The sequence below is a fragment of the Mitsuokella sp. AF21-1AC genome (assembly GCF_003458855.1).
GTDB lineage: Bacteria > Bacillota > Negativicutes > Selenomonadales > Selenomonadaceae > Mitsuokella.
Map to the genome: position 1 here is coordinate 23,808 of NZ_QRVW01000011.1, position 54,839 is coordinate 78,646.

51 protein-coding genes and 1 tRNA gene are annotated in these 54,839 nt (G+C 57.7%); 31 read left to right on the forward strand and 21 right to left on the reverse strand.

Annotation, left to right across the window (positions count from 1 at the left end; genetic code table 11):
• A partial coding sequence (locus DWX75_RS05555; protein ID WP_118015393.1) for a cupin domain-containing protein occupies nt 1-323 on the reverse strand: 323 nt, incomplete at its 3' end.
• Nucleotides 324-467: 144 nt separating this feature from the next.
• On the opposite strand from DWX75_RS05555, the gene DWX75_RS05560 reads away from it, so the two are divergent.
• From DWX75_RS05560 to DWX75_RS05600, 9 genes are all read left to right on the forward strand, one after another.
• Entirely contained in the window at nt 468-1,226 is a 759-nt protein-coding gene (locus DWX75_RS05560; RefSeq protein WP_118015345.1) for a YdcF family protein, read from the forward strand.
• Entirely contained in the window at nt 1,223-2,575 is a 1,353-nt protein-coding gene (locus DWX75_RS05565; protein WP_118015346.1) for an MATE family efflux transporter, read from the forward strand. The genes DWX75_RS05560 and DWX75_RS05565 overlap by 4 nt, the downstream gene beginning before the upstream one ends.
• A 137-nt stretch (nt 2,576-2,712) precedes the next feature.
• Entirely contained in the window at nt 2,713-4,395 is a 1,683-nt protein-coding gene (locus tag DWX75_RS05570; RefSeq protein WP_118015347.1) for a phospho-sugar mutase, read from the forward strand.
• Between the two features lie 30 nt (nt 4,396-4,425).
• The gene (locus tag DWX75_RS05575) at nt 4,426-5,307 is read left to right on the forward strand and encodes a hypothetical protein (protein WP_118015348.1); all 882 of its coding nucleotides are present in this window, start codon (nt 4,426-4,428) and stop codon (nt 5,305-5,307) included.
• Nucleotides 5,308-5,412: 105 nt separating this feature from the next.
• Nucleotides 5,413-6,873: a glucose-6-phosphate isomerase gene (locus DWX75_RS05580; RefSeq protein WP_118015349.1), complete on the forward strand. Its 1,461-nt coding sequence runs from the start codon at nt 5,413-5,415 to the stop codon at nt 6,871-6,873.
• 102 nt (nt 6,874-6,975) lie between these two features.
• Nucleotides 6,976-7,578, forward strand: coding sequence for a hypothetical protein (locus DWX75_RS05585; protein WP_118015350.1), 603 nt, complete (start codon nt 6,976-6,978; stop codon nt 7,576-7,578).
• A gap of 31 nt (nt 7,579-7,609) precedes the next feature.
• Nucleotides 7,610-8,944, forward strand: a complete 1,335-nt coding sequence (locus DWX75_RS05590; protein ID WP_118015351.1) for a type II secretion system protein GspD — start codon at nt 7,610-7,612, stop codon at nt 8,942-8,944.
• 123 nt (nt 8,945-9,067) lie between these two features.
• On the forward strand, nt 9,068-9,982 hold the full coding sequence (locus tag DWX75_RS05595) for a hypothetical protein (protein ID WP_118015352.1): 915 nt from the start codon (nt 9,068-9,070) through the stop codon (nt 9,980-9,982).
• On the forward strand, nt 9,979-11,328 hold the full coding sequence (locus DWX75_RS05600; RefSeq protein WP_118015353.1) for a sensor histidine kinase: 1,350 nt from the start codon (nt 9,979-9,981) through the stop codon (nt 11,326-11,328). The genes DWX75_RS05595 and DWX75_RS05600 overlap by 4 nt, the downstream gene beginning before the upstream one ends.
• A gap of 46 nt (nt 11,329-11,374) precedes the next feature.
• Here DWX75_RS05600 and DWX75_RS05605 read toward each other — a convergent pair whose 3' ends face one another.
• Nucleotides 11,375-12,100: a LytTR family DNA-binding domain-containing protein gene (locus DWX75_RS05605; RefSeq protein ID WP_118015354.1), complete on the reverse strand. Its 726-nt coding sequence runs from the start codon at nt 12,098-12,100 to the stop codon at nt 11,375-11,377.
• A 301-nt stretch (nt 12,101-12,401) separates the two neighbouring features.
• Here DWX75_RS05605 and DWX75_RS05610 point away from each other — a divergent pair, with 301 nt between their 5' ends.
• The 6 genes from DWX75_RS05610 (at nt 12,402) to hemL (ending at nt 19,227) form a co-directional block, all read left to right on the forward strand.
• On the forward strand, nt 12,402-13,031 hold the full coding sequence (locus DWX75_RS05610) for a bifunctional precorrin-2 dehydrogenase/sirohydrochlorin ferrochelatase (protein WP_255424259.1): 630 nt from the start codon (nt 12,402-12,404) through the stop codon (nt 13,029-13,031).
• Complete coding sequence (hemA, locus tag DWX75_RS05615; protein ID WP_118015356.1) at nt 13,000-14,319, forward strand: glutamyl-tRNA reductase; 1,320 nt, start codon at nt 13,000-13,002, stop codon at nt 14,317-14,319. The genes DWX75_RS05610 and hemA overlap by 32 nt, the downstream gene beginning before the upstream one ends.
• Nucleotides 14,279-15,223 carry a hydroxymethylbilane synthase gene (gene hemC / locus DWX75_RS05620; protein WP_118015357.1) on the forward strand — a complete coding sequence of 315 codons (945 nt, stop codon included), beginning with the start codon at nt 14,279-14,281 and terminating at the stop codon, nt 15,221-15,223. Before hemA ends, hemC begins: the two co-directional genes overlap by 41 nt.
• A gap of 80 nt (nt 15,224-15,303) precedes the next feature.
• Complete coding sequence (cobA, locus tag DWX75_RS05625; RefSeq protein WP_118015358.1) at nt 15,304-16,827, forward strand: uroporphyrinogen-III C-methyltransferase; 1,524 nt, start codon at nt 15,304-15,306, stop codon at nt 16,825-16,827.
• A gap of 96 nt (nt 16,828-16,923) precedes the next feature.
• On the forward strand, nt 16,924-17,904 hold the full coding sequence (gene hemB, locus DWX75_RS05630; protein WP_118015359.1) for a porphobilinogen synthase: 981 nt from the start codon (nt 16,924-16,926) through the stop codon (nt 17,902-17,904).
• Between the two features lie 3 nt (nt 17,905-17,907).
• Nucleotides 17,908-19,227, forward strand: coding sequence for a glutamate-1-semialdehyde 2,1-aminomutase (gene hemL / locus DWX75_RS05635; RefSeq protein ID WP_118015360.1), 1,320 nt, complete (start codon nt 17,908-17,910; stop codon nt 19,225-19,227).
• Nucleotides 19,228-19,319: 92 nt separating this feature from the next.
• On the opposite strand, the gene nagB is transcribed toward hemL, so the two are convergent.
• From nagB to DWX75_RS05670, 7 genes are all read right to left on the reverse strand, one after another.
• Nucleotides 19,320-20,063, reverse strand: coding sequence for a glucosamine-6-phosphate deaminase (gene nagB / locus DWX75_RS05640; RefSeq protein WP_118015361.1), 744 nt, complete (start codon nt 20,061-20,063; stop codon nt 19,320-19,322).
• Nucleotides 20,064-20,083: 20 nt separating this feature from the next.
• Nucleotides 20,084-20,938 carry a MurR/RpiR family transcriptional regulator gene (locus tag DWX75_RS05645; protein ID WP_118015362.1) on the reverse strand — a complete coding sequence of 285 codons (855 nt, stop codon included), beginning with the start codon at nt 20,936-20,938 and terminating at the stop codon, nt 20,084-20,086.
• A gap of 17 nt (nt 20,939-20,955) precedes the next feature.
• Complete coding sequence (locus DWX75_RS05650) at nt 20,956-21,891, reverse strand: ROK family protein (RefSeq protein ID WP_233519487.1); 936 nt, start codon at nt 21,889-21,891, stop codon at nt 20,956-20,958.
• A gap of 25 nt (nt 21,892-21,916) precedes the next feature.
• Nucleotides 21,917-22,366 carry a YhcH/YjgK/YiaL family protein gene (locus DWX75_RS05655; protein WP_118015364.1) on the reverse strand — a complete coding sequence of 150 codons (450 nt, stop codon included), beginning with the start codon at nt 22,364-22,366 and terminating at the stop codon, nt 21,917-21,919.
• 47 nt (nt 22,367-22,413) lie between these two features.
• Nucleotides 22,414-23,898 (reverse strand): sodium:solute symporter, encoded by a 1,485-nt coding sequence (locus tag DWX75_RS05660; protein WP_118015365.1) that lies wholly within the window; start codon nt 23,896-23,898, stop codon nt 22,414-22,416.
• A 97-nt stretch (nt 23,899-23,995) separates the two neighbouring features.
• Nucleotides 23,996-24,877, reverse strand: coding sequence for an N-acetylneuraminate lyase (locus tag DWX75_RS05665; RefSeq protein ID WP_118015366.1), 882 nt, complete (start codon nt 24,875-24,877; stop codon nt 23,996-23,998).
• A 16-nt stretch (nt 24,878-24,893) separates the two neighbouring features.
• Entirely contained in the window at nt 24,894-25,559 is a 666-nt protein-coding gene (locus DWX75_RS05670) for an N-acetylmannosamine-6-phosphate 2-epimerase (RefSeq protein WP_118015367.1), read from the reverse strand.
• Between the two features lie 239 nt (nt 25,560-25,798).
• Here DWX75_RS05670 and nagA point away from each other — a divergent pair, with 239 nt between their 5' ends.
• Nucleotides 25,799-26,944 (forward strand): N-acetylglucosamine-6-phosphate deacetylase, encoded by a 1,146-nt coding sequence (nagA, locus tag DWX75_RS05675; protein WP_118015368.1) that lies wholly within the window; start codon nt 25,799-25,801, stop codon nt 26,942-26,944.
• Nucleotides 26,945-27,036: 92 nt separating this feature from the next.
• On the opposite strand, the gene DWX75_RS05680 is transcribed toward nagA, so the two are convergent.
• Complete coding sequence (locus DWX75_RS05680; protein ID WP_118015369.1) at nt 27,037-27,915, reverse strand: aldose 1-epimerase family protein; 879 nt, start codon at nt 27,913-27,915, stop codon at nt 27,037-27,039.
• 237 nt (nt 27,916-28,152) lie between these two features.
• On the opposite strand from DWX75_RS05680, the gene pdxS reads away from it, so the two are divergent.
• Together pdxS and pdxT are read left to right on the forward strand one after the other, a co-directional pair.
• Complete coding sequence (gene pdxS / locus DWX75_RS05685; protein ID WP_118015370.1) at nt 28,153-29,037, forward strand: pyridoxal 5'-phosphate synthase lyase subunit PdxS; 885 nt, start codon at nt 28,153-28,155, stop codon at nt 29,035-29,037.
• 1 nt (nt 29,038) lies between these two features.
• Nucleotides 29,039-29,605 (forward strand): pyridoxal 5'-phosphate synthase glutaminase subunit PdxT, encoded by a 567-nt coding sequence (pdxT, locus tag DWX75_RS05690; RefSeq protein ID WP_118015371.1) that lies wholly within the window; start codon nt 29,039-29,041, stop codon nt 29,603-29,605.
• A 55-nt stretch (nt 29,606-29,660) separates the two neighbouring features.
• Here the strand turns inward: pdxT and DWX75_RS05695 are convergent, their stop codons facing one another.
• From DWX75_RS05695 to ilvA, 7 genes are all read right to left on the reverse strand, one after another.
• A complete protein-coding gene (locus DWX75_RS05695) occupies nt 29,661-30,428 on the reverse strand; it encodes an NlpC/P60 family protein (protein ID WP_199497528.1) in 768 nt (255 codons plus the stop codon).
• A gap of 47 nt (nt 30,429-30,475) precedes the next feature.
• Entirely contained in the window at nt 30,476-30,838 is a 363-nt protein-coding gene (locus tag DWX75_RS05700) for a metalloregulator ArsR/SmtB family transcription factor (protein WP_118015372.1), read from the reverse strand.
• Between the two features lie 30 nt (nt 30,839-30,868).
• Nucleotides 30,869-31,969 (reverse strand): DUF871 domain-containing protein, encoded by a 1,101-nt coding sequence (locus DWX75_RS05705; protein ID WP_118015373.1) that lies wholly within the window; start codon nt 31,967-31,969, stop codon nt 30,869-30,871.
• A 12-nt stretch (nt 31,970-31,981) separates the two neighbouring features.
• A complete protein-coding gene (locus tag DWX75_RS05710) occupies nt 31,982-33,412 on the reverse strand; it encodes a PTS transporter subunit EIIC (protein WP_118015374.1) in 1,431 nt (476 codons plus the stop codon).
• 3 nt (nt 33,413-33,415) lie between these two features.
• Nucleotides 33,416-34,357 (reverse strand): N-acetylmuramic acid 6-phosphate etherase, encoded by a 942-nt coding sequence (gene murQ, locus DWX75_RS05715; protein ID WP_118015375.1) that lies wholly within the window; start codon nt 34,355-34,357, stop codon nt 33,416-33,418.
• 113 nt (nt 34,358-34,470) lie between these two features.
• Nucleotides 34,471-36,003: an L-lactate permease gene (locus DWX75_RS05720; protein ID WP_118015376.1), complete on the reverse strand. Its 1,533-nt coding sequence runs from the start codon at nt 36,001-36,003 to the stop codon at nt 34,471-34,473.
• 242 nt (nt 36,004-36,245) lie between these two features.
• On the reverse strand, nt 36,246-37,499 hold the full coding sequence (gene ilvA, locus DWX75_RS05725) for a threonine ammonia-lyase (protein WP_118015377.1): 1,254 nt from the start codon (nt 37,497-37,499) through the stop codon (nt 36,246-36,248).
• 219 nt (nt 37,500-37,718) lie between these two features.
• Between ilvA and DWX75_RS05730 the strand changes: the two genes are divergently transcribed.
• Together DWX75_RS05730 and DWX75_RS05735 are read left to right on the forward strand one after the other, a co-directional pair.
• Nucleotides 37,719-38,165, forward strand: coding sequence for a universal stress protein (locus DWX75_RS05730; protein ID WP_158558766.1), 447 nt, complete (start codon nt 37,719-37,721; stop codon nt 38,163-38,165).
• Nucleotides 38,166-38,194: 29 nt separating this feature from the next.
• Nucleotides 38,195-38,611: a universal stress protein gene (locus DWX75_RS05735; protein ID WP_118015379.1), complete on the forward strand. Its 417-nt coding sequence runs from the start codon at nt 38,195-38,197 to the stop codon at nt 38,609-38,611.
• Between the two features lie 91 nt (nt 38,612-38,702).
• Here DWX75_RS05735 and nrdG read toward each other — a convergent pair whose 3' ends face one another.
• The 3 genes from nrdG to DWX75_RS05750 all read right to left on the reverse strand — a co-directional run bounded on the left by nrdG (nt 38,703) and on the right by DWX75_RS05750 (nt 41,008).
• Nucleotides 38,703-39,209, reverse strand: coding sequence for an anaerobic ribonucleoside-triphosphate reductase activating protein (gene nrdG / locus DWX75_RS05740; protein ID WP_118015380.1), 507 nt, complete (start codon nt 39,207-39,209; stop codon nt 38,703-38,705).
• Between the two features lie 92 nt (nt 39,210-39,301).
• Nucleotides 39,302-39,586 (reverse strand): anaerobic ribonucleoside-triphosphate reductase, encoded by a 285-nt coding sequence (gene nrdD / locus DWX75_RS05745; protein WP_118015381.1) that lies wholly within the window; start codon nt 39,584-39,586, stop codon nt 39,302-39,304.
• 402 nt (nt 39,587-39,988) lie between these two features.
• A complete protein-coding gene (locus tag DWX75_RS05750; protein ID WP_118015395.1) occupies nt 39,989-41,008 on the reverse strand; it encodes a mechanosensitive ion channel family protein in 1,020 nt (339 codons plus the stop codon).
• A gap of 182 nt (nt 41,009-41,190) precedes the next feature.
• Here DWX75_RS05750 and DWX75_RS05755 point away from each other — a divergent pair, with 182 nt between their 5' ends.
• The gene (locus DWX75_RS05755; RefSeq protein ID WP_118015382.1) at nt 41,191-41,727 is read left to right on the forward strand and encodes a GNAT family N-acetyltransferase; all 537 of its coding nucleotides are present in this window, start codon (nt 41,191-41,193) and stop codon (nt 41,725-41,727) included.
• A gap of 143 nt (nt 41,728-41,870) precedes the next feature.
• Here DWX75_RS05755 and DWX75_RS05760 read toward each other — a convergent pair whose 3' ends face one another.
• Nucleotides 41,871-45,722 (reverse strand): EAL domain-containing protein, encoded by a 3,852-nt coding sequence (locus DWX75_RS05760; protein WP_118015383.1) that lies wholly within the window; start codon nt 45,720-45,722, stop codon nt 41,871-41,873.
• Between the two features lie 331 nt (nt 45,723-46,053).
• Here DWX75_RS05760 and deoC point away from each other — a divergent pair, with 331 nt between their 5' ends.
• From deoC to DWX75_RS05810, 10 genes are all read left to right on the forward strand, one after another.
• Nucleotides 46,054-46,707: a deoxyribose-phosphate aldolase gene (gene deoC / locus DWX75_RS05765; RefSeq protein WP_118015384.1), complete on the forward strand. Its 654-nt coding sequence runs from the start codon at nt 46,054-46,056 to the stop codon at nt 46,705-46,707.
• A gap of 40 nt (nt 46,708-46,747) precedes the next feature.
• On the forward strand, nt 46,748-47,926 hold the full coding sequence (locus DWX75_RS05770; RefSeq protein ID WP_118015385.1) for a phosphopentomutase: 1,179 nt from the start codon (nt 46,748-46,750) through the stop codon (nt 47,924-47,926).
• 132 nt (nt 47,927-48,058) lie between these two features.
• Complete coding sequence (locus DWX75_RS05775) at nt 48,059-49,381, forward strand: pyrimidine-nucleoside phosphorylase (RefSeq protein WP_118015386.1); 1,323 nt, start codon at nt 48,059-48,061, stop codon at nt 49,379-49,381.
• A gap of 17 nt (nt 49,382-49,398) precedes the next feature.
• Nucleotides 49,399-49,785 carry a cytidine deaminase gene (locus DWX75_RS05780; RefSeq protein ID WP_118015387.1) on the forward strand — a complete coding sequence of 129 codons (387 nt, stop codon included), beginning with the start codon at nt 49,399-49,401 and terminating at the stop codon, nt 49,783-49,785.
• A gap of 82 nt (nt 49,786-49,867) precedes the next feature.
• Nucleotides 49,868-51,067: a NupC/NupG family nucleoside CNT transporter gene (locus DWX75_RS05785; protein WP_118015388.1), complete on the forward strand. Its 1,200-nt coding sequence runs from the start codon at nt 49,868-49,870 to the stop codon at nt 51,065-51,067.
• A gap of 169 nt (nt 51,068-51,236) precedes the next feature.
• Nucleotides 51,237-51,328, forward strand: a tRNA-Ser gene (locus DWX75_RS05790).
• 210 nt (nt 51,329-51,538) lie between these two features.
• Entirely contained in the window at nt 51,539-53,452 is a 1,914-nt protein-coding gene (dnaX, locus tag DWX75_RS05795) for a DNA polymerase III subunit gamma/tau (RefSeq protein ID WP_118015389.1), read from the forward strand.
• A gap of 116 nt (nt 53,453-53,568) precedes the next feature.
• Nucleotides 53,569-53,904 (forward strand): YbaB/EbfC family nucleoid-associated protein, encoded by a 336-nt coding sequence (locus tag DWX75_RS05800; protein WP_118015390.1) that lies wholly within the window; start codon nt 53,569-53,571, stop codon nt 53,902-53,904.
• Nucleotide 53,905: 1 nt separating this feature from the next.
• Entirely contained in the window at nt 53,906-54,502 is a 597-nt protein-coding gene (gene recR / locus DWX75_RS05805) for a recombination mediator RecR (protein ID WP_118015391.1), read from the forward strand.
• Nucleotides 54,502-54,744, forward strand: coding sequence for a pro-sigmaK processing inhibitor BofA family protein (locus tag DWX75_RS05810; protein WP_118015392.1), 243 nt, complete (start codon nt 54,502-54,504; stop codon nt 54,742-54,744). The genes recR and DWX75_RS05810 overlap by 1 nt, the downstream gene beginning before the upstream one ends.
• Nucleotides 54,745-54,839: the final 95 nt, after the last annotated feature.

The window sequence follows — 54,839 nt, forward strand, 5'->3', positions numbered from 1 at the left end:
ATCAGAGCCATGAAGACGAGATCCTCGGTTTTGGAGATATTTTGGATGCCGTGCGTTTCGCCATCGGGGCAGAACGTCGTCGTGCCGGCTTCGATGACGGATTCCTGGCCGTTGTCGTTGTAGAGGGCTTTGCCCGAGAGGATGTGATACGTTTCGGTGTTGCCCTCGTGCTTGTGGACGGCGATGCCGCAAAGCGGCGGTACAATGACTTTTGCATACATGTCGCATTTGCCGTCGAGTTCAGCCGGCGTCAGCAGCTTGACGATCGTGATGGTGCCGAGGCCTTTCTGTGCCTGGCCTGGAACTGGTTCAATAAATGCCATGATAAACGCTCCTTTTGAGATAGATGCCTTGCCGCAGAAGGGCAAGTTTGCTACAATAAATATACAATCATTAGTTTCGAGAAAAATGCGGGGATTCCTCTAAAAAGATGGAATTTGCGCTTTATTTTTTTGGAGGATATGCATATGGTCTATCTCTTGAAGTTCGGCGCCAGCTGGATCCTGCCGCCGGGCATCTTCATCCTGGCGCTTTTTGCCTTGTCCTGGTGGCTATTTAAGAAGCGCGGCGAAAAGAAAGCGGCGGGCATCCTGCTGGGCCTGACGTTTGCGTTTTACCTGCTCTGCACGGGAATGGTGGCGGAGCGCACGATGGGGTGGCTGGAATCTGCCTATGAGCCGCCGGCTGATCCGCAGGGCGATGTCATCATCATGCTCGGTGGCGGCGCCTATGACGATACGCCGGATGTCGACGGTACGGGCACGCTCTGCGCGAGTCCCGCAAGCCGCCTGCTGACGGCCGTGCGCCTGCAGCGCCGCCTCGATGTGCCGATCCTGCTTTCCGGCGGGCAGGTCTATGAGGATACGGGGGCGGAGGCGAAGATTGCCAAGCGCGTGCTCATGAGCCTCGGCGTACCGGAGGATAAGATCCTCACGGAGACGAAGAGCATCAATACGAGCCAGAATGCCCGTTTCTCGGCGGAGATTCTGCGGGAGCAGGGGCTTTCGCATCCGATCCTTGTGACGAGTGCCTTCCATATGAAGCGCTCGGTGCTGAACTTTGCCAAGCAGGGCATCGAGGTAGAACCATTCCCGACGGATTACATGGTTTCGCACCATCCCGTTTTCCACTATACGAAACTGCGGCCGCAGACGGAGGCCCTGCTCGATAATGTGACGGTCCTGCAGGAAACCTTGCGGACCTTTGTGACGAGGTATATCGAATGACCAAGAATCTCACGCAGGGAGGCCCTGCGAAGCTGATTTTTTTCTTCACGATGCCGCTCATCGCCGGCAATATCTTCCAGCAGCTCTATGCCTTCATTGATACGCTGATCGTCGGCCGCTTCCTCGGCGTCAATGCGCTGGCCGCCGTCGGCTGCACGGGCTCGCTGATGTTTTTGATGCTGGGGTTTGTCATCGGCTTCACGACGGGCCTCAGCATCTATACGGGACAGCGCTTTGGCGCCCGGGATGAAGCGGGCGTGCGCCAGAGTGCGGCGGCCTGTGCCATCCTGGCCCTGCTGATGTCGGTTATCCTGACCATCGTGGGCTCGCTTCTCTGCTACCAGCTGCTCGTCTGGATGCAGACGCCGGCGGAGATCCTGGCGGGGGCGTATTCCTTCATCAGCATCATCTATGGCGGCATTCTGTTCTTTGTGCTGTTCCAGACGCAGACGAACCTCATCCGGGCACTCGGCGACAGCACGACGTCGACGATTCTTCTGGCCGCGGGCCTGACGCTCAACATCATCTTTGAGCCGCTGGCCATCCTCGTGCTGGGCTGGGGCATCCCCGGCGCGGCGCTGGCGACGCTGGCCTCGCAGGTCTGCGGCAATCTGCTCTGTCTGCTCTACATCTGGAAGAAGGTGCCGGCGCTCCACATCCGCCGTGAGGACTGGCATCTCTCGCGTGCGATTTTTTGGGAGCATCTGCGCATCGCCCTGCCCATGGGCTTCCAGTCTTCCATCATCGCTATCGGCGCGGTCATCCTGCAGGTGGCGCTCAACGGTCTCGGTCCTCTGGCCGTCGCCGCTTATGCGGCCGCGCAGAAGGTCGAGTCCATCGCGATGATGCCGATGATGTCGTTCGGTCTGGCCATGGCGGCCTATACGGCACAGAACTACGGCGCGCGGAAGTTCCACCGCATCGAGGAGGGTGTCTGGAAATGCTCGGCGATGTCCGTGACGTTCAGCATCATCGCCGGCATTGCCCTGATCTATTTCGGCACGGACATCATGCATCTCTTCGTGGGCAGCGGTCAGGAGGAGGTCGTCGCCTACGGCGAACAGTATCTCATCGTCAACGGCTCCTGCTACTGGATCCTCTCGTTCCTCTTCATCTTCCGCTATACGCTGCAGGGGCTCGGGCAGAGTATCGTGCCGACGATTGCGGGCATCATGGAGCTCCTGATGCGCACGGCTGCAGCACTCTTCCTCTGCGGCTGGCTCGGTTATCTCGGCGCCTGCCTGGCCAATCCCATGGCCTGGATTGGCTCATGTGTTCCCCTGGCCATCGCGTTTTTCTGGACGCGGCGCAGCCTTCGGGAAAAATATACGGCAGATTCCTTAGAATAACAAAGCCCCCGGCAGGATTCGGGGGCTTTGTTGTCGAAAACAGGATACAACGAACCAATCACTGGGAATCCATGCCGATGATGCCGGTGTATCGAGTGACATCAGGGCATGATATTTTATGAAGGGGTGGATCATCGATGTATCAAGACGAGTATAAACGCTGGGCTGCTGCGGACCTCCAGGATTTTGACCTGAACAGGGAGCTGCGCGACATCGCAGGGGACGACGAGGCCATCAAGGACCGCTTCGCTGTAGCACTTGAGTTCGGTACGGCCGGACTGCGCGGTGTGCTGGGCGCCGGCACGAACCGCATGAATATCTGGGTTGTCCGTCAGGCGACGCAGGGTGTTGCTGACTGGGTCAAGACGCAGGGCGGCACGCAGACGGTGGCCATCAGCTACGACAGCCGCCTCAAGGGCTGGAATTTTGCGCGTGAGGCCGCGGGCGTTCTCGCTGCCAATGGCATCCATGTGCGCCTGTACGAGGAGCTCATGCCGGTTCCGGCGCTGAGTTTTGCCACGCGCTACTATCACTGTAACGCGGGCATCATGATCACGGCATCACACAACCCCGCGCAGTACAATGGCTACAAGGCATACGGCCCGGACGGCTGCCAGATGACGGACGATGCAGCTGCCGTGGTCTACGCATCCATCCAGAAGACGGATGTACTGACGGGAGCCAAGCACATGAGCTTTGCGGAAGGCGTCGAGAAGGGCCTCATCCAGTTTGTCGGTGAGGACTGCAAGGATGCATTCTATGCGGCCATCGAGGCGTGTCAGGTCCGCCCGGGCCTGGCAAAATCGGCCGGCCTCAAGCTCGTGTATTCCCCGCTCAACGGCACGGGTCTCGTGCCGGTTACGCGCGTGCTCAAGGATATCGGCATCACGGACATCACGATTGTGCCGGAGCAGGAGTATCCGAACGGCTATTTCACGACTTGCAGCTATCCGAACCCGGAGATCTTCGATGCGCTGGCCAAGGGCCTCGAACTCGCGAAGAAAGAGGGCGCAGACCTCATGCTGGCGACGGACCCCGATGCTGACCGCGTGGGCATCGCGATGAAGTGCGCCGACGGTTCCTATGAGCTCGTTTCGGGCAATGAGATGGGCGTACTGCTGCTCGACTACATCTGCCAGGGCCGCATTGAGAAGGGCACGATGCCGAAGGATCCGGTGGCCGTCATGTCCATCGTCTCGACGCCGCTGGCCGATAAGGTGGCGGAGCATTACGGTGTGGAACTGCGCCACGTGCTGACGGGCTTCAAGTGGATTGGCGATCAGATCGCAGGTCTTGAGGCTGCCGGCCAGACGGAACGCTTCATCTTCGGCTTCGAGGAAAGCTACGGCTACCTCGCCGGCCCGTACGTCCGCGACAAGGATGCTGTCGTTTCCTCGATGCTGATCTGTGAGATGGCGGCATATTACCGTTCCATCGGCTCTTCCATCAAGCAGCGTCTCGAGGAGATCTATCAGCAGTACGGACGTTATTACAACAAGGTGGATTCCTTCTCGTTCCCGGGCCTTTCGGGCATGGACAAGATGAAGGGCATCATGGAGCACCTGCGTCAGCAGCCGCCGACGGAGTTCGCCGGCAAGAAGGTGACGGAGGTCATCGACTATGCCGAGCCGGAGAAGACGGGCCTGCCGAAAGCCAATGTCCTGACGTATCGTCTCGACGATGGCTCGACGGTTGTCGTGCGCCCGTCCGGCACGGAGCCGAAAATCAAGACGTATTTCACGACGCTCGGCAAGGGCCTCGCAGAGGCCAAGGCTGAGAAAGACAAGCTGGCGGAAGCCGTAAAGCCGCTGATGGCTTAATGAAACAAAAGCAAGACTGAGGTGTATGGGATGAATGTATCGGCAAAGGGATTTGGTGCTTGTGGCATCCGGGGGCTCTATCCGGATGTTGTCAATGAGGAGCTGGCCTATCGTGTCGGCCGCGCGTTTCCGGGGCTCGCGGGAGCCCGGAAGGTAGCGGTCGGTCACGATATCCGCCTCTCAGGCCCGTCCCTGCAGGCAGCACTCATCAGGGGACTGACTGAGGCAGGCTGCGATGTACTGGATATCGATCTTTGCGGTACGGAGATGATTGCATTTGCCGTCAGGGCGTATCAGCTGGACGGCGGCATCATGCTCACGGCCGGCAGCGATGCAAAGGCCTATAACGGCATGACGCTCATGCGCCGGGACGCGTGCCTGCTTACGGGAGATACGGGCCTCAGGGACCTCGAAGCGCTTGTCCTGGCCGCTGAACCTGCTCCGGCTGCCGCAAGGACGGGCCAGGTGGAGAAGGAGGATATCACCGAGGACTACATCGCCGGCATTCTCTCCCATATCGACCTCGACAGGCTCAAGCCGTTCCGGGTCGTCGCCAATACCGGCAACGGGGCGGCGGGTCCTGTCATCAATGCCATCGAGAAGAAGCTGCCCTTTGACATCGTCAAGGTCAACAACATTCCCGACGGCAATTTCCCGAATGGCGAGCCTAACCCGCTGCTGCCGGAAAACCGCGAGTCCACGGCCAAAGCCATCCTCGAAAGCGAGGCGGACCTAGGTGCCGCCTGGAATTGTGACTTCAGCCGCTGCATTCTGTTCGATGAACGCGGGAACTGCCTTGAAAGCGGCAGCGGCGAGGGCGGCAGCAGCGAGGGCGGCAGCAGCATGCTTGCCTGGCTGCGCGTGATGGAACGATGTTCGCAGTTCGGAGTTCACAGTGAGACAAATGCATGATATAATAGGGCCGTATGGTAATATACATGACTCATATGGCCGTTTGGAAGCACCCGGCTTCTTCATGCGGTTGTAACGGGAAAAAGAAAGAGGAGTGTTACAAAGATGAGTTTAAAACTGAAATCCGGCTTTACGTTTGACTATGACAACCTGTATGGCGAAGGCAAAGTCACGGAAGACGATCTGAAGTTTTATGAGAAAGATCTCAAGAAGGCTCACGAGGCCATGAAGGTCATGCGTGAGACGGGCTTTATCCGCGCCCACCTTTCCAAAGATGGCGAGCCGGAGAAGGTTCTGTTCTCGCAGCTGCCGTACGTTGAGGAAGGCCATCTGAACAGCCCGAGCTCCCTCAAGCATCTGCAGGAACTCACGGATCACGTCAAGGACAATGTCGATGTTGTCGTTTCGATGGGCATCGGTGGTTCCTACCTCGGCAACAAGGTCCTGTTCGACGTTCACTGCGGTTCGTTCTGGAACGAACTTTCGAAGGAAGAGCGCAACGGCTTCCCGCAGGTCTACTTCAGCGGCAACAACATTGACCCGCGCAGCACGGGCGACCTCATTCATCATCTCGAGAATGAGTCCAAGATCCTGCAGTATCATGAGAAACGCAATCTCAAGGTCCTGCTGCTCGTCATCTCGAAATCCGGCGGCACGCTCGATACGATGTCGAACTTCATGGTCGTCTATGATGCCCTGCAGAAGTTCCCGGGCATCGATGTCGAAGTCGTCGCTGTCACGGATCCGAACACCGAGAACCCGACGCTCCTCAAGAAGCTGGCCATCGAGAAGGGCTGGCCGCAGTACGCTGTACCGGACGGTGTCGGCGGACGCTTCACGATTTTCTGCGAAGTCGGTCTGACGCTGGCTGCCTGCATCGGCTTTGACATCCAGTCGTTCCTCGACGGTGCAAAAGACATGGATAAGGCCTGCCAGAACGATGATATCTGGCAGAACCCGGCTATGCTCAATGCTTTCCTGAAGTTTGCCGCTTCCGAGAAGCATGGCCGCGATATCGAAGTCATGATGCCGTATGGCGATTACCTCAAATCCGTTTCCGAGTGGTACATCCAGCTGCTCGCTGAATCTCTCGGCAAGCAGTTCAACAAAGAGGGCAAGGAAGTCTGCTACGGCCGCACGCCGCTCGTCGCGGTCGGCACGACGGACATGCACTCCCAGACCCAGCAGCATCAGGAAGGCAAGCTCAACAAGGTCGTCCAGTTCGTCAAGATTGACAAATGGGCAAATGACCTCACGATTCCGAATGTCTTCCCGGAAGCCAAGAAGCTTGCGGACATCTCCGGCGTCACGATGAGCCAGGCTCTTGAAGTCGCTCGTCAGTCGAATGCCGATGCCCTGGCTTCCAACAAGCGCTACAACGCTTGCTTCACGCTGCCGGAGCTCACTCCGTATCACCTCGGCGAACTCCTGTACATGCTGGCTATGAGCGTTGCCTATGAAGGCGAACTCGCAGATGTCGATGCCTTCAACCAGCCGGGCGTTGAGTCCTACAAGCGCATCATGGGACCGAAACTCGCGGCTCTCAAGGCAAAAAACAATAAATAATGGTTCAGCTCGTCTGATCCTTTGAAGGAAGAACCAAAAGCTCTGCCGGTCTTGTATCGGCAGGGCTTTTTTCTTTTTCTTACCTATTCAGGAGGTGGGCGCTTGACAATCTCGTTGACAAAACATCAAAAATGCGGGGCCGGGCTGCTGGCAGGCCTTGCCGTGCTGGTCCTCTGGTGCTGGCCGGAGGGGGAGGAGCAGCTGGAGATGCAGCCCGTGGCAGCCGAGGCCGGAAGTCAGGAAAGCGGGGCAAAGCCGAAGCTCGTGCAGCAGGAACCAGCGGCTCTGGCGGAAATCCCGCTGTCTGAGCTGCGCAATCCCTTCTCGCTGCACCATGAGAAACGTGCGGATAGCCAGTCTGTTCCCGGCAAACCATCTGTACGGCCAGATGCTTCACCGGAGAGAGCATTCGTGCCGCAAGGCGCAGGCGAACGTGCAGTCTCGAAGCCGGAGGGAGCAGATGCTGCTCCGCAGCAGAGAACGCCGGCAGAAGCGTCATCTGCCGTTCACCTGCGCGGGATACTCTACGGGGAATCCGGGCGGTTCGCAATCCTTGCGGCCGGCTCGAAAAGTGCGTCCCTTGCGGAGGGGGAGTCGTTTGCCAGCTGGCAGGTGCAGAAAATCGAGCGGCAGGGTGTGCTGCTGATTGGGCCTCAGGGAGAACAGTATCTCCGTTTGCTTCATTCCGATCGTCATTCCGATTAAGGTGAAAGAACTGGAAAGGAAGGTATAAGGCATGGGTATCAGAAGGCAGTCTTTTTTTCTGGGCAGTCTGGCGGCTGTCATCGCTTTGGGCAGTTTTCTCGTGAGTCCGTTCGCTTCGGCTTCGCCCGTCCAGGTGCAGGTCGAGGGCGGCGAAGTGCGGGATGTCATGATGTCGCTGGCGCGCATGAAGGGCATGAGCCTGATCTTTGATGAGGACATCAGCGGCCAGGTGACGATTTCCGCATCAGCGGAGCCGGAGCAGCTGCTGCGTCAAGTGGCGGCACTGAAGGGACTGGTGCTCGTGCAGGAGGAGAACGCGTATCTTGTGACGCTGCCGTCGAAAGCCGCCGCCCTGAAGCGCGTTCACGTCTATCCTGTGCGCCATGCCGACCCGTATGAACTGGCCCGGGCTGCCAGTCTCAGTCTCATGGCAGAGCATCCGGCACATGATGGGAAGGAAAAAGAGATGCCTGCGGCGGAGGAGGCGAAAGGACGCATCCTGGTCGACAGCGCGACGAACAGCCTCTTGCTTTACGGCGATGCGGCAGAAGCGCAGCGCACGATGTCCCTGCTGAGGGAACTCGATGTGGAGCCGCGGCAGGTGTCGCTTGAGGCGAAGGTCGTGGCGATTTCCAAGGATGCGGCGAAGCAGCTCGGCGTGGAATGGCAGTGGTCGAGTCTGCCGCGCTATCCGGAACACAGTGAGATATACCGTCACAAGGGCACGAACCGTGAGGAAAAGGAGTATGAGATTCACCGCTCGACGGGCGGCGAGGGTGTGCCCGGCATCATCCAGTTCGGACGCGGCCCTGAGGGCATCCCGTTTGAGTTCTACTATGGTGCCAAACTCAATGCACTCGTATCGGACGGCAAGGCCAGGATCCTCGCACGCCCAAATATCACGACGCTGCAGGGCAGGGAAGCCGTCATCAACATCGGCGGTGAGGTCCCCGTGCCGACGCAGACGGTCAATGAGACGTCGACGACGACGACCTTCTCTTACCGGCAGGCCGGCATCATCCTGCGCTGCCGCCCGCGCCTGCATGACGATGGCCGCATCACGGCCGAGGTCCATACCGAGGTCAGCTCACCTCTTTATGTCGCCGATATCAAGGCGTATCGCTTCCAGAACCGCCGGGCCGATACGACCGTGTCCCTGCAGGACGGAGAAACGATGGTCATCGGCGGCCTGATTGGCAGCGAGGAATCGCGCACCATGAGCAAGATTCCCTTCCTCGGCGACCTGCCCATCCTGGGAAATTTTTTCCGCAGTCTCAAGAAGAGCCATTCGGAATCCGAAGTCATGATCTTCCTGACGGCACATGCCCTGCCGGATGGCGGCGCAGAAGCGTCCACCCGCATGTAAGCGCATGGAATGGGCGCATGGTTTGACAAAAGCCGGAAAGTCAGCAATAATAATTTTCAGAGAGAGCATGCCTTCGCTGCGCGAGGCTGCTGCCTGGTCATGTCGAGAGGAGGGATTGATGCCTTGGGCTATATCTGCCTTACCGTGTTCCTGTTTTGTGTTTCACTGCTGCCGCCGGCCTATCTGCGCTACTATCCGTTCCGTTCCATCGCCGGTCTGCCGACGCGCCGTTTCCTGATTGGCGGCCATCTCATCATCTTCCTGCTGGAGTTTATCCTGCTGTCCCTGTTGTTTTACAGAGGAATGCTGACGTTTGATGACGGCGTTTTCCAGAAACTGTATTATTTCTGTTATATGCCGCATTTCCTGCTGCTGATTTTCACGATCCGGCCCTATTGGTTCCGCCATCTCTTTGTCCTCGGACTGCAGGCCATCTACATGATTTCAATTCATACGCTGGCACTCGAGGTGTTCAAGCTGCTTTTGCCGCAGGCCTGGATGTTCAACCGCTTCCACTTGTACTTTGTCATCTACCTCACGCTGTTCCTGCTCGGGATGCCGCTGATGATGCGCATCCTGCGACAGCTTTTCACGCCCCGTCAGCTCCTCGGGAAGCGTCCGTCGTTCTGGCTGTACCTGGGCCCGGTGCCGCTGCTCTTATGCTACTACCACGGCAACGCCGGGTACATGACACTGGATCCCTCGCTTCTCTTCCTGCCCTCCATCCAGCTTTACACCGTGGTCACGAGGTGTGTGCTGCTGCTCGTCGGCCTGTTCCTGGTGATGTCGATACGCGACGGTATCCTGCAGGTGCAGAAGATGTTTTGCCTGAAGGAGCGGAATCTGCAGCTGCAGGAGCAGTTGACGCAGCTCAACGATTATGCCGTTTCCCTGCGCCAGGAACAGAAGGAGCTGGCCATTCTGCGCCATGACAGCCGTCATCAGCTGCGGATGCTGGCGGAACTCGTGGAAAACGGCCATTATCGGGAGGCAGAGCAGCTGCTGTTGCGCCTCCAGGAAGAGATGGTGAAGAAATGAAGGCATTCTTCGTATCGCTTGGCATCACGACAATCTACACGCTGGTCCTGCAGATCTTTTATTCCCTGCAGATCCTGCCGTTCCGGAATTTCCTGGAACAGAAGCAGAAGCGGCAGCTGGCTGCCTGCTGGGCCGTCATGGTCCTGTTGGAAATCATCGGCTTCCAGTTCCTGCTCGGGCAGGATATCTTTCCTTCGCATGCTGCTGCCTACTGGGCGATGGGATATGTGGGCTGGCTGCCGCCCTTCCTGCTGAGCCTCTGGTTCACGAAACCCTTCTGGATCGGCCATTTGTTCATTCTGTCATTCCGCATCCTGCTCACCAGTTGTTTCTATACCTTCATGCGCCATTTCTTCCTGGCTGCCTTCCCCGATACGCCCTTTGAGGACCTTTATCTGGAGGAAATCCTCTTTTACGGAGGGCTATGCCTGATTTCCTTTCCCTTCCTGCTGCGCTTTTTCACCAATGTGTTCAGCCACTTCCAGGAAGCGTCCACACGGCGTTACTGGCGTTCCATCACGATCATCCCGATGCTGCTGGCCATCGATACGCTCTACATCAGCCTTTATGATTCGCAGGAGCAGTATTTCAGCCTGCTCGGCGCGCGCTTTTTCCTGCTCGCCGTGATCGTTCTGCTCATGGCCAGTGTGCGCAGCGGGCAGGTGGAGGTGTATGAGGAACTCGATACGTATGAGAAGAATCACACGCTGCATCAGCAGCTCGTATCAGCGGCGAATTATGTGGAGATGTCCCAGAACTCGAAGCGGCGCATGGCGGCCATTTACCAGGAGCGGCGGGAACATCTGACGAGGCTCCTGGCTCTCGTGCAGCGCAGGGACCAGGATGGTGTGCTGGCGTACATTGAGTCGCTCGGCACGGAGTTTGACCGCACGAAACTGCCGCGGTACTGTCAGAACGTCCTCATCAATGCAGCCCTGACGGTTTACCTTTCGCGGGCGAGGGAAGAGGGCATCCCCGTTACGGCGGCTGTCGATCTGCCGGAGGAGATACCGTTCAGCGGGGATCTGTCCATCGTGCTGTCCAACCTGCTCGAGAATGCCCTGCTGGCCAGCCGCAGACAGCCGCCGGACTGCCGGAATATCACGGTGGTGGCCCGGCGGCAGGGCGGCATGCTGAATATCCTCGTGAAGAATCTGTTTGCCGGCTTCGTGCCGCTCGATGGCGACGGTTTGCCCGTGACGCATGTCACGGGGCACGGCCTCGGCATGAAATCCCTGGTCCGTTTCCGTGATAAATACGAAGCTGGTGTCCTGTGCCAGCAGAAGGATGGCTGGTTCATCACGTACCTGCAGGTATCGATGGCGCCGGCTGAATCTCTGGATTAAACAAACAACGGGAGCTGCACGTGCAGCTCCCGTTTCCTGTTTGTCTTCAGGTGGCGAACATGAATTGGAAGTAGAGTTCCTGGAATTCCCGGTACTTGCGCTTGCCGAGCGGGATGTGATGGCCATGAATCTCCACGTATTCTGTCTTGATCAGATGAATGACATTGAGGTTCACGAGGTAGCCCTTGTTGGGCGAAGCGAACTGTCCCGGCGCAATCTTGTCGAGTTCTTCTTTCATTTCCTGGATGGATTTTCTCGTTTCCAGCATGGTGTCGTCGCTGAGGTGGACTTGGATGATGTGGCCATGGCTTTCCATGTACAGGATGCGGGCAATCTCCTCGACCCGGATGCCGCCGCCCACGAGCCGGAAGATCATCTTGGCGCTGTTCCGCTGGCGGATGTAGGAGAAGGCCCGGTCCATAGCCTTGTTGAACTGATTTTGCGTAAAGGGCTTCAGGAGATAGTCCGTCGCCTTTACGGCAAAGGCATCGACGGCAAATTCATCGCTCGTGGTCAGGAAGATGATTTCGGCCCTGCTGTGCCGGTTTCGGAGCTCCTGTGCCGCGTCCATGCCCGAAAGACCCGGCATGCAGACATCGAGCAGGACAATGTCGAACACAGCGCCATGCTCAATGGCATCGATGAAGGCAAAGGCGCTATCGAAGTCTTCATAAGAGACGAATTCTCGCTTGGTCTTAAAGTAGTTTTCCGCTGCTTTTCGGATGAGCTGGACTTGTTCCGCCTGGTCATCACAAATTGCAATCCGTAACATCGTATCTCCTCCCTCATGCCCGCAGGCCGTATTCTTATTTTATATTATACCAAGTTTAGCGGGACTCGGCAGGAAAGGGTCCTGAAGTGGCGATTTTTTGACATGAACGGATGGTTTTCAGGCCCGTCTGACGAAAATGATGCCGGATGGATTCTTATCATCCCTTCTTTTTTTTTTGATGCATTTAGGTTATAATAAGATAGGAAATTGATTTATGAATGAGATTCGTAATTGATGCGGATTCATAGCAGTTGGAAATGAGCCGGGGTGCGGAGGGATGACGATGCAGTATCCCCTGAATATGGAATTGGGTGGCCGGTCGTGTGTCGTGGTCGGAGGCGGTCGTGTGGCACAGCGGAAGACGGCCACCCTGCTTTTTGCCGGGGCAGATGTGACGGTTATCGCGCCGCAGCTGACGGAACGGCTCGCTGCTATGGCGGCGAAGGAGAAGCTGCGATGGCTGCCAAAGCCGTATGAGCGCGGCTGTCTCTCTGCGCTGCAGCCCTTCCTGGTTTTCTGCACGACGGATGATTCCGCCGTCAACCGGCAAGCGGCTGCGGAGGCAAAATCCCTCGGTGCGCTCGTCAATGCGGCTGAGCAGCCTGAGCTTTCTGATTTTACGGTACCGGCCAGCGTGCGGCGCGGGGATGTGCTCTTTACGGTTTCGACGAATGGCAGGAGTCCGGCGCTTTCCCGCCAGCTGCGGCAGCAGCTCGAAGCGGAGTTCCCGGCGTCGCTCGGGCCGTGGCTGGAGCATCTGAGTGCCCTGCGGAGCCGGATGAAACAGGAGCTCTCGACGAGTGAGGCGCGCCAGGCATTCTGGCGGCGGGCGCTCGATAAACGTGTATTATCTTTAGTGGAAGCTGGTCATCTTGACCAGGCGGAGGTTGAAATTCAACATGCAATTACTGAGTTTGGGTCTGAATCATAAGACGGCGCCTGTTGATGTGCGGGAGCGCTTTGCCATTTCCAAGCAAGCCGTGCGCGATGGCCTCGAAAACCTCAATGAATACGAGGGGATTTCCGAAGCCGTCATCCTCTCGACCTGCAATCGCAGCGAGATGTATGCCGTGGTCGATGATGCACAGGAGGACCTTGCCACGCTCAAGCAGTTCCTGTTTGACCTGACGGGCAATGAGGAGGATATCGATGCCTATCTCTACTCCTTTGTCGACGAGGAATGCATCCGTCATTTGTTCCGCGTCGCGTCGAGCCTGGATTCCCTGGTGCTCGGCGAAGGCCAGATCCTGTCGCAGGTCAAGGATGCCTACGCGATTGCCCGCGAGGCGGGCACGACGAGCACCGTGCTCAACACGCTGTTCCACCGCGCCATTGCGACGGGCAAGCGCGTGCGCACGGAGACCCGCATTGCGTACAATTCCGTTTCAGTCAGTTATGCGGCTGTCGAGCTGGCGCGCGAGAAGCTCGGCCCGCTCGAGCAGTCGAGTGCCCTGATTTTCGGCGCCGGCAAGATGGCGGAGCTCACGGCCGAGCACCTTGTGTCGCACGGCATCAAGAAGATCTACGTGGCCAACCGCCATTTCGAGAAGGCACAGGATCTGGCCGCCCGCTTCCACGGCGAGGCCGTGCCCTTTGAGGGCGCGCTGAAGCATGCGGCCGATATCGATGTGGTCGTCACGTCCACCGGTGCGCCGCATTATGTGGTCAAGCCCTGGGAGACGCGCCAGCTCATGACGAAGCGCAAGGGACGCCCGATTTTCTTCATCGACATCGCCGTGCCGCGCGATGTCGATCCGGAGGTCAGCAACATAAAGGGGGTCATCCTCTACAACATCGATGCGCTCGAGGCTGTCGTCGATGAGCATGTTCAGGAACGCCAGGCCGAGGCCAGGGGCGCTGAACGCATCGTCGAAGAAGAGGTGCAGTCCATCGAGGACAAGTTCCAGTATCTGTCATTCCGGCCGCTGATGGCCCTGCTCTCGGAGCGCTGCGAGCGCATCCGCCTGCGGGAAATCCACCGGGCTTCCTCGAAGCTGCCGGATCTGACGAAATCGGAGCGCCGGCAGATTGAGCACATGACACGCATGATCGTGCGCAAGATCCTGCGCATGCCGATGATGAAGCTCAATGCTTCCGCCGGCACGCCGAATGAACAGTTCTACATCGACGCCATGCGCGCCTTATTCAAACTTGATACAATAGGGGAGACGGGAACCAGTGAGAAACGACACAATCATTATCGGTACGCGGAGCAGTAAGCTGGCCCTCTGGCAGGCGGATTACGTGGCGGACTGCCTGAAAAAACGCTATCCGTCGCTGCGGGTCGAGAAGAAACTCATGACGACCAAGGGCGACAAGATCCTCGATGCGCCGCTCGCCAAGATCGGCGGCAAGGGGCTTTTCACGAAGGAGCTGGAGCAGGATATGCTGTCTGGCGGCATCGATATTGCCGTGCACAGCCTCAAGGATATGCCGACGGAGGTACCGGAGGGCCTCGTCATCTCGGCCATCACGAAGCGCTTTGATCCGGGTGATGCCGTGGTGAGCCCGCGCTACAAGACCCTGCGGAATCTGCCGCAGGGCGCCAAAGTCGGCACGTCGAGCCTGCGCCGCAAGGCGCAGCTCCTGCATGCACGCCCTGATCTTCATATTGAGGATCTGCGCGGCAACGTCAATACGCGCCTGCGCAAGCTCGAGGAAGATCATTTCGATGCGATCATCCTGGCCGTGGCGGGGCTCAAGCGTCTGGGCTTTGGCGACCACATCACGGAGGTCCTGCCGCAGGAACTCGTGCTGCCTGCCGTGGGGCAGGGGGCACTGGCCATCGAGACGCGCCGCGAGGATAAAGAAGTGCGTGAGCTCATCGCGTTCCTCAACGATGCGGAGACGGTGCGCTGTGCAGAGGCAGAGCGGGCCTTCCTCGCGCGGGTCGAGGGCGGCTGCCAGGTGCCGGTCGGCGTTTATGCGACGCCGCTCGATGAAGACCGGCTGCGCGTGCAGGCGGTGATTGCCTCCTTGGATGGCGGCCGCCTGTACCGTGATGAACTCAGCGGCAGTGCGGCAGGAGCTGCCGTTCTCGGCCGTGAGCTTGCCGACCGGCTGCTCGCGGCGGGCGGTCTTGCCATCCTGCATGAGCTCGGGCTCTTGCTCGACCGCTCGTGATTTTTTCAGCAGGGCTGCTGAAAAAAGAGGATGGCAGCCGCTGCTGGCAATAGAATGCTTGAAAAGGGAGAGATCAATACATGGCTGGTATGGTATATCTGGTGGGCGCAGGCCCGGGCGATTATCGCCTCGTCAGCATCAAGGCAGTGGACTGCCTCAAGAAGGCCGATGTGGTCGTTTACGACCGGCTGGCGGACGACCGCATCCTGAAGTGGGCGCCTGAGGAAGCCGAGTACATTTACGTCGGCAAGGCCTCGAGCCATCACACGATGAAGCAGGGCGACATCAATCAGCTGCTCGTGGATAAGGCAAAGGAAGGCAAGACGGTCGTGCGCCTCAAGGGCGGCGATCCCTTTGTCTTTGGCCGCGGCGGCGAGGAGGGCATCCTGCTCGAGGAGAACGGCATCCCGTTTGAGATCGTGCCGGGCATCACGTCGGCGATTTCCGTGCCGGCTTATGCGGGCATCCCCGTGACGCACCGTGCTGTCGCGACGTCATTTGCTGTCATCACGGGTCATGAGGACCCGACGAAGGGCCAGAGCAACATGCGCTGGGACAAGCTCGCGACGGGCGTCGATACGCTCGTGTTCCTGATGGGCGTGGCCAACCTGCCGCACATCACGCAGGAACTCATCAACAACGGCCGCCCGGCCGATACGCCGGCTGCCGTGATTCGCTGGGGCACGAAGCCGGAGCAGAAGGTCCTCATCACGACGGTGGGCAAGGCTGCCGAGGATGTGAAGCGCACGGGTCTGAAACCGCCGGCCATTTTCATTGTCGGCGAGGTCGTGAAGCTCCGGGACAAGCTGCAGTGGTTTGACAAGCTTTCTCAGCGACCGCTTTTTGGCAAGACGGTACTTGTAACGCGGGCGCGCAGCCAGGCCTCGAAGCTCACGGCTCTGCTGGAAAATCTCGGTGCCCGCGTCATCGAGAAACCGGCGATTTCCATCGCAGCTCCTGCTGATGATTACCGTGCCGTCGATGAGGCCATCGGGCATATCACCGATTACCAGTGGCTGATCTTCACGAGCACGAATGGCGTGGAACGCTTCTTCGCGCGCCTCGACAAGGCAGGCAGGGACGTGCGAGCCCTAGGCTATGCGAAGATTGCGGCCATCGGCCAGACAACGGCGAAAAAGCTTTTCTCTTACGGCATCCGCGCCGATGTCGTGCCGCAGGAGTTCCGTGCGGAAGGCGTCATCGAGGCGCTCAAGGGCAAGCTGCCGCCGCATGCCAAGATCCTGCTGCCGCGTGCGGCAGAGGCGCGTGAGATCCTGCCGGAGAAGCTGCGCGAGCAGGGAGCGACGGTCGATGTCGTGCCGGTTTACCAGACGGTGGCGGCCGAGGTTTCTGCGGAGGAGGCGGAAGCCCTTCGTGAGTCGCTCGCGAACGGGGAAATCGATTTCGTGACGTTTACGAGCTCTTCGACGGTATTGAATCTCATCAAGATTCTTGGCGGTATGGAAGCCTTGCAGCATGTCCGCACGGCCTGCATCGGCCCGGTGACGGCAGCGACCGCCCGCGCGCAGGGCATCGAGCCTTCCGTCGTGGCGAAGACGTACACGATTGAAGGCCTGGTCGAGGCCATGCGGGCATCATTGTGAGTGTCTGCTCGCAAGAGTTCTTTTTGAATCCTGTATTTTCATGGAATGCCGTGCCCGTAAGGGCGGCTTCCGTTTTGAACCTTAGGAGATGTTGTTATGTACAATCAGAAACTTCGTCCGCGCCGCATGCGCATCACGCCGGCCATGCGCGCCATGGTCCGCGAAACGAATCTTTCGGCCAAGGATTTTGTCTATCCGATCTTCGTCGTACCGGGTGAACATGTGAAGGAAGAGATCCCGAGCATGCCGAACTGCTACCATCTCTCGGTGGATAATGCGGTCGAGCTGGCCAAGGAAATCGCTGCACTCGGCATTCCGGCCGTTGAGGTATTCGGCCTGCCGGCGTACAAGGATGCGGATGGTTCCTCGGCTTGGGATCCGACGAGCCCGGTACAGCGCGCCATCAAGGCCATCAAGGCTGCCGTGCCGCAGCTCATGATCGTCGGCGATGTCTGCCTTTGCCAGTACACGACGCACGGTCACTGCGGCCATCTCGAAGGTCATTACGTCGATAACGACAAGACGCTCAAGCTCCTGCAGAAAGTCGCCGTCTCGCAGTCTGAGGCCGGCGCCGACATCATCGCACCGTCTGACATGATGGACGGCCGCGTGGCTGCCATCCGCGAAGCCCTCGATGCACATGGCTTCATCAATGTCTCCATCATGAGCTATGCGGTCAAATACGCATCGGGCTATTACGGTCCGTTCCGCGATGCGGCAGACAGCGCGCCGCAGTTCGGTGACCGCCGCCAGTATCAGATGGACCCGGCCAATGCGCGCGAGGCCCTCAAGGAAGTCGACCTCGACGTCATGGAAGGCGCGGACATCATCATGGTCAAGCCGGCGCTTGCCTATCTCGATATCGTGCGTCAGGTCCGCGACCACATCCATCATCCGATTGCCACGTACAACGTCAGCGGTGAGTACGCAATGGTCAAGGCTGCGGCGCAGAACGGCTGGATCGATGAGAAGCGCATCGTGCTCGAGACGCTGACGAGCATGAAGCGTGCCGGTGCCGACATCATCATCACATATCATGCCATGGATGCCGCAAGATGGCTGCAGGAAGAGGAGTAAGCGATGCTGAATCTGGAAAAATCGAAAGCGGCCTTTGAAGAGGCCAAGAATCTGATGCCGGGCGGCGTCAACAGCCCGGTGCGCTCGTATGCCAACGTCGACTGCAACCCGCCGTTCATCGCGAAGGCGAAGGGCGACCGCATCTTCGACATCGATGGCAATGAGTACATCGACTACGTCGGTTCCTGGGGCCCGATGGTCGTCGGTCATGCACATCCCAATGTCGTCAAGGCGTTGCAGGAGGCCACTGAGCGCGGCACGAGCTATGGCGCGCCGACGCTTCTGGAGTCGGAGCTTGCGAAACTCGTCATGAAGGTCTATCCATCCATCGAGATCATCCGCATGGTCAACTCGGGCACGGAGGCGACGATGAGCGCTCTGCGCCTGGCACGCGGCTATACGGGACGCGATAAGATCGTCAAGTTCATCGGCTGCTACCACGGCCACAGTGACAGCCTGCTCGTCAACGCCGGTTCCGGCATGGCGACATTCGGCGTGCCGAGTTCGCCGGGCGTCACGAAGGGTACGGCTGCCGATACGATTTCCGTGCCGTACAACGATGCCGCAGCCATCACGAAGGTCATGGATGAGATGGGCGATGAGATTGCCGCCGTCATCGTCGAGCCGGTGGCCGGCAACATGGGCTGTGTGCCGCCGAAACAGGGCTACCTGCGCACGCTGCGCCGCCTGACGGAAGAGCACGGCACGCTTCTAATCTTCGACGAGGTCATGTGCGGCTTCCGCGCCTCGCTCGGCGGTGCACAGGCAGCCTACGGCATTACGCCGGACCTCACGTGCCTCGGCAAGATCATCGGCGGCGGCCTGCCCGTTGCCGCCTATGGCGGACGCCGTGACATCATGATGAAGGTTTCGCCTGCTGGCCCCGTTTACCAGGCGGGCACGCTCTCGGGCAATCCGTTGGCGATGACGGCCGGCATTGAAACGCTCAAGCTCATCACGGCTGAGCCGGAACCCGGCGAGGCCGACTACAGCCGCATGCTGACGCTCAAGACGAAGAAGCTGCTGCTCGGCTGGCTCGAAAAGGCCAGAGAAGCCGGTGTCACAATCCAGGCCCATCAGGCCGGTTCCATGTTCGGCATCTTCTTCAACGAGCATGAAGTTTACGATTACGAGGATTCCTGCGCGTCGGATCAGGAGGCCTTCAAGGTCTGGTTCAAGAGCATGCTCGAGCAGGGCATCTATCTGGCACCGTCGCAGTTTGAGACGCTCTTCATGTCGGGCGCGCACAGCGACGAGGATATCGACCGCACGATCGAGGCCGCCGGCAAGGCCTTTGCCGACGTGGCCGCCAGCCGCCGCTGACCTCACACATCATTGCATCCGTTCGAAAAAAAGGGGAACCAAGTGAAAAATCACCTGGTTCCCTTTTTGACGTTCGTGCTGTTTACAGGACCTTACTGCTGCGCGTGCTTCTGCAGCAGGGCGCCGGCTTCCCTGTCGACGATGACCGTTACATCGCGGTGCAGCTGCAGGATGCTGGCCGGTGCGCTCGGGCTGATGCTGCCGTAAACCGCATTGTAGACGGCCTCGGCCTTGTTGCTGCCGCTGGCCAGCAGGACGACCTTCTTGGCCAGCATGATCGTCTTGATGCCCATGCTGATGGCGTAGCGGGGGACTTCCGATTCATTCTCGAAGAAGCGGGAATTGGCCTCGATGGTTTCATCGTCGAGTTTGACCTTGTGCGTCGTCGCCTCGAATTTGATGTCCGGCTCATTGAAGCCGATGTGGGCGTTCCGGCCGATGCCGAGGATCTGCAGGTCGATGCCGCCTTTTTCCTCGATGAGCGCATCGTAGCGCCTGCCTTCGGTGTCGATATCCTTAGCCATGCCGTCGGGGATGAAGATGTTTTCCGGCTTGATGTTGATGAAATCAAAGAAGTTGTGCTTCATGAAGTAGTGATAGCTCTGCGGATTGTCCGGGGACATGCCGATGTACTCGTCGAGGTTGAACGACGTGACCTGGGAGAAATCGAGGCCGACCATCTCGTGAACGGCGATGAGTTTCTTGTACATCTGCAGAGGCGTGCTGCCCGTGGCCAGTCCGAGGACGCTGTCGGGTTTCAGATAAATCTGGCCCGCGACAATCTTAGCTGCTTCTTTACTCATTTCATCATATGAATTCGTAATAATTACACGCATGGTATTCTCCTATCTGCAGCTCACTCGCTGAGGCGCAGGATGTTGATGGCGTCAGCGGTGTCTTGCTTGCTCCTTACAGACTGCTCAGGCCGTTCTTTGACAACCTGGGTGTAAATTAAATCAATGATAAAGATCTGGGTCAACTTCGTGACGATGGAGCCGGTTTCCAGCATGGTTTCCTTGGTCTTGTAGAAAATGCAGAGATCGGCGTATTGACGAAGGATGGTATGCGGATTCGAGGTAATCGCGGCAAGACGAGCCCCGTTTTTCTTGGCCAGCTTGGCTGCCTGCAGGATTTCCGCGGATTCGCCGGAATGGCTGATGGCGATGACGGTATCATCGGGATGGATTAGCGACATGTGCAGCATGATCAGATGGCTGTTGTCGAGTCCGATGGCATCGAGTCCGATGCGCTGGAATTTGTAGGCGGAATCGTCGGCGACGAAGCCGGAATTGCCGAGGCCGATGAAGTAGATGCGGTGGCCGTTGGTCAGGAGCTTCACGGTGCGGGCGATGATGTCCTCGTCAAGGTGACGCACGGTCTGGCGCAGCGCCTCGACACTGATGGACATCAGCTTTTTGGCCGTCGTCAGGATGGATTCATCCGTCGTGATATTGTGGTTGATGATGGTCTGCTGCTGGCTGCGGCCGGAGAGTTCTTCGGCCAGACTGACTTTGAAATGCTGGAGATTGGGAAATCCCATCTTCCGGACAAAGCGCGTGATTGTCGCTTCGCTGATGCCGCTGAGCTGAGCCAGCCGGGCAATGGGCGAGGTGCAGAAAACGTCCCCGTGCTGACGGATGTAGTCCATGAGGACGCTATCCGACTTGGACGGTTTGAAGTCAGGATGTTCCAATTGTTCCAGAATGTTCATAGACAGTCGCTCCTAATTCATTGCGTCTGGAGAAGATGGCAAAGCGCACCAATCATGCCGGCGTCGTTGCCGAGCGTGGCAAACGCGATGCGCGTGTGCTCGTACATGGCAGACGGCAGCTGACGGGATACGTTTTGTTCGATGAGGGGGCGGAAGACCGCTTCCTGCGCCATGATGCCGCCACCAAGGATGACGACTTCCGGCTGCATGACGGTGATGACGTTGCCGATGGCGTCAGCGATGTGGCCGGACAAGGTGGCAATCGCCTGGCGGGCGTCCATATCGCCTGCGGCTGCCAGTGCGAATACCTTGTAGCCGTTGAGTGTTTTCGGTTCGACGCCCTTGGCCGCAGCGACGTCGTGGACGAGCCGCGTCGCCGAGGCGAGCTCATGCAGGCGCCCGCCGGGCACGCGCATGTAGGCGATTTCGCCGGCACTGCAGCCAGAACCGTGGATGATGTGCCCGTCGTACACGGCGCAGCCGCCGATGCTCGTGCCGATCGTCATCATGAAGGCCGAGGAGCAGCCGCGTCCGGCACCGCGCCAGAGTTCACCGAGCGCGGCACAGTTGACATCGTTTTCGACTGCACACGGCAGATGAAATTCTGCTTCGAGCATCTTCTTCCATTCGGTTCCCGTGTAATCGGGGATTGAAGCGGGCAGTGCATAGAAAATCGAACCTTTTACGGGATCGACCATGCCGGCTGTCGAAAGGGCAATGCCGGCAATCTGGTCATTTTCCTGCTTCGTTTCTATGTATTGCCGGATCAGCCGGCGGACCGTGCGGACGATGCCGGGGCCGCCGCCCTCATGAGCATGCGTTGGCGTGCTGCCCTGCTGGAGCAGTGTGCCGCTAGCTGAAGCCAGGCCGTGCTTGATGGCGGTGCCGCCGATGTCAATGCAGATGTACATGGGCGCTCCTTGAACAGACGAAATGGTACTTTTTTTCATCATACGATTTCTCCTCAGCAATGTCAAATCAGATGCGTACCTTGAAAATGCCCTTCTTGAGCGGCGCAGGAGTCTCAGCAGCAATGCCGGGCTTGTGCCCGTCTTCCGGGAAGCAGATGAGAAAATCGCCCGGCTGCAACAGGACGCGCGCCTGGGATTTGCCCGTGACTTCCTGGTAATCGCTGTCTTTATGATAAGCCCCAAGTTTCATATTCTCGAGGAAGGCGATATCGATATATTCGCTGCCCTCTGAGAGGATGTGGATGTCGAGATAATCCTTATGGGCCTCCCAGCTGCATTCTGCCTCTGGTTTCGTGGTATAGGAAGCGATATTGACAAAGCACTCCTTGCCTTCGATGGGATGGCTGCCTGTCGCGAGCGCGGCAAATTCCGGCGTGCGGGCAAAGGTCAGGCAGCGCCTGATGGCTGCGGGCAGGAATTCGTATGTTTCCTGCTGATGGATGTTTCCGTAAATCATGATGTAATTACTCCTTTTGCAAATCGGGGAAGGGGAAAGGGGAGAAATCAGTCGACCGTTGCCCGTTCCGGTGCCGTATAGGCCCTGTCCGTCAGGCGGCTCACGACATTGCCGACGACGAGGGAAATGAGAATCGTGATGGCCGTGTAGGACCAGAATGAAACGGACGGTACGAAATACTTGAGGTACATGACGACAGCCGTGGAGCAGATGAAGCCAGCCAGTGCGCCTTTGGCCGTTGCGTGCTTGCAGAAGGCACCGAGCACGAACATGCCAGCCAGGGCGCCGAGTGCGAGGCCGATGAAGCTGTTGAACCATTCATAGGCCGAGTGGATATCGCTGACAGCCATGACCATGGCGACGAGGATTGAGAGGATGCCGATGCCGAGCGAAACGAGCTTGGCGATGCGCGTCTGCTTTTTGCTGTCCATATCGGGATGCAGCACCGACTGGATGTCGAGGACCCAGCTGGTCGCGACAGAATTGATGCCGGTGGAAAGCGTGGACTGCGAAGCCGCATAGATGGCAGCGAGCAGGATGCCGGTGACGCCGGCTGGCAGCTCATACGTGATGTAGGAGGCGAAGACGAGGTCCTGGCGGGTCGTCATGAGGAGATCCGGGTTCTGCTGGTAGAAGACGTAGAGGCTCGTGCCGACGAGGTAGAAGACCGTGGCGGCGAAAATGGAAAGCACGCCGTTGCCGAGCGTCATCTTCTTGAGCTGCTTGATATCGGTCGTCGTCGTGAAGCGCTGGACGATATCCTGGCTCGAGACGTAGGAAGCAAAGGTGGCGAGGCCGCCGCCGATGAAGACGATGAAGACGCTGGTCGAGAGGATGTCCGGGCTCAGCCAGACTTCGTTCTGCAGCATGAATTTGTGGCCGGTCGTCAGCGTGTCCATGATTGTGCCGAAGCCGCCGTGGATATCGCCAATCATGATCACGAGGGTCATGGCGATGCCGATGATGAGCACCGTGCCCTGGATGAAATCCGTGTAGAGCACGGCCTTGAGGCCGCCGGAGTACGAATAGATGATGGCGATGACGCCCATGACGATGATCAGGATATTCACGTCAATGCCGGTCAGTTCCGCCAGGGCAATCGACGGCAGGTACATGATGATGGACATGCGGCCGAGTTGGTAGATGATGAACATCGTGGCGCCGAGAATGCGGAGATTCTTGCTCTGGAAGCGCTTTTCCAGATAATGGTAGGCCGTATCGATTTCCAGGCGACTGTAGATGGGCAGGAAGTACTTGATGGTCAGGGGGATGGCAATCAGCATGCCGAGCTGAGCCCACCAGAGAATCCACGAACCGTGATAAGAATTGCCCGGCAGCGAAAGGAAGGAAATCGGGCTCAGGAGCGTGGCGAAAATCGAAACACAGGTAACCCACCAGGGAATGGTTCCATCACCTTTAAAAAATTCTTTGCCCTTCATTTCCTTTTTGGAAAAGTAAAGTCCGGCCAGCAGGACACCCAAGAGATAAAGGACCAGGACGGTCGTATCAAGCCAAGTGAAACCTTCATGCATAGTCGTATCCTCCATTACGAGCATTTTTTGCCAAGAGAAAGAGCGCCAGGACATCAGGGCGCTCTCTCATTTCAGGGAAGGGGAATCAGGGGATGCCTCAGAAATACTTTTTGTAGATTTCCTTGGCGCGTGCCTTCATTTCCGGCGTGTACTTCTTCATCGGCTCGCGGCAGAAGCCCGCATCGACACCGGCTTCCTGGAGCAGCAGCTTGATGGTGCCGTAGAGGCCGTTGTCGAGGATATCCGTGATCAGGTCATTCGTGACATGCTGGATTTCAAGTGCTTCCGTGATCTTCTCGGCCTTGGCCAGCTCGAAGATCTGGCGGGCGCGTTTTCCATTGATGTTGTACGTCGAGCCGATGGCACCGTCGACGCCGAGGACCGTGGCCGGCAGCAGCATCTCGTCAAAGCCGGCATAAATCAGCTTGTCCGGGAAAGTCTTGCGGATGCGCTCGAGAAGGTAGAAGTCTGCCTGCGTGAACTTGACGCCGACGATCTTCGGATTCTTGAAGAGTTCGCCGAACTGGCTCAGGCTCATGTCGACGCCCGTGAGGAACGGGATCGAATAAATGATCATGCGGTTGTCCACGCCGTTGATGATCGTATCGTAGTAATGCTTGATTTCATCAAACGTGAATTTATAGTAGAACGGCGTGACGGCGCTGATGGCATCGTAGCCGAGATCCGTGACGAAATGTGCGAGTTCGACGGATTCCTTCAGATTGACCGAGCCGACCTGTGCGATGAGCGTGAGGTCATCCTTGGCTTCATCCTTGGCAATCTCGAAGATGCGTTTCTTCTCGTCCGTGGCAAGCATGAAGTTCTCACCCGTGCTGCCGCCGACGTAAAGACCGTCCATGTGATTGACGTCGATATTGTAGCGGATGATCTGGCGCAGGCCTTTCTCGTTGACATTGCCGTCTTCGTCAAAGGAAACGAGCAGTGCAGAAAACAATCCCTTTAAATCTCTCTGTGACATGATGAAATCCTCCCAATTATTTTAAGATATCGACAAATTTTTTGGCAATTAACTGCGGGCGGGTGATCGCCGAGCCGACGATGGCACCGTAGGCACCGCACTGATAGGCAAGTTTCAGGTCTTCAGGCGTATTGATGCGTCCTTCCGCGAACACGGGGATGGAGAGCTCGCCGGCCATGCGGGCGATGAGGCCGAAGTCCGGACCCTCGAACTGCGGCGTGTACGGCGTGTAACCGGACATCGTCGTCGATACGCAGTCAAAGCCGATCGCTTCGGCATTGCGTCCCTCGTCATCGTTGGAGATATCCGCCAGGGCCAGGCGGCCGGCTGCATGGATCATATCCAAGAGATCCTTCAGCTTTTCATCGCCGGGACGCCGGCGCAGCGTGGCATCGAGTGCGATGATCTCGCATCCCGTCTCAATCAGGTCCTCGACTTCTTCATGAGTCGGCGTGATGTAGATTTCCGAGTCCTCGTAGGGATGCTTGATGAGTCCGATGATTGGAAGACCGGTCACCTTCTTGATCTCGACGATATCGCCGGTGCTCTGTGCGCGGATGCCGACGGCACCGGCCTGTTTGGCTGCCAGGGCCATGCGTCCCATGATGAATGAACTGTGCAGGGGTTCATCCGGCAGGGCCTGACAGGAAATGATCAGTTTGCCTTTGAATTGTTCCAGCATATTTGCCTCCTTGCGTGCTCATACAGCAGATACTGCCATCTGCCGGCCGGCTGAATCGCTGGCCTATCGGATTACATAGACAAGTATAGCACTGACTTCTCAGAAATGCAATAAAATTTCATAATAAAAATAAAAAATATCTTATTAATGAAATTTATTTTCTAAATTGAAGGCGTGTGGTATAATGATGACAAAGGATGATGCTGCTATACAGCAGCTGCAGCATACAGGAGGAACATATGAAAGCAATCATAAATGGCAGACTTGTCCTGCCGGATACGACCCTGGATCATCACGTTCTCTTATACGAAGGAGATACCATTGCGGACATCGTCCCGCAGGATGCGGTGAATCTGGATAACTGCGAAACGGTCATTGAGGCAGAGGGAGCCTTCGTGATGCCGGGCTTCATCAATGAACACATCCATGGCTGTGCCGGCGTGGATACGATGGATGAAGATGCGGAGGCCCTGCCGAAGATGCAGCAGGTGCTGCCGGCAACGGGCGTTACGTCATTTTTGCCGACGACGATGACGTACGACCGGCCGCGCATTGAAGCGGCACTCGGGAGAATTCGGCAGGCCAAGGGGAATCCGGGTGCACGCATCCTCGGCGCGCATATGGAAGGCCCGTTCATCAGCAAGACGTATAAGGGCGCACAGAAAGAATCAAATATCTCAGTAGCAGACTTTTCCTGGCTGGAGCCGTATGACGATGTCGTCAAGATCATTACGCTGGCGCCGGAAACATTACAGGGAAAGGCTTTCCTTGAAGCGTGTGCCAAGCACGATATCATCGTCTCGGTCGGTCACAGCGCAGCCACGTATGAGGAAGTGCGGTCAATCATGGCGGACTGCCCGTTTTACCACATCACGCATCTCTTCAATGCGATGACGCCGCTTCATCACCGGAAGCCGGGCATCGTGGGCGCGGCGCTCCTGGACCCGCATGCGCATTGCGAGCTTATTTGCGACAATCTCCATGTACATCCGGCCGCGCAGGAACTCGTTTACCATATGAAGGGGCAGGATGGCATCATCCTGATCACCGATTCGCTCCGGGCCTGCCTGCTCGCCGACGGCGAGTCGGAACTCGGCGGACAGAAGGTATTCGTCCGTAATGGAGAGGCGCGTCTGGCAGACGGCACGCTGGCGGGCAGCATTGCGCCGATGCATGAGGTCGTCCATCACTTCTTCGTGAACAGCAAGGCCCCGCTGCATGAAGTAGTGGCCATGGCTACGGTCAATCCGGCCCGGGACCTCGGCGTCTGCGACCGCCTCGGTTCGCTCGCAAAAGGCAAGCTGGCCGATATCGTGATCATCTCGCCCGATGATTTCCGCGTAAAAAAGACCCTGATCGGCGGCGAAATCGTCTATACGGCATAAAAAAAAATCCCGGAAGTCCAGCTTTGCTGGATTTCCGGGATTTTTTGTGCCGGCATCATCTGCCGGTCTTTTTGTTTGTTTTCTTTATCTGCTCAGCCGATCTCAATCGTATAGGTGAAGCTCTGTTCCCCACCGGCTGCGAGGCGCTCGCTGCCCTCACGCTCGGCGAAATCGCCGTTGAAATCCTCGTAGTCGGCATGGCCGTGCCACGGCTCGAGGCAGAGGAATGGTGCACCGCCCTGCGATGGCGTCCAGAAGCCCCAGAACGGGAAATCCTTCGCGATGACGGAGAGGGATTTTTCGCTCTTGGTCGAACGGATCGTGACTTTATCGGAGCGAAGGTTGTGGTAGGCGAGTACATCGTCCTTGAATTCCTCGAAATTGAGCGGCAACTTCGTGCCCTTGAGCGGCTTGTCGCCAGCTGTGCGCAGGAACTGGCCCTGGGCATTAAGCGGCATGTTCGGTGCATCTTCCTCCTGGTTGAATTCCAGATAGCAGTCGGCGAACGTTTCGCCATGGACAATCGGGCAGCGGTAGGCACCGTGTGCGCCGATGGAATAGATCATCTCGTGGTCATCGTGATTGCGGACGGTCCAGATGACCTTTACCTGTCTGCCGTGCAGTTCATAGGCCACGACGAGCTCGAATTTCCAGGGATATTTCTTGAGGGACTCATCGGTCCAGAGCAGCGAGAAGGCGATGCGGTCCTTCTTTTCCTCGACGAGCCGGAAATCCGAGATGCGTCCGAGGCCGTGGCTCGGCAGCTCGTATTCCTGTCCGTTCACGCGGTATTTGTTGTCCTTGAGCTTGCCGACAATCGGGAAGAGTACCGGCGAGCTGTATTTCCACCAGGAGGGGTCGCCGTTCCAGAGGTATTCCGTTTCATCGGCGCGTTCCTTGATGGAACGCAGTTCTGCGCCATGGTCGCGGACCTGTACGCAGAGTTCGTCATTTTGAATCGTGTAAAGCATGTTTTTTCCTCATTTCTATGCAGAGATTGTTTCTATGACATCATTCGTGATGAGGTCAGTTCATTCCTGCCTGTCAGGCCAGATTCCCCATGGTATCGGCTTGGCGGAGAGGAAGCTTTTTATTTTGACCTTATAAAAATAAATAAGATTGATGCTTTTGATAATATCAGTAAAGCGTATACTGAAAGACGTAATCATTTTTTACGATAAAGAGCAAACGCGTGAGGAGGATTTCCGATGAAAGAAGAACTGGAAAACCGCTATGAGCTTAACAAACAGTTGGCCCAGATGTTGAAAGGCGGTGTCATCATGGACGTGACGACGCCGGAGCAGGCGAAGGTCGCGGAGGAGGCCGGAGCCTGTGCGGTCATGGCGCTCGAGCGCATTCCCGCGGATATCCGTGCGGCGGGCGGCGTCTCGCGCATGAGCGACCCGAAAATGATCAAAGGCATTCAGCAGTCTGTATCGATTCCCGTCATGGCAAAGTGCCGCATCGGCCACTTTGTCGAGGCACAGGTACTTGAGGCCATCGATATTGACTACATCGACGAGAGCGAGGTCTTGTCGCCGGCTGACGATGCCTACCACATCGATAAACACAAATTCCGCGTGCCGTTTGTCTGCGGCGCGCGCGATCTTGGCGAGGCTTTGCGCCGCATTGCCGAGGGGGCCTCGATGATCCGCACGAAGGGCGAGCCGGGCACGGGCGATGTCGTGCAGGCTGTGCGTCACATGCGCAAGATCAATGCCCAGATTGCCGCGCTGACCGCAAAGCGCGAGGATGAACTCTTCGAGGCGGCCAAGGCGCTCGCTGTGCCGTATGCACTCGTCCAGTACGTCCACGATAACGGCCGGCTGCCGGTCGTCAACTTTGCCGCGGGCGGCATCGCGACGCCTGCTGACGCCGCACTCATGATGCAGCTCGGTGCTGAGGGTGTCTTTGTCGGTTCGGGAATTTTCAAGTCGGGCAATCCAGCCAAGCGCGCCCGGGCCATCGTGCAGGCCGTGACAAACTACGAGAACCTGGAAATCATTGCGGAACTTTCGGAAGACCTTGGCGAGGCGATGGTCGGCATCAACGAAGAGGAGATTGAGCTTTTGATGGCGGAGAGGGGGAAGTGACATGGCAAAGAGGATTGGTGTACTCGCCGTGCAGGGGGCCTTTGCCGAGCATGAGGCGATGCTCCGTGCACTCGGTGCCGTGTGCCATGAGCTGCGCAACATGGCAGACCTTGAAGAGAAGCCCGATGGCCTCGTGCTGCCGGGCGGCGAGAGTACGGTGCAGCGCAAGATCCTGATGGAGAGCGGCATGCTCGCGCCCATTAAGTCATGGATTGAGGAGGGCATGCCCGTGCTCGCGACATGTGCCGGGCTCATCTTGCTGGCCGAGCACCTGAGCAACGACGCGCGCACGTGCTTCAGGACGCTGCCCGTCACCGTGCGCCGCAACGCCTATGGCCGCCAGCTCGGCAGCTTTGTCACGGAGGCAGAAGTACGCCATATCGGCCGCATGCGCCAGAATTTCATCCGCGCTCCCTACATCGAGCAGGTCAGCCCCGGAGTTGAAGTCCTTTCTGAGACGGACGGCCACGTCACCGCCGTGCGCCATGACCATCAGCTCGCCCTGTCCTTCCATCCCGAAGTCGGACATGATACGCGGCTGCATGAGGCCTTCCTGCATATGATATGAGGAAGCAGGCACAAAAACAGGAGATACCAATTGGTATCTCCTGCTTTGATATTCATCATTTGACGATATGTTTGCCGCCGATGTAGCGGGGCTGCCAGTAGCTGTTGGAGAGGCTGTCGATGCGGACGCCGCGGCTTGAGGAGGCGTGGATGAACTGGTCGTCGCCGAGGTAGATGCCGCAGTGCGAAGGGCCTGGCTCGTAAGTCGTGAAGAAGACGAGGTCGCCGGGTTCGAGCTGGCTCTTGCTCGTCGTGCGCAGGCCGAGGCGGTACTGGTCGTCGGCGAGGCGCGGGATGCTGATGCCGTTCTTGCCGAAGACGTACTGCAGGTAGCCGGAGCAGTCAAAGGCCTTGGGCGTCGCGCCGCCGAAGCTGTAGGGCACGCCGATGTATGACTTGGCCGTCGAGATGATGCTGCTGACCTTGCTGCGCTCGAGGATTGGCTTGTTGTTGGGGACGGTCGGGCCGTAATACGGCGCCGTCTTCTTGAGACGCTCGAGCAGAGCTTCCTTGTCCTTGATGGAGCCGTGGTGGATGGACTTCGTGTCCTTGAGGGCGCGCCAGGTCGCATTGTTGACGATGCCCGTGGCCCGGAGGTTGTTGTCCTTCTGGAACTGGGTGACGACGCGCTGCGTTTCCTCGCCAAAAATGCCGTCGATGTCCTTGATCGTGTAGCCGACGTTCTGGAGCTTCTGCTGCAGCAGCATGACATCGCGGCCCGACGAATTAAGCTTGAGGACAGGGGCGGCCAGGGCGGTCGTATTCAGTAAGAATGGGAAGAGCACGGCGCAGACGCCGGCCCGCAAGAAACGCAGTTTGTGCATAATGAGTCCTTCCTTTGTGAGACGCACAAAACAAAACGGAACAAACCTCAGGATTCCCGAACGTGCTCGAGTCCCTGATTGATGAGCTTGACGACGTGGTCGTCGTCGAGCGAATACCAGGCTTCCTTTCCCTCCTTGCGGAACTTGACGAGGCGGGCCGCACGCAGGACGCGGAGCTGGTGAGAGATGGCAGACTGACCCATCTGCAGGGATTGGGCGATGTCGCAGACGCACATCTCCTCTTCGGCTGCGAGCAGCGACAGGAGCTTGATGCGCGTCCGGTCGCCGAGAATCTTAAAAAGCTCCGCGAGCCTCAGGCTCGTCTCATCGTCGAGGCGGTGCAGGAGCGCATCCTGGACTTTATCGGGATGGGGATGATGGATTTCGCAGAGATCTTCGTTCTGGTTCATGTCTTACCAAATTCCTTCCTTGTTTATTATTTATATTATATCAGTTTGTTCCAGGAACTGGAATGAAAATTTTCTTCCAGGCGTGATGTAGGGCATGAGCTGCAGGTCTTCGGGCAGAAGCTGCGCAGCCACGTTGGTGCGCGGATCGGCAGGCTGCGCGCGGCGGATGATCTGGAGCTCTCCCATATAGCGGCCGTATTTCTCGTTGTCGATGGTGACGGCACCGATCGGGCGCTTATCGGTATGGTCCGGATGGATGGCAGATCCCGCCTGTTTCAGCAGCGGACGGCTCTCCTGGGCGCGGATGGCATCGCGCGCTTCGTCGAGGCGTGCCGTGAAGGGATGTGTTAGCAACTGGCGCTCGGCCGCGTCGGAGGTGAGCAGACGGGCCTTGAGGATCACGCGGTCGTTCTTGAGGGCGGCGAGGGCAGCAATCTCGTCTTCCGTGGGCAGGGCATCGGCGAGGAAGACGGCGTCACAGCCAAGCGCAACGAGGTGACGGGACGCGAAGCTTGTCGAGACGTCGCGATGGTCCTCAAGTGTGGGCAGCCCGTCGCCGAGCGGCGAACGACGGCGGCCGTCACGGCTTGGGACAAAGGCGCTGACGCGCACGCCGAAGCGGTGCAGCCGGATATTGGCATGGACGAGTGCTTCTTCGCTGATGCCCGTGCCGCGGCGCGGGTAGAAGTTGTGCAGGGCCTCGATGCGCGAGAAATCGGCATTGGCATCGCGCAGATGCTGCAGCACGGAGCTCGTGGTGGTCGAGGCGTTGAGCTGGATGCGCAGCTCCGGATAGCGCCGCGTCAGGCCGGCGATTTCCTGCCAGGAAAAGCCGTCGTCGAGCCGCAGGGTCGTGATGCCGAGCATGCGCAGTGCCGAGGGATTGAATTCCTTGAGACCGAGCAGCGGCAGCATGGCGGGAGAAACATCGGAAATGATTTCCATATCATGGCGGTGTGCCGCCTGCAGGAGCAGGCCGAATTCGCGCTTGAGCGCCGTCGTGTCGGTTTCCGGGATATGAAGGGAGGTAAAGATCCGGTGAATCCCGTAGCCTGCTGCCATTTCAATCAGCTGGAGGTTTTCTTCCAGTGTATTGTCGAGTCCCGGGTAGATCGAGATACCATTTTCCATGACAATCCTCCTTTATTTATGTGAAGTATCTGGTGTACGTTCCTCCGGGGGATCGTCAAAGCCGAGCAGCCAGGTTGCGGCAAAGCCGCTGACGTAGGCGGTCAGGAGACCCAGGAGATAAATAGGGATCTGGTCGGTGGCGGCAGCAAGAGGCAGACCCGAGATGCCGAGCGTCGCCGCGCCGACCATGAACGAGGCCTGCACGGCTCCGCCGAAGGCACCGCCGATGCAGGCGCCGAGGAAGGGCTTGCCGAGCGGCAGCGTGACGCCGTAGATCAGAGGTTCCCCGACGCCCATGATGCCGACGGGCAGGGCGGAAGCGATGGTTTTCTTGAGAAAGCGGTTGTGCGTCCTGCAGTAGACGGCGATGCTGGCACCGACCTGCCCGCCGCCGGCCATGGCAAGTACGGGCAGCAGGATGGTGACGCCGTAGCGGGAGAGGAGTTCGGCGTGGATGGGGGTGAACGTCTGATGCACGCCGAGCATGACCATCGGCAGCCAGGCGCCGCCCAGCAGGAAGCCCGTGATGGCGCCGCCTGAGCCGATGGCGTTCGTGGCGGCGCTGCCGATGGTATCGGAGATCAGCCCGCCCAGGGGCTGCAGGACGCAGATGGCGGCTGTGCCGGCCAGGAGGAAGGTGAAGAGCGGCGTCAGGAACAGGCTGAACATATCAGGGATGACGCGCCGCAGGCCGCGCTCGATGAGGGACTGCAGAGCTGCGACGAGCAGCACGGCGATGACGCTGCCGCGTCCCGGCACGAGGGCTTCGCCGCCGAGCTCGACCGAGGCGAGCGACGGATGGCTGATGAGTGCGCCGAGAATGCCGCCGATGATCGGGGTACCGCCGAATTCTTTTGCGGCATTGTAGCCGACGAAAAGGTTCATGCCCCAGAATACGGTGTTGCCGGCAATGGCGAGCAGCTGGTAGAGCGTGGTCTGGGTGAAGGCCGGATCGGCCTTGCCCGCTACGTTAAGGATGCCGCTGATGAGTCCGCAGGCAATGAAGGCCGGGATCAGCGGTATGAAGATGCTCGCGATGCGCTTGAACAGCAGCTTGATGGGCGTGGCGTTGCGTGCCCGTATCCTGGCGTGCAGGGCCTTTCCGTCGCCGATGGCAGCAGTCTCGGGCGATGATGCGGCATCCTCCTCTTGCGGCTTGGCGGCCTGTGCCTGAGGGGCGTCAGCTGCCTTTTCTCCCGTGATGAGGGCTTCATAGGCAGTAGTTACCTTATCGACGCGGCCGGGTCCCAGGATGACCTGGAGCTCCTCTCCGGCATCGTGGACGCCGAGTACGCCCGGCAGTTTGCCGAGCGAGGCAACCATCGCGGCATCCTTTTGCCGGAGAACAAGGCGCAGGCGCGTCATGCAATGCGTGACGGAAATGATGTTTTCCGCCGGCCCCGTCAGCAGGAAGATCTGCCAGGCGAGTGCTTCGTGGTCCATGATTCAGCCCTCCTTCCGGCAGCCTGCACCTTTGGGGCAATCTGTTGTGAACGAGCGGATGGCCTCGCGCAGGTGACCGCGGCTTTCCTGCAGGGCCTTGCGGCCTTCTTCTGCCGTGGAGCCCGTCACGACGAGCAGGATGGCGAGTTTTGCCCGGCCGTTGGCTTTCCTCAGGGCGGCTTCGGCTTCTTCGCGCGAACAGCCGCTGCCCTGCATGACGATGCGGCGGGCGCGCTCCTCGAGCTTGTGGTTGCTGGCTTTGACATCGACCATGAGGTTGCCGTAGACCTTGCCGAGACGGATCATCGTGCCTGTCGAGAGCATGTTGAGCACGAGCTTCTGCGCCGTGCCGGCCTTCATGCGCGTGGAGCCCGTGACAATTTCGGGGCCGGTGACGGGCGTCAGAGCGATGTCGGCAAGCTTTGCAATCTCAGAGCCCTCGCTGCAGGAAAGCGCGATGGTCAGGGCGCCAAGCTTTTTTGCATAGCGGAGTCCGCCGATGACGTAGGGCGTGCGGCCTGAGGCGGCGATGCCGACGAGCACATCGTCCTTCGTGAAATGGCGCGCGGCAAGGTCTTTCTCTGCAAGCGTCAGGTCGTCTTCGGCACCTTCCTGCGCGCGGAACATGGCGGCTTCGCCGCCGGCGATGATGCCCTGTACGAGTTCCGGGTCCGTGCCGTAGGTCGGCGGGCATTCGGACGCGTCGAGGACGCCGAGCCGCCCCGAGGTACCGGCACCGATGTAGAACAGGCGGCCGCCATCTGCCAGGCGCGCGGCCGTGGCGTCAATCGCCCGGGCAATCTCCGGCAGGATTTTCCGGATGGCCGTGGAAACCTTGGCATCCTCCGCCTGCATGATGGTGACCATTTCTTCTGTTGGGCAGCAGTCAATCTGCGTTGTCGCAGGATTGCGCTGTTCGGTCGTCAGTTTTCCTAAATCAATCATATTTTGAACTCCTTGTTTTCCTGTTTATTTTAGTATAACACATAATAAAAACCGGCATAGAAAAAGCCTTCCTGCCGGCAGGGCAGAAAGGCGTGAGGAGAGCGCTGGGATGGTCAGCCGACGATGTGCTGGCCGAAATAGACGATGCAGCCCATGATGATGATGAAGGGCAGATAGAACTTGACGGCGAAATGCAGCAGCCTGCCCTCGCAGCCGACCGTGCCGATGGAGGCGACGGCGATGGCGATGCTTTGCGGCGAGATCATCTTGCCGGCGCAGGCACCCGTGGCATTCGCGGCGGCAATCCAGGCCTGAGCGGCCGGCGTCGCGCCGATGGCGATGGCGGAGTCCGTCTGGAGCTTGCCGAAGAGAACGCAGGACGATGTGGCAGAACCTGTGATGAACGTACCGATTGAGCCGATGAAGGCCGCAATCAGCGGATAGGCCGTACCCGTCGCCGCGACGGCAGTCTCGGCAATCTCATGCGTCATGCCGGCATAACCCATGACCTTGGCCGTGGCGATGACGGTGATGATCGTGATGATTGTGAAGCGCAGATTGTAGACCGTGCGCTTCAGGCAGCCCAGGATCTCGCCGAAGCTGGCTCCCTGGACGCTGCCGCCGATGAACGCGGCGAGCAGGATCAGGATGCCGGGGGTGGCGACCCAGGTGAAGGTGTAGGGCTCGCCGCCGGGGCCGTCGTAGATGAGAACGCTGCTCTTGATGAGGTTCAGCGGGTCGTGGATGACCGGGACGAGCTTCGAGGTCATCAGCAGGAACACGAAGATCAGGATGAATGAGAGCCAGGCTTTAAGGCCCGAAGCGGCCGTGACTGGATCCTCATGGCCGTGCGGCGGCATTGCGTAAGCCGGGTCGTTTACCGGGACGAGCTTCGCGCAGGCGACGATGGCCGCCATGGCGCCGATGCCACCGGCGACGACGGCGAGCTCCGGCCCCATGAACATGGAGACGGCAATCTCCGGCAGCACGAAGCAGACAGCGGCGGCCGTGCACATGAGCAGCATGCCCTTGAGGGCCTTGAGCGAGTGGCCGGCCACGATGACCATGAGGAACGGACAGAGCAGTGTCAGCGGTGCGAGCTGTAGGGACGTGTACGTCGCGAGCAGCACGGGATCGATATCCGTGACGTTGCCGAGCGTGACGAGCGGGATACCGATGGAACCGTAAGCCGTCGGCACGGAATTTGCGATGAGGCAGACCATGGCCGAGAGCACCGGATTGATGCCGATGCCCGCGAGCATGCCCGCAGGGATGGCGATGGCCGTGCCGAATCCGGCCATGCCCTCGAGGAACCCGCCGAATCCCCAGCCGATGAGCAGGATGAGCACGCGGCGGTCATTGCTGACAGAGGTCAGCATCTTCTTGATGACATCCATCGCCTTCGTCTGCAGCGAGAGATTGTAGGTGAAGATGGCAGCGACAATGACGAGCAGGATTGGCCAGCATGCGAGGGCCACGCCTTCAAGCGTAGCCTGGACGGCATGCGGGATGCTCATATCATTGACGAAGATGCCGGCGGCCAGGGCAATGAGGAGTGCCAGCGGGCAGGCCTTGTAAGCCGCCATCTTGAGCACGCTCAGTGCGAGGATGAGCCAGAGAATCGGGGAGAGGGCGATCAGAAACATGGGGTCAGTCCTTTCTCATCGTATAAAGTGATGAATTTCATCTGAAAAAGAGATGAATGAGATACCTCATTATATAGACAGGATTGCAGGAAAGTCAATGGATAAAATAAAGGTTCTATATTTTTTATTCGGAGAATATTCGTTCTTTTTGGAACGGCCACCAATATAAAAACGGCCCGCTCCGGCAGATGCCGGATGGGGCCGCTTTCCTGTGCCATGTGCGATTTTTGCCGATTCAGGTATCAGTAAACTTTCTTTACATCGTAGCCGTTCTTGTTGAGCGCGGCGATGATGTGCCGAATGTGCTCTTCGTTGTGTGTCTCGACGGTTACGGTCAGCACGACCTTTTTGAAGCTGTCGGTGACTTTCGTCTGGTCGTGGTCGAGCTTGATGACGTTGGCATTTTCCTCGGCGAGGATGCGCGAGACGTTGAGCAGCTGACCCGGCTTGTCCGGCAGCTGGACGGAGAAGCAGAAGACGCGGCCGCGGGCAATGAGGGCCTTGTCGATGAGAGCGGAGATCGTCGAGATATCGATGTTGCCGCCCGAGATGATCGCGGCGACCTTCTTGCCAGAGAACGGAAGTTTGCTGAGTGCGGCGAGCGAGAGGACGCCGGCACCTTCGGCGACGAGCTTGTGCTTCTCGATGAGGGAGAGCAGCGCGTTCATGATGTCGATTTCCGAAACCGTAATGATGTCGTCGAGGTATTTCTTGCAGAATTCAAAGGTCAGCGTGCCGGCTGTCTTGACGGCGCAGCCATCGGCCACCGTGTCAGCGGAGGAGAGCGTCACAATCTTGTCGGCAGCGAGCGCCGCCTTCATGCAGGCGGCATTTTCCGGCTCGACGCCGATGACTTTGACCTGCGGGTTGACGAGCTTCGTCGCGAGAGCCACGCCCGAGGCGAAGCCGCCGCCGCCAATCGGCACGAGAATGGCGTCGACATCCTTGAGGGCATCGATGATCTCAAGTGCCGTCGTGCCCTGGCCGAGCAGGACCTGCAGGTCGTTGAACGGGTGAATGTAAACGTAGCCGTGCTTCTTCTGAAGCTCGAGGCTGTGTGCGTAGGCATCGTCGAAGCCATCGCCGTAGAGTACGACCTCGGCACCGAGGGCCTTCGTGCCCTCAACCTTGAGGATCGGCGTGGTCGCCGGCATGCAGATGACGGCCTTGACGCCGAGCTTCTGGGCTGCATAGGCGACGCCCTGTGCGTGGTTGCCGGCCGAAGCCGTGATGACGCCTTTCTTGCGTTCCTCAGGCGTCAGCTGGCTGATCTTGTTGTATGCGCCGCGCAGCTTGAATGCGCCGGTATGCTGCAGGTTTTCGGGCTTGAGCCAGACGTCGTTGTGACAGAGCTCGGAAAAGAAATCACTGTGGATGAGACGCGTCTTCCGCGCCACGCCTTCGAGCTGCTTGGCTGCATGGTAGACATCGGCGATGGTCGTCTCGGCGACAATCTCGGCATTCGTCCTGGCCGGTTTCTTGTTTTCTTCAGACATGGGGGAGCCTCCTTTGGGATAGTTCGGTGAGCTGGGCAAGAAAATGTTTACAACGTAACACTTCGCTCATTTTATTTTATCCAGTCTATCATTTTCAGCGGAAAACTGTCAATCGAAAATTCTTTGAAATCCTCCACAAGTTTTTGGAGAATTTAGAGGAATTTGCCCATGATTGAGCGAATTATAACCATACATAGAAATACTACGGGAGGGATGCGTATGGTAAGGCTGGCTCGGATCCTGGTGCCGGTGGACGGCTCCGGGGCCTCCGATGAAGCGGTGCGGTTCGCTGCAGCACTGGCCGATTGTACGGGGGCTTCCATCGATATCCTGCATGTATCGTACTTCGATAGCAATACGGATGCCGAGGAAGTGTCCTGGCTGCCGGACAGTGTGGCAAGACCCATCGGACCGGAAGCCCATGCCATCCTCGAGCGGGCCGGAAAGCTCCTGCCGGAGATCGCGGTCCACGAGGTCTATCACCGGACAGGCAGCCCGGCGGAAACCATACTGGCCTTTGCCAAGGAGCGGCACAGCGACATGATTGTCGTGGGCAGCCGCCGCATGGATGCGCTTCATGCGGCATTGCTCGGCAGCGTCAGTTCCGCCGTGCTTGAAGAGGCTGAATGCCCGGTGACCGTAGTGAAAGAAAATCCTCATCGTTGATTTGGATTACCAATTAAGGGGGTAATACTATGATGAAAAATATCCTGGTACCAGTAGATGGTTCGGAAGGTTCGGATCGCGCCATAACGGAGGCTATTTCCCTGGCAGAGGCATGTGATGCCAAGCTCAATTTCCTCTATGTCGCCAACATCAATCAGCTCGCCATCAACGCCTGCCTGTCGGATGCCATCCTCGAAGCTGTGACGAAAGCCGGCAATGTCATCCTCGACCGCGCGATGGAGATGGTTCCGTCCGGCATCGAGAAGGAAGCATTCTCGGAGACGGGATCGCCAGCCGTCGTCATTCTCGACTTTGCGACGAGCAACGACATGGACCTCATCGTCATGGGCAGCCGCGGACTCGGCGTCGTTAAGGGCGTCCTGCTCGGCAGCGTCAGCCAGTACATCGTCGAACAGTCGAAATGCCCGGTCCTCGTCGTGAAATGAGCGTTTGACAAAAAAGAGACAAAGAAAACAGCCAGCGGCGCGTGTCAATCACGTGCTGCTGGCTGCTTTTTGTCATGCTTTTAACGGCGGCTCAGTCCTCATAGAGCAGGACGGTCGCGCCGGTCTTGCGCGTGGCGTTCATGTCGATGACGCGCTGGTTGCGCGAGCCGCGGAAGTGGAGCGTGAGGTCGCGTTCCGCTTCGATGTATTCGCCGTCGACGAGCACATCGATGGCTGCGAGCAGGTCGTCTGTGGCCTTGTCATGGCGATCCCGGAGCTCTTCGAGCGTATAGCCGCTGTAGCACCAGACATCGAGGCCCGCGTCATGGACCCGATGTGCGAGCGCAGCCAGCGGAGCCGGCTGCAGGAAGGGTTCGCCGCCGCTGAAGGTCGCGCCGGTCAGCAGCGGGTTTTCTTTCATTTCCGCCATGAGGTGTTCAATCGTTTCCTCACGTCCGCCCTCAAGCGGCTGCGTTTCGGGGTTCTGGCAGTTGTGGCAGCGGCGCGGGCAGCCCTGTACGAAGATGGTATACCGTATGCCGTCGCCATCGACGACGGAATCGTCGACGACCCCGGCGATGCGCAAGGTGTTCTGCATGATGATCGTCCTTTCCTGTGAACATGCAAATGAATCAGAGACACGAAGAAAGCCGCTGCCGGGGGGATGGCAGCGGCTTTTGATTTCTGCAATCAATGCAGGCTGTGCTTGACGCGGTCGTGCTCTTCGGCGCGCTTCGCGTTGTTCCAACGATCGATCGTGCCCACGAGGTAGCCCGTGATGCGGCGGATGCGTTCAAATTTCTGCGGCTGGAGCTCGTACTGGATATCAACCTGTCCATCCTGTGCTGCGGAGAGCTGCAGGCTGCTGACTTTTTCGTTTGTCTGCTGTTCGACATAATCGATATAGTTGACGATTTCCTGCTCGGAAACATCGGAAAGTCCGTTTACTTTGACATCAATGCCGTTGACTACCATAAAGGGTCACCTATCCTTATCTCGTGTTATCTCGTGTGAAACCTGTTGCAATCTGTATGTTTAAGCATCGCGGAAAAAGGGGCTTTTCCGTTGCGCTTGACCAAATTATACTATATCTATTGTTCGAGCGTCAATACCCATACTACATGTAGTTTTCTGACACTTCTGCTTATCCACAAGAATATTTGCATATATATACATGATAGATAGAGAATATTCATATTGACAAATGGAGCAGCAGGGATGCACGGCCTGCTGGCAAGGCCGTGCCAGTCTTTTTCAATTTTGAAAATGAATAAAGATTCTCCAAAAGAAAATTATCCACAGCAGGGAGTGGATGAAATCCTGCATACTGTGGATAAGTGGACACAAGATATAGGGGACGAGTTATCCACAGGCCCGTTATTTTGTGAGGTCAGGCTGCAGCACGGTGCGTACCGGATATGGAATCTCGATGCCTTCCTGGCGGTAGCGGCGCGTCAGTGCCTTGATGAATTCGTGCTTGAGCAGGAATTGATGCTCGAAGTAACTGGAATGCAGCACGACGTTGAAGTCGATGCTCGATTCGCCGAAGGTGTGGAAGCGCACGGCCGGTTCGATGTGGACATCCTTGTCGACTCGGTTCATGACATCGCGGGCCACTTCGAGCGTCACGCGTTCGACCTCATCGAGGTCGCTGTCGTAGGAGACGCCGACGGGGATGCTGATGACGATGTCCTTGCGCGGCATGCTGTAGTTCGTGATGTTCGACGAGGCAATCTTCTGATTCGGGATGACGATCATGTTGCCGCCGCCGGCCGGCACGATCGTCGTGAAGCGCCAGGTGATATCCGTGACGCGACCCTCCTCGCCGGTGCTGAGCTTGATGTAGTCGTCGAGACGCAGCTGTTTGGAGATGATGAGGTGCAGGCCCGAGAAGATATTCGCGAGTGTTTCCTGCAGGGCGAGGGCAACGGCCATACCACCGACACCCATGGCGGTGAGGATCGGCGCAATCGAGATGCCGTAGTACTGCAGCACGACGAGCACGCCCATCGCATAGATGATGACGTTGAGGATGGTGTTGAGCAGCGTCGTCTTCGGCAGTTTTTCCTGCGTGCGCTCGATGCGCAGCGTGACGAAGCCGTTGATCGTGCGGGCGGCGACACGCGTGATCGAGAGGATGATGACCGTGAAGAGGATGTAGGAGAACAGGCGCGTCAGCGGCTCGATGATGTTGATGGTGTTGACAATCCAGTAGAGCCCGACGACAAGGCACAGCGACACCGGTACGCCGCGCAGCGCATTAATGAAGATGTAGAACCAGGAATCTTCTTCGATGTTCAAATGATTCGTGATGCGCCGGTTGATGAGCTTGTTGAGCATGATACCGATTGTGAGTGAGGCGATAAGGATACAGACCGGGATGAACAGCATTTCCATCAGATGCTTCCAGTCGATCCAGGAAAGCAAATCGTAGTTCAAGAGCAGATTCTCCTTTCGAAAACAGAAAACAATTGTGAAAACGGCTTGAAGTACAAAGTATATCCATTATACTATAGAAGAGTGAGCATAGAAAAGCGAAAGAAAAAAGATGAGAAAGAATTCATAAAGGAGTGTTCATTATGGCAGAAATCCTGCATGTGGGCAAGCGTCTACAGCTTCGCAAGGCAACGAAAGAGGATCTCGACTTCATCATGAAGCTCGAATACGATCCCGAGAATCTCAAGTTCATCGTGCCGTTTGACCGCGATTTCCATACGAAGGTCATTGAAGAAGGACAGGCGACGATGGATGTCATCGTCGAGGAAATCGAGACGAAGGAGCCGGTCGGCTATCTGATGATCAACGGTCTGACGACGCCGGCCAAGGAGCTCGAGTGGACGCATGTCATCATCGAGAAGAAGGGCATGGGCTACGGCCACGAGGCGATGAAGCTCTTAAAGGCCTGGGGCTTTGACGACCTCAAGTTCCACCGCGCCTGGCTCGACTGCAAGGACTACAATGCGCGCGCACTGCACCTCTACGAATCGGAGGGGATGCAGCGCGAGGGCCTGATCCGCGAGACCATCCTGACGAACGGCGTCTACGAGAACCTCGTGATCCTCGGCATCCTCGACCGCGAGTACCGCGCGCGCAAGGAGCAGGGCCTGGAACTCTGATTCTCCGCCTCATGCGCGATACTGCAGGATACCCTGCGCCTCTTTGAGGTGGCTGTCTTAACAAAATAAGGAAGCTGCCGCTTGGTAGAAAAAAAAGTCCGCTGACTCGCTGAGCCGGCGGACTTTTTTGCAACAAATGTGTTTCAGCTGTCGGTTTTTCGTTCCTGATGCTGGCGCTTCTTTTCGGTGTACATGCGCAGGTCAGCTTCATGGATGATGGCGTCGATATTGTCAAACGGAGCCTGGCAGAGCACGTAGCCGAGTGCTGCGCTGACCTTATGCGCCCGGAACTTTTCTTCAATGCGCTGCAGCAGAGCCCGTGCGCCCGCTTCGTCCTGACAGGGGCGGATCATGAGAAATTCATCGCCGCCGATGCGGAAGACATGCTCGCGGCTGCCGATGCTGATGAGCACGGAGGCAACGGCCTGTATGAGATGATCGCCTGCTTTGTGGCCGAGCGTGTCGTTGGCCTTCTTGAGCCCGTTTATGTCGCTGAAGACGATGACGTAATGTTCTCCGGGATGCAGTTTTGTATGCAGATAGCTTTCGAGTGCATGGCGATTGCCGGCACTTGTCAGCTGATCGATGGTGCTGAGTTCATGCAAGCGCTTCATATTGTCGCGGTTGCGAAGCAGGATGGAACAGAAGTGCGTCAAGGTGTTCAGGAGTATGGCGGCTGTTTCAAAGAATTCAGGGTCGGGATTGAGCACCAGGAGACAACCGAGCGAGCGGTCGCCCATGATGAGCTGACCGGCCACGAAGGCGCGGATTGGCGGCTGAATCTGAAGTGTGTGGAGCAGCGAGGACGGATGGCGGCGCTGGTAGGCGGCAATGTCCTTGACGCGCATGACCGGATCCGTGCGGAAGGTATCGTAGAGCGGCCTGACATCGATGAGCGGGATGTGGTGAAGGCGGGGACGGAGGCTCTCCCTGTTGTCCGGGTGCCATTCATAAGTGGCACTCAGATAGAAACCGTTGGGTTCCTCTTCCATGACGATGAGATGGTCCGCCTTGATCATCGTGCCGATTTTGGCCAGCATCTTCCGGATGCCGAGGTCGGGATTCTCCTCGCGGATGGCGAGGTTCAGGGCATCATTCATGGAGACGGCGTGCCGCAGCTGATTGTATTGCTGGCGATGACGCTGGTAGATATCCCGCAGATTGATGCCGATGCTGAAATGGTAGTTGCGTCCGTTCCACGGCACGAGGATATCGCCGCGATGGAAATCCATGCCGGTCAGTGGATTGTGGTAGGAGCCGCTGTGGAAGCGGTCGCGCCGCAGCTTGGACTGCGGGCAGTCCGTACACGGCTTATGGCTGCCGGTGACGATTTCATAGCATTTATGGCCGATGTAATAGAAATCATCCGGCAGATTCAGGGACTTGAGCAGAGCATGGTTCATGTAGACGAGCTCGTAGGTCAGGGGATCGGTCAGATAAACCATCTCCTCGGCGTGATCGAATGCTTCGCGGTCAAAGAGAATGGAATCACCGAAGGCGCCGCTAAGGCCGTAAGACGCCATACTGGCGAGGCAGCGGGCGGACAGGATGTGGAGAAATTCATCGGATGTCCGCGCTTCGGACCCTCTGGCCAGTGCATAGCGAAGGGAAAGCGTGCAGGGGAAGCCGTCGATGTTCGTGATGGCGGCAATCGTTTCCTTCACGGCTTCGGTGCGCTGGCGAAGTGTGCCCGTGTCAAGCCCTTTCTGGAAACAGACGAAGACGCCGCTGCCGGTATGCGCAACCACGATATTTTTGGGCATGGCGTCAATCACGATGTTGCGGATGCGGGTCAGCAGGACTTTGCTGACCTTGGGCCCGTAGAGCTGGGCAAAGCGGTCGTACTCGGGGATGGACATCATGATGCCCGTGTAATCTTCGCCTTTCAGGCGGTAATTGTCGGCATATTCGACACTGACGAGGATCAACCCGCGATAATTGTACAGGCCGGTCGTATCATCCGTGACATAGAGTTTCTGGTAAAGCTTCTGCGTTGCTTCCTGTTCTTCGCTGTCACGGAATTCACCGAGCAGCCCCACGATCTGCAGGCCGTCATAAACCGGGTATTTCGAGAAGGAAATTGCATGCTGGCGGCCACGCGTGATACAGTAACCGGGGAGATCGTGCACGGACTGACCGCTCTGCATGACGAGTTCCTCGTAGTCGTGCATCCGGCCGCCCTCGATATGCCAGCCGATATCCTCATCCGTCTTGCCGAGCAGGTCGGTGACATTCTTGATGCCGTAGAATTTCAGGAAGGCACGGCTGGCGCCGCGGAACCGTCCTTCCCGGTCCTTCCAGAACAATTTGCGGCTCGAACTGTTCAAAAGTGCCTGCCAGAGATGCGAATCGCTCAGGGCTGTTGTTTCCTGCGTGGACGGGCTCATGAGGCCGTAAGACGCCATGATGGTGTTCAGCAGTTCCTTCATATGCTCCTGTTTCTCGAAGACGAAGTCGTGCAGGCAGATGAGCAGGCAGGGACGGTGTTCCTGTTCAAAAGAGATGACATCAAAGATCTTCCAGCGATAGCTGCCGTTTTTTTGCTGGACGCGAAAAATCCCCGCGAGATAGCCGTCGTCATCGTGCCCTGCCGTATCCGGGCACAGACGACGTGCAAAGGCCAGGAAACGCGCGCGGTCTTCCTCGTGGATGTACGCATCGGCATAGTCGATGAAGGTGTGCATGATGCCGTGGCGATGCGAGCCGGGCTGCAGGGATGGCAGGTCAGACTCAATGATCTCAACGCGGTTTCGCATCTGGTCAACGCAGTACACCTCGTCATAAATGCGCAGGATGTTGCGCACGATTTCGTCGTATCGCCTGGTGGCGGCGTGTTCTTCGCGGTCGGGCTGCAGATTCTTGAGCTCGGCCTTGTGGACGTAAAAGCCGCTGACACCGGCCAGCGTCAGCAGGCTGAAGTGAAAGTACTGGCCGTCGCCGACGCAGATGATGCGCTCGGTCTGGTGCGACCGGATCGCGCGGTCAGCCAGGCGGCGCAGCTTTTTCTGTATCACCGGTGGCAGGGTGTGCAGATAACGGTTGACTTCGGTGGTGGTGGAAAGTCCTGCGGTATGGAGCTCCGACCGGTATGCGGGGTTGGCCGCGAGCAGTTTCACATCATGGCCGTTATCCGACAACAGGGCTACCGGCGTATCCGTGATGAAATTCGTCAGTCCCGCCTTGCTGAAAATCTGTTCTTCAAGCGGACTTTCGCTGTCGAGCACCGGATACGTCAGGACATTTTCATTCGGATCGTTCTTGGTGAGACGGCAGCAGTAATCGCCCTGGATTTTCTCGCAGCCGATGCTGCACAAGAAATCCACATGCTGTTTATTCTGGACGCCTTCGGCAATCGTATGGATGCCGAGGGATTTGCCCATGAGCACGATGGTCTGGATGATTTTCCTGCTCTCTTCCGTAAAATCCTCGAAAAAGATGCGGTCGATGCTGATTTCGTCGACCGCGTAGCGCTGCAGCGCAATCAGCGAGGAAAAACCGCTGCCGAAATTATCGAGCACGACCTTGTAGCCATGGGCGCGAAAGCGGCGAATGGCAGCTGCGACGGCGGCTTCATCCTGAGCGAGGGCCGTTTCTGTGATCTCGATGTGGAAATAATCATGCGGAATCTGGTATTTTTCCGTCAGTTCCTCCAGGATGTAGCACGGGTCCATCAGTGCGAAATCGCAGCGCGAGAGGTTGATGGAAATCGGCACGCGCGGCAATTGGCGGAGTTTGCGCTCCTGCTGATTGCGGACGGCTTCCTTCAATACAAAGTGATCGAGCAGATGGATTTTTCCGATATCTTCGAGGATCGGGACGAAATCGTGCGGAGCGATTTCCCCGTAAAGAGGGTCGTGCCAGCGCGAAAGCGCTTCGACGCCGCAAATCTTTTCAGTAGCCGTGCGAAGAATCGGGCGGTAGTGGATATCGATATGTCCATCGTGCAAGGCCCGCTCAAAATTCAAGCGAATATAATTGCGCTTGGTTAAATCCAAGATACTCCCTCCTTTTTATAATAGATATTTTAATTTTATCACAATCTGGACAAAATATGAGGATTGCAGATGAAAAGACAGTTATAAATTTTATGGAACGCTACTTTTCACAGGTAAAAACAGAATGGTACTATAACACGGCTTTCCTACAAAAAAATGAGAAAAACGGCTGATCATAATTTTCATCGGCTGATAAGACAGATGTCCTTTTATTTTTGTTTGTTATTGTTTAGAATAGAATCAAGAAGAAAGTTGAGAGCAATTAAAATCGTCTGACGATTGGAAACATAAGAATTGTTCGATTCCGGTCATGTATGGAGGAGGAAATATCATGAAGGCAGCAGAGATCCTGGCACATGTAGATCACACGTTATTGAAGCAGACGGCAATCTGGGATGATATCCAGCGTATCTGCGACGAGGCAGTGGCGTATCATACGGCTACGGTCATGGTTCCGTCGTCGTTCATCCCGCGCATCGTGGCAAAATACGGCGATGCCCTGAAGGTCGCAACGGTCGTCGGCTTCCCGAATGGCAACTGCAGCCTGGCTGCCAAGGTCGCCGAGACGGCACAGGCCCTGGCTGACGGTGCTGAGGAAATCGACATGGTCATCAACATCGGCATGCTCAAGGCCGGTGAGACCGATTACGTCACGAACGAGATCCGCACGCTCAAGAATCTCTGTGGTGACCGCATCCTGAAGGTCATCGTCGAGACGTGCTTCCTGACGGAAGAAGAGAAGATCGCTGCCTGCCACTGCGTGACGGATGGTGGCGCCGACATCATCAAGACGTCGACGGGCTTCGGCACGGCCGGTGCCAAACTCGAGGACATCGAGCTCTTCAAGAAGCACATCGGCCCGAACGTGGAGATGAAGGCCGCGGGCGGCATCCACACGCGTGAGGAAATGGAGGCCTTCCTGAATGCCGGCTGCACGCGCCTCGGCGCCAGCGCTGCCGTCAAGGTCCTCAAGGATGAGCTCTGATCCGGTTTCCACCTTACGGATATAGAAAGGAAGATATAAAATGAAGTCTTTCAAACGTGCGTTTATCATTGTGCTCGACAGCTTCGGCATCGGCCGCGAGCCGGATGCTCCGGATTTTGGCGATGATGTCTGCAATACGCTGAAGACGATTGCCGCTTCGCCGAAATACGATACGCCGAACATGAAGAAGATCGGCCTTTTCAACATCGATGGCGTCGGCTGCGGGACCCCCGTGGAGAATCCGGTTGGTTCCTTTGCCCGCCTGCGCGAACTCTCGCGCGGCAAGGATACGACGACGGGCCATTGGGAAATCGCCGGCATTGTCTCGGAGCGCCCGATGCCGACGTATCCGAACGGCTTCCCGCCGGAAGTCATTGCAAAGCTCGAGCAGGCATTCGGCCGCAAGATTATCTGCAACAAGCCGTATTCCGGCACGAAGGTCATTCACGATTACGGCCGTGAGCAGAAGGAAACGGGTGCCCTCATCGTCTACACGTCGGCAGACAGCGTGCTGCAGATTGCCGCACACGAGGATGATGTGCCGGTTGACAAGCTCTACGAATACTGCCGCATCGCGCGCAAAATCATGCAGGGTGAGCATGGCGTCGGCCGCATCATCGCGCGTCCGTACGTCGGCGAATATCCGAATTACACGCGCACGCCGCGCCGTCATGATTTCTCCCTCGACCCGACGGGCGATACGATGATGGATGCCCTGCGCCGCAAAGGCCTCGATACAATCGGCGTCGGCAAGATTTCCGACATCTTTGCAGGCCGCAGCATCAGCCGCACGCTCGGCATCAACAAGGACAACACGGATGGCATGGAAAAGACGCTGAAGCTCATGGATGAGGATTTCACGGGCCTCTGCTTCGTCAACCTCGTGGATTTTGACATGCAGTACGGCCATCGCCGCGATATCGACGGCTATGCACAGGCTGCGACGGATTTCGACCGCCAGCTCGGTGAATTCATGGCGAAGATGAAGGAAGACGATGTGCTCATGATTACGGCTGACCATGGCTGCGATCCGGGAGCTCCGGGGACGGACCATACGCGCGAATACGTGCCTCTGCTCGTTTACGGCGCACACGTCAAGCAGGGCGTCAACCTCGGCACGTATCCGACGTTCGCCATGATCGGTGCGACGATTTCCGATATGTTTGATGCAGATCTGGCGACGAAGGGCGAGAGCATCCTGCCGCGCATCATCAAGTGACAATGAATATCTGAATTGAATCAGCATTTTTTCGCGGGGCGGAGAAGCCTGTCCCGCGAGAAGAATGCAAAATGAAAAGATTGAAATTTGGGAAGTTTTTCAAATATCCGTTTATGGGGAGGATTTTGCATTATGCGTATGTATGACCTGATTACGAAGAAGAAACATGGCCAGGTGCTCACGGATGAGGAGATCCAGTTCATGATTGATGGCTACGTCAAGGGCGACATTCCCGATTACCAGATGTCGGCCATGCTCATGGCCATCTGGTTCCAGGGCATGACGGATCATGAGATCACGGAGCTCACGAAGGTCATGGCAAAATCTGGCGACATGATCGATCTTTCGGCCATTGCCGGCAAGAAGGTCGACAAGCATTCGACGGGCGGTGTCGGCGACAAGACGACGCTGATCTGTGCCCCGATTGTCGCAGCCTGCGGCGGCAAGGTCGCCAAAATGAGCGGCCGCGGCCTCGGCCATACGGGCGGCACGGTCGACAAGCTCGAGTCCATTCCGGGCTATCAGACGGCTCTTTCGCGCGAGCAGTTCTTCAAGACGGTTAACGACTGCGGCGTCAGCGTCATCGGCCAGTCGGGCAACCTGGCACCGGCTGACAAGAAGCTCTACGCACTGCGTGATGTCACGGCCACGGTCGACAGCATTCCCCTTATCGCTTCCTCCATCATGAGCAAGAAGCTCGCAGCCGGCTCCGACTGCATCCTGCTCGATGTCAAGACGGGCAGCGGCGCCTTCATGAAGACGCTCGACGATTCCATCAAGCTCGCGCAGACGATGGTCGCCATCGGCGAGCTGGCCGGCCGCCGCACGGTCGCGCTGATCACGGATATGGATACGCCGCTCGGCTACGGCATCGGTAACAGCATCGAAGTCATGGAGTCCATGGATGTGCTCAAGGGCCACGGTCCGGCCGACCTCACGGAAGTCTCGCTGCAGCTCGCAGCCAACATGCTTTACCTCGTCGGCAAGGGCACGCCGGAAGAGTGCCGTCAGATGGCAGAAAAGGCCATTGCCGATGGCAGTGCCTTTGAGACGTTCTGCAAGATGGTCCGTGCACAGGGCGGCGACGACAGCGTGCTGCGCGATTACACGAAGTTCCAGCAGGCTCCGTACCGCGCAGAGGTCAAGGCCGAGCGTTCGGGCTACATCACGAAGATGAACGCCGAAGAGATCGGCGAGACGTCTGTTGTCCTCGGCGCAGGCCGTGAGACGAAGGAGAGCGCTATCGACTTCTCGGCCGGCCTGATCCTGCACAAGAAGTACGGCGACGAAGTCAAAGCTGGCGATACGCTCGTGACGCTCTACACGTCGAAGGAAGGCGCACTGGCTGATGCAGAGAAGATGTACCGTGAGGCCATTGCCATCGGCGATGAGCAGCCGGAGAAAGAGCCGCTCGTCTATGCGCGCATCGAGAAAGACAAAGTCGAGAAGTACTGAGGAACGGGGGCAAAAAAATGACAGATGCAGAACTCATTGAAGTTGCCAAGAAGTACCGGGAACGTGCCTATGCGCCGTATTCGAAGTTCCAGGTCGGTGCGGCCGTCCTGACGAAGAGCGGCCATGTCTACGGCGGCTGCAACATCGAGAATGCCAGCTACCCGGTGACGAACTGTGCCGAGCGCACGGCCATTTTCAAGGCCGTCTCAGAAGGCGAGCGCGAGTTTGAGGCCATCGCCATCGTGGCGGATACGTCGGGCCCCTGCGCACCGTGCGGCATGTGCCGTCAGGCCATCTGCGAATTTCGTATCGGCCGCATCATCATGGCGAATCTCAAGGGTGACAGCAAGGCCGTAAGCCTCGAAGAAATCCTGCCGTTTGCCTTTACGGAAAATGATCTCTGATATATAATGATGAAGTCGGCCAGATGTCCTCTTTTTCATCTGGCTGACAGAGAACTCATTTCAAAAAGATAGGAGCAAGTCTATGTATTTCGTCATCAACCTGCTCGGCGTGCTGGTCTTCCTGGGCGTCGGCATCCTCTTTTCGAAAAAGCGCAAGGATATTCACTGGCGCGGCGTTGGTTCCCTCCTGGCCATCAACGTATTCATCGCCTGGTTTCTGACGTCATTCCCGATTGGCCGTGACATCGTGCAGGCCGCAGCTGCCGGCTTCACCTGGCTCGTCAGCGTTGCCTACGAAGGCATCGCCTTTGCTTTCCCGGACTGGGTTCATGTGCCGCAGATGAACTTCTTCACGTCGGCTCTGCTGCCAATCCTGCTCGTCGTGCCGCTCTTCGATATCCTGACGTACATCGGTCTCCTGCCGTTCATCATCAAGTGGATCGGCAAGGCCCTGGCTTTTATCACGCATGAACCGAAATTCGAGTCCTTCTTTGCCATCGAGATGATGTTCCTTGGCAACACGGAGGCCCTGGCCGTCTCGAGCCTTCAGCTCAAGCGCATGAAGGCAGACCGCTGCCTGACGCTTGCCATGATGTCCATGAGCTGCGTCACGGCTGCTCTGATCGGTGTTTACACGAAGATGATGCCGGCAGAATTCATCCTGACGGCTGTACCGCTTAACGTCATCAATGCCCTGATCGTCACGAACATCCTGCATCCGGTCAAGATTACCGAGGAAGAGGATACGGTTGCGCGCATCGGTGACGGCGGCAAGGAACGCGAGCCGTTCTTCTCCTTCCTCGGCAACTCCATCCTCGGCGCCGGCCGCCTGGTGCTCATCATCTGCGCCAACGTCATCGCCTTCGTTGCCCTGGCCAAGCTTATCGATATGCTGCTCGTCCTCATCCATCCGGCCATCACGCTCGAGAACATTCTCGGCTGCATCATGTTCCCGTTTGCCTGGCTGCTCGGCCTCGATTCGACGGAGGCCTTCGCCATGGCACAGTACATGGGCACGAAGCTCGTCACGAATGAGTTCGTCGTCATGCTCAGCGTGCAGGACCTCCTGGCCGGCTACAGCCGCCACATGCAGGGCGTCCTGACGGTGTTCATCACGTCGTTCGCGAACTTCTCGACGCTCGGCATGATCATCGGCTGCTTCAAAGGCCTTGTCGATGACAGCAAGAACGATCTGATCTCCCGCAATGTCGGCTACATGCTGCTGTCGGGTATTCTCGTTTCGCTGCTGTCCGCAGGTCTTGCCGGCCTCTTCATCTGGTAAGTTTGCCTTTCCCAATCTCCGCAGATTCTTCTGCGGAGATTTTTTTGCATAAAGTAAAAAAAGGTGTTGACAGCGGCGAAAGAGGATGGTAAGATATATATCGTTGCAGGCGGCAATCACAGAAAAGCCCGGGCAACACAATTGAATAGCTTCTTTGGTAGAGCATTGTGGAGAGTTGTCCGAGTGGTTGAAGGAGCACGCCTGGAAAGCGTGTATACGGGGAAACCTGTATCGAGAGTTCGAATCTCTCACTCTCCGCCATTTTTATATCCTTTTTCAGGTCGGGCCGCAGTGCCTTGGTCTTGCGCAATGGGGCCTCGTGAACCACGTCAGGTCCGGAAGGAAGCAGCGTTAAGCGAATCGTCTCATGTGCCGCAAGGGTGCCTGGGGACTGCGGTTCGACGTGGAAAAGGATGAGGGCAGCCGGCAAGGCTGCCTTTTTGCTATACGTATTGGGGAGGGGGAGACGCGATGGCGTATATCGCGCTTTATCGTAAATGGAGGCCGCAGACCTTCAAGGATCTGGTCGGTCAGGAACACATCAGCCGCACGCTGGCCAATGCCATCACGAGTGGTCACATCGGCCATGCCTACCTGTTTTCCGGTCCGCGCGGCACCGGTAAGACGAGTACGGCCAAGATTCTGGCGAAGGCACTGAACTGCGAACAGGGGCCGACGCCGGAGCCCTGCGGCGTCTGTGAGCAGTGCCGTAAGATTACCGATGGTTCGTCGATGGATGTCTTTGAGATCGATGCGGCTTCCAACCGCGGCATCGACGAGATTCGCAATCTGCGTGAGACGGTGAAGTTTGCGCCAGTCGATGGCCGCTACAAGGTCTACATCATCGATGAGGTCCACATGCTGACGACCGAGGCCTTCAATGCTCTGCTGAAGACATTGGAAGAGCCGCCAGAGCATGTCGTCTTCATCCTGGCGACGACGGAGGCGCATAAGGTGCCGGCGACGATCCAGTCCCGCTGCCAGCGCTACGATTTCAAGCGCATCACGGTGGAGGAAATCGAGAGCCGCCTGACGTACATCACGGAGCAGATGGGCATGACGGCTGAGCCGGAGGCCCTCGCGATGATTGCGCTGCAGGCCGATGGCGGCATGCGCGATGCGCTCTCCATCCTCGATCAGTGCGCAGCTCTGGCCGAAGGCACGATCACCGTGGAACGCGTGCGCCAGATCCTCGGACTCATCGGCCATGACTGGATCTACAAGATGACGGAAGCCGTTGCCGCGCACGATGTCCAGACCTCTCTGCAGATCGTGGCGGAGCTCTTGCGCGACGGCAAGGACCTCAAGCAGATCCTCGCGGAGCTTTCACTGCATCTGCGCAGCCTCATGATTTTCCAGGCGGCTGGTACCGTGGATTCCATGGATCTCTACGCCGAGTCGCAGGAGATTCTCGCGAAGCAGAGCAGGCTTTTCGCCGCTGATGATCTTCCGCGCATGATCCGCCGCCTGCACGAGGCCATGACCGAGATGAAATGGTCGCCGCAGCCGCGCATTGCCGTTGAAGTCGCGCTGATGTCCCTGTGCCGCGGTGAGGAACAGCGTGAACAGGCCGCAGCACCGGTACAGGGCCGCGTGGCCGCGCCATCGTCCGCGGCTCTGCGGGAAGGAGAGGCGCGCCTTGCGGCCCTCGAGGCCAAACTCGCAAAGGTGACGGCAGCACTCGCCGCTGCTCAGCAGGGGACGCCCAGCGTGCGCCAGGCAGCTGCTGCCCCGGCATCGTCCGTTCCTGCCCCCAGGCAAGCAGCGGCACCTGCCTCCGCCGTGCCTGCTCCCGGCACGCCGGCAGCACCGCAGGAGACGGCGGCAGTCAGCCAGGAGGGGCTCGCCATCTGGCAGCAGCTTTTCGAGCAGCTGCGCGTACAGCATAAAGCGCCGATCATCGCCTGCATCCAGAATGCGCAGTTCACGGGCATGTCTGAGCATCAGTTCCATATGAGCATGCAGAGCGACCTCATGGCTTCGCTCGTCATGCGCAATTACCGCAAGGCCATTGAGTCCATTCTGCTTGACCTCACGGGCCGGGAGATGCGCGTCATCTGCACGGGCGAGAATGCACCGAAGACACCGCCGCCGCGTCCGCGTCAGAGCACTGCGCAAAAGTCTGCGCCAAAGCGCGAACGGATTGCACCAAGGCCGGAGCCTTCTGAGATCCTTGAAGAAGTCGCGCCGGATGAGCGTGCTTCTCTCAAAACAGCATTCGACGTCTTCGGTGCCAACGTCGTCGGCGTTGAGACGACGAAACCGGGTAAAACTGAGGCTCCGGCGTCAGAGAAACCGGAAGCGGGCCATGACATCTATGATGACGGTGCCATCCCTCTGCCGGAGGATGGTGATGCACCACTGCCGACGGAGGAAGACGAATGAATCGGATGGAACAGATGGTTTTGAGTTGACGACAACAATTAAATTTGGTAGTCTAAACTTAGAGAATATAATTTGATATCGTGCGCCACGCGCATGCGAACGGGAGGAGTAACTACATGTTTGGTGGAATGGGCAACATGGGCAATATGGCCGGCATGATGAAAAAAGTCCAGAAGATGCAGAACGAAATGAAGAAGATGCAGGACGAGCTCAAGCGCAAGACCGTTGAAGTGACGGCTGGCGGCGGTGCCGTCAAGATTGTCATGAACGGCGAGAAGCAGGTTCAGGGGCTTACGATTGATCCGGCTGCCGTGGATCCTGAGGATGTGGAAATGCTGCAGGATCTCATCTCGGCTGCATTCAATGAGGCTACGAAAAAAGTAGACGATATGATGGCCTCGGAGATGGGCAAGCTCACGAGCGGGCTTGGCCTGCCGCCGGGACTGCTCTGAGATGCAATACATTGCACCCTTGGCAAATTTAATCGAACACTTTCGCGCACTGCCGGGCATTGGCCAAAAGACGGCAGTGCGTCTTGCTTATCACGTGCTCGATATGGACGCGAACCAGGCAAAGGAATTGGCCTCTGCCATCATCGATGCCAAGGAAAAAATCGGATACTGCAACACCTGCTTCAATCTCAGTGACCAGAATCCCTGCGCCATCTGCGGATCACCTGAACGGGATCATTCCATCATCTGTGTCGTTGAGCAGCCGCAGGATGTTGCGGCCATGGAGCGCATGCGCGATTATCGCGGCGTCTATCATGTGCTTCACGGTGCCTTGTCACCCCTGGAAGGTGTTGGTCCGTCGGATATCCGCATCAAGGAGCTCCTGAATCGCCTGCAGGGGGATGAAGTCAAGGAAGTCATCATGGCGACGAATCCGAATGTCGAGGGCGAAGCGACGGCCATGTATATCGCCAAGCTCCTGAAGCCGCTCGGCATCAAGGTGACGCGTATCGCGCACGGCCTGCCGGTGGGCGGCGACCTCGAGTATGCCGATGAGGTCACGCTTTCCAAGGCCATGGAGAATCGGAGGGAAATCTGATGTTTGAAATGCTTACGGCCTTTGCTGTAGGCCTTGTCGTGCTCTGCCTCGTGGGGAAGATCATATCGCTGCCGCTGCAGCTCGTATGGAAACTCATCACGAACAGCATCATAGGTGCCATTCTGCTGTGGGTGGTCAAGATCTTCGCCGTCAAGGTGCAGATCACATTCCTGAGTGCGCTGATTGCCGGTTTCTTCGGCGTACCGGGGGTCATTGCGGTGCTGCTTTACACGTATTTATGACAATAACGGCAAGGAAATGGAAGGACTGCTCGTCTGTCCTTCTATTTTTTTACCTTTTTTCAAAAAGAGTGTTGACAAAAGCAGCAAGGACGTGT

Excerpts from the sequence above, each read along its gene's own strand:
- DWX75_RS05670 (WP_118015367.1), bottom strand. The coding sequence starts at position 25,559 with ATGCTGGAACAATTCAAAGGCAAACTGATCATTTCCTGTCAGGCCCTG.
- DWX75_RS05705 (WP_118015373.1), bottom strand. The coding sequence starts at position 31,969 with ATGGAAAATGGTATCTCGATCTACCCGGGACTCGACAATACACTGGAA.
- DWX75_RS05680 (WP_118015369.1), bottom strand. The coding sequence starts at position 27,915 with ATGCTTTACACGATTCAAAATGACGAACTCTGCGTACAGGTCCGCGAC.
- DWX75_RS05735 (WP_118015379.1), top strand. The coding sequence starts at position 38,195 with ATGATGAAAAATATCCTGGTACCAGTAGATGGTTCGGAAGGTTCGGAT.
- murQ (WP_118015375.1), bottom strand. The coding sequence starts at position 34,357 with ATGATTGATTTAGGAAAACTGACGACCGAACAGCGCAATCCTGCGACA.
- nagB (WP_118015361.1), bottom strand. The coding sequence starts at position 20,063 with ATGCGTGTAATTATTACGAATTCATATGATGAAATGAGTAAAGAAGCA.
- DWX75_RS05580 (WP_118015349.1), top strand. The coding sequence starts at position 5,413 with ATGAGTTTAAAACTGAAATCCGGCTTTACGTTTGACTATGACAACCTG.
- DWX75_RS05780 (WP_118015387.1), top strand. The coding sequence starts at position 49,399 with ATGACAGATGCAGAACTCATTGAAGTTGCCAAGAAGTACCGGGAACGT.
- DWX75_RS05590 (WP_118015351.1), top strand. The coding sequence starts at position 7,610 with ATGGGTATCAGAAGGCAGTCTTTTTTTCTGGGCAGTCTGGCGGCTGTC.
- ilvA (WP_118015377.1), bottom strand. The coding sequence starts at position 37,499 with ATGTCTGAAGAAAACAAGAAACCGGCCAGGACGAATGCCGAGATTGTC.
- DWX75_RS05700 (WP_118015372.1), bottom strand. The coding sequence starts at position 30,838 with ATGAACCAGAACGAAGATCTCTGCGAAATCCATCATCCCCATCCCGAT.
- DWX75_RS05575 (WP_118015348.1), top strand. The coding sequence starts at position 4,426 with ATGAATGTATCGGCAAAGGGATTTGGTGCTTGTGGCATCCGGGGGCTC.
- DWX75_RS05770 (WP_118015385.1), top strand. The coding sequence starts at position 46,748 with ATGAAGTCTTTCAAACGTGCGTTTATCATTGTGCTCGACAGCTTCGGC.
- DWX75_RS05695 (WP_199497528.1), bottom strand. The coding sequence starts at position 30,428 with ATGCACAAACTGCGTTTCTTGCGGGCCGGCGTCTGCGCCGTGCTCTTC.
- DWX75_RS05600 (WP_118015353.1), top strand. The coding sequence starts at position 9,979 with ATGAAGGCATTCTTCGTATCGCTTGGCATCACGACAATCTACACGCTG.
- DWX75_RS05810 (WP_118015392.1), top strand. The coding sequence starts at position 54,502 with ATGTTTGAAATGCTTACGGCCTTTGCTGTAGGCCTTGTCGTGCTCTGC.
- DWX75_RS05610 (WP_255424259.1), top strand. The coding sequence starts at position 12,402 with ATGGAATTGGGTGGCCGGTCGTGTGTCGTGGTCGGAGGCGGTCGTGTG.
- DWX75_RS05730 (WP_158558766.1), top strand. The coding sequence starts at position 37,719 with ATGGTAAGGCTGGCTCGGATCCTGGTGCCGGTGGACGGCTCCGGGGCC.
- DWX75_RS05710 (WP_118015374.1), bottom strand. The coding sequence starts at position 33,412 with ATGGACCACGAAGCACTCGCCTGGCAGATCTTCCTGCTGACGGGGCCG.
- pdxS (WP_118015370.1), top strand. The coding sequence starts at position 28,153 with ATGAAAGAAGAACTGGAAAACCGCTATGAGCTTAACAAACAGTTGGCC.
- DWX75_RS05565 (WP_118015346.1), top strand. The coding sequence starts at position 1,223 with ATGACCAAGAATCTCACGCAGGGAGGCCCTGCGAAGCTGATTTTTTTC.
- DWX75_RS05720 (WP_118015376.1), bottom strand. The coding sequence starts at position 36,003 with ATGTTTCTGATCGCCCTCTCCCCGATTCTCTGGCTCATCCTCGCACTG.
- DWX75_RS05645 (WP_118015362.1), bottom strand. The coding sequence starts at position 20,938 with ATGAACATTCTGGAACAATTGGAACATCCTGACTTCAAACCGTCCAAG.
- DWX75_RS05655 (WP_118015364.1), bottom strand. The coding sequence starts at position 22,366 with ATGATTTACGGAAACATCCATCAGCAGGAAACATACGAATTCCTGCCC.
- deoC (WP_118015384.1), top strand. The coding sequence starts at position 46,054 with ATGAAGGCAGCAGAGATCCTGGCACATGTAGATCACACGTTATTGAAG.
- recR (WP_118015391.1), top strand. The coding sequence starts at position 53,906 with ATGCAATACATTGCACCCTTGGCAAATTTAATCGAACACTTTCGCGCA.
- cobA (WP_118015358.1), top strand. The coding sequence starts at position 15,304 with ATGGCTGGTATGGTATATCTGGTGGGCGCAGGCCCGGGCGATTATCGC.
- nagA (WP_118015368.1), top strand. The coding sequence starts at position 25,799 with ATGAAAGCAATCATAAATGGCAGACTTGTCCTGCCGGATACGACCCTG.
- DWX75_RS05660 (WP_118015365.1), bottom strand. The coding sequence starts at position 23,898 with ATGCATGAAGGTTTCACTTGGCTTGATACGACCGTCCTGGTCCTTTAT.
- DWX75_RS05605 (WP_118015354.1), bottom strand. The coding sequence starts at position 12,100 with ATGTTACGGATTGCAATTTGTGATGACCAGGCGGAACAAGTCCAGCTC.
- DWX75_RS05755 (WP_118015382.1), top strand. The coding sequence starts at position 41,191 with ATGGCAGAAATCCTGCATGTGGGCAAGCGTCTACAGCTTCGCAAGGCA.
- DWX75_RS05650 (WP_233519487.1), bottom strand. The coding sequence starts at position 21,891 with ATGATGAAAAAAAGTACCATTTCGTCTGTTCAAGGAGCGCCCATGTAC.
- DWX75_RS05665 (WP_118015366.1), bottom strand. The coding sequence starts at position 24,877 with ATGTCACAGAGAGATTTAAAGGGATTGTTTTCTGCACTGCTCGTTTCC.
- DWX75_RS05560 (WP_118015345.1), top strand. The coding sequence starts at position 468 with ATGGTCTATCTCTTGAAGTTCGGCGCCAGCTGGATCCTGCCGCCGGGC.
- DWX75_RS05750 (WP_118015395.1), bottom strand. The coding sequence starts at position 41,008 with ATGGAAATGCTGTTCATCCCGGTCTGTATCCTTATCGCCTCACTCACA.
- pdxT (WP_118015371.1), top strand. The coding sequence starts at position 29,039 with ATGGCAAAGAGGATTGGTGTACTCGCCGTGCAGGGGGCCTTTGCCGAG.
- hemA (WP_118015356.1), top strand. The coding sequence starts at position 13,000 with ATGCAATTACTGAGTTTGGGTCTGAATCATAAGACGGCGCCTGTTGAT.
- DWX75_RS05785 (WP_118015388.1), top strand. The coding sequence starts at position 49,868 with ATGTATTTCGTCATCAACCTGCTCGGCGTGCTGGTCTTCCTGGGCGTC.
- DWX75_RS05800 (WP_118015390.1), top strand. The coding sequence starts at position 53,569 with ATGTTTGGTGGAATGGGCAACATGGGCAATATGGCCGGCATGATGAAA.
- DWX75_RS05570 (WP_118015347.1), top strand. The coding sequence starts at position 2,713 with ATGTATCAAGACGAGTATAAACGCTGGGCTGCTGCGGACCTCCAGGAT.
- hemB (WP_118015359.1), top strand. The coding sequence starts at position 16,924 with ATGTACAATCAGAAACTTCGTCCGCGCCGCATGCGCATCACGCCGGCC.
- nrdD (WP_118015381.1), bottom strand. The coding sequence starts at position 39,586 with ATGGTAGTCAACGGCATTGATGTCAAAGTAAACGGACTTTCCGATGTT.
- DWX75_RS05775 (WP_118015386.1), top strand. The coding sequence starts at position 48,059 with ATGCGTATGTATGACCTGATTACGAAGAAGAAACATGGCCAGGTGCTC.
- nrdG (WP_118015380.1), bottom strand. The coding sequence starts at position 39,209 with ATGCAGAACACCTTGCGCATCGCCGGGGTCGTCGACGATTCCGTCGTC.
- hemL (WP_118015360.1), top strand. The coding sequence starts at position 17,908 with ATGCTGAATCTGGAAAAATCGAAAGCGGCCTTTGAAGAGGCCAAGAAT.
- dnaX (WP_118015389.1), top strand. The coding sequence starts at position 51,539 with ATGGCGTATATCGCGCTTTATCGTAAATGGAGGCCGCAGACCTTCAAG.